At 40.2% G+C, this 57,671-nt stretch carries 45 protein-coding genes and 1 pseudogene (1 of these 46 running past the window's edge); 25 read left to right on the forward strand and 21 right to left on the reverse strand.

Annotated elements, in window-relative coordinates; translation table 11 throughout:
- Positions 1-206: 206 nt before the first annotated feature.
- Both QUB80_RS30345 and QUB80_RS30350 read right to left on the reverse strand, forming a co-directional pair.
- Complete coding sequence (locus QUB80_RS30345) at positions 207-4,103, reverse strand: PAS domain S-box protein (RefSeq protein WP_289793182.1); 3,897 nt, start codon at positions 4,101-4,103, stop codon at positions 207-209.
- 283 nt (positions 4,104-4,386) lie between these two features.
- Entirely contained in the window at positions 4,387-7,257 is a 2,871-nt protein-coding gene (locus QUB80_RS30350) for an NHLP bacteriocin export ABC transporter permease/ATPase subunit (protein ID WP_289793183.1), read from the reverse strand.
- Positions 7,258-7,638: 381 nt separating this feature from the next.
- On the opposite strand from QUB80_RS30350, the gene QUB80_RS30355 reads away from it, so the two are divergent.
- The 3 genes and pseudogenes from QUB80_RS30355 to QUB80_RS30365 all read left to right on the forward strand — a co-directional run bounded on the left by QUB80_RS30355 (position 7,639) and on the right by QUB80_RS30365 (position 9,172).
- On the forward strand, positions 7,639-8,019 hold the full coding sequence (locus tag QUB80_RS30355) for an ABC transporter substrate-binding protein (RefSeq protein ID WP_289793184.1): 381 nt from the start codon (positions 7,639-7,641) through the stop codon (positions 8,017-8,019).
- 261 nt (positions 8,020-8,280) lie between these two features.
- Positions 8,281-8,508: a hypothetical protein gene (locus tag QUB80_RS30360; protein WP_289793185.1), complete on the forward strand. Its 228-nt coding sequence runs from the start codon at positions 8,281-8,283 to the stop codon at positions 8,506-8,508.
- A gap of 22 nt (positions 8,509-8,530) precedes the next feature.
- Positions 8,531-9,172, forward strand: a pseudogene (locus QUB80_RS30365) (restriction endonuclease subunit R).
- Positions 9,173-9,188: 16 nt separating this feature from the next.
- Here the strand turns inward: QUB80_RS30365 and QUB80_RS30370 are convergent.
- The 6 genes from QUB80_RS30370 to QUB80_RS30395 form a co-directional block, all read right to left on the reverse strand.
- Complete coding sequence (locus QUB80_RS30370) at positions 9,189-10,040, reverse strand: bile acid:sodium symporter family protein (protein ID WP_289793186.1); 852 nt, start codon at positions 10,038-10,040, stop codon at positions 9,189-9,191.
- 79 nt (positions 10,041-10,119) lie between these two features.
- Positions 10,120-11,313, reverse strand: a complete 1,194-nt coding sequence (locus tag QUB80_RS30375; protein ID WP_289793187.1) for a hypothetical protein — start codon at positions 11,311-11,313, stop codon at positions 10,120-10,122.
- 76 nt (positions 11,314-11,389) lie between these two features.
- A complete protein-coding gene (locus tag QUB80_RS30380; RefSeq protein WP_289793188.1) occupies positions 11,390-12,154 on the reverse strand; it encodes a Coq4 family protein in 765 nt (254 codons plus the stop codon).
- Positions 12,155-12,828: 674 nt separating this feature from the next.
- Positions 12,829-14,013, reverse strand: a complete 1,185-nt coding sequence (gene metK, locus QUB80_RS30385) for a methionine adenosyltransferase (protein WP_289793189.1) — start codon at positions 14,011-14,013, stop codon at positions 12,829-12,831.
- Between the two features lie 199 nt (positions 14,014-14,212).
- A complete protein-coding gene (locus QUB80_RS30390) occupies positions 14,213-17,254 on the reverse strand; it encodes a cation-translocating P-type ATPase (protein WP_289793190.1) in 3,042 nt (1,013 codons plus the stop codon).
- Between the two features lie 122 nt (positions 17,255-17,376).
- Entirely contained in the window at positions 17,377-17,949 is a 573-nt protein-coding gene (locus tag QUB80_RS30395) for a DUF5132 domain-containing protein (RefSeq protein ID WP_289793191.1), read from the reverse strand.
- 554 nt (positions 17,950-18,503) lie between these two features.
- Here QUB80_RS30395 and QUB80_RS30400 point away from each other — a divergent pair.
- The 3 genes from QUB80_RS30400 to QUB80_RS30410 all read left to right on the forward strand — a co-directional run bounded on the left by QUB80_RS30400 (position 18,504) and on the right by QUB80_RS30410 (position 19,824).
- The gene (locus tag QUB80_RS30400; protein WP_289793192.1) at positions 18,504-18,755 is read left to right on the forward strand and encodes a hypothetical protein; all 252 of its coding nucleotides are present in this window, start codon (positions 18,504-18,506) and stop codon (positions 18,753-18,755) included.
- 85 nt (positions 18,756-18,840) lie between these two features.
- The gene (locus QUB80_RS30405; RefSeq protein WP_289793193.1) at positions 18,841-19,188 is read left to right on the forward strand and encodes a DUF5132 domain-containing protein; all 348 of its coding nucleotides are present in this window, start codon (positions 18,841-18,843) and stop codon (positions 19,186-19,188) included.
- A 288-nt stretch (positions 19,189-19,476) separates the two neighbouring features.
- A complete protein-coding gene (locus QUB80_RS30410) occupies positions 19,477-19,824 on the forward strand; it encodes a Dethiobiotin synthetase (protein WP_289793194.1) in 348 nt (115 codons plus the stop codon).
- Positions 19,825-19,867: 43 nt separating this feature from the next.
- On the opposite strand, the gene QUB80_RS30415 is transcribed toward QUB80_RS30410, so the two are convergent.
- The 4 genes from QUB80_RS30415 to QUB80_RS30430 all read right to left on the reverse strand — a co-directional run bounded on the left by QUB80_RS30415 (position 19,868) and on the right by QUB80_RS30430 (position 23,213).
- On the reverse strand, positions 19,868-20,479 hold the full coding sequence (locus QUB80_RS30415; protein ID WP_289793195.1) for a hypothetical protein: 612 nt from the start codon (positions 20,477-20,479) through the stop codon (positions 19,868-19,870).
- 65 nt (positions 20,480-20,544) lie between these two features.
- Positions 20,545-21,573: a zinc-dependent alcohol dehydrogenase gene (locus QUB80_RS30420; RefSeq protein ID WP_289793196.1), complete on the reverse strand. Its 1,029-nt coding sequence runs from the start codon at positions 21,571-21,573 to the stop codon at positions 20,545-20,547.
- Between the two features lie 332 nt (positions 21,574-21,905).
- Positions 21,906-22,094, reverse strand: coding sequence for a hypothetical protein (locus QUB80_RS30425; RefSeq protein ID WP_289793197.1), 189 nt, complete (start codon positions 22,092-22,094; stop codon positions 21,906-21,908).
- A gap of 51 nt (positions 22,095-22,145) precedes the next feature.
- Complete coding sequence (locus QUB80_RS30430) at positions 22,146-23,213, reverse strand: glycosyltransferase family 4 protein (protein WP_289793198.1); 1,068 nt, start codon at positions 23,211-23,213, stop codon at positions 22,146-22,148.
- A 448-nt stretch (positions 23,214-23,661) separates the two neighbouring features.
- Here QUB80_RS30430 and xth point away from each other — a divergent pair, with 448 nt between their 5' ends.
- Positions 23,662-24,453: an exodeoxyribonuclease III gene (gene xth, locus QUB80_RS30435; protein ID WP_289793199.1), complete on the forward strand. Its 792-nt coding sequence runs from the start codon at positions 23,662-23,664 to the stop codon at positions 24,451-24,453.
- Between the two features lie 291 nt (positions 24,454-24,744).
- Here xth and QUB80_RS30440 read toward each other — a convergent pair whose 3' ends face one another.
- Together QUB80_RS30440 and QUB80_RS30445 are read right to left on the reverse strand one after the other, a co-directional pair.
- On the reverse strand, positions 24,745-27,087 hold the full coding sequence (locus QUB80_RS30440) for a WD40 repeat domain-containing protein (protein WP_289793200.1): 2,343 nt from the start codon (positions 27,085-27,087) through the stop codon (positions 24,745-24,747).
- A gap of 626 nt (positions 27,088-27,713) precedes the next feature.
- Positions 27,714-28,103, reverse strand: coding sequence for a hypothetical protein (locus QUB80_RS30445; RefSeq protein ID WP_289793201.1), 390 nt, complete (start codon positions 28,101-28,103; stop codon positions 27,714-27,716).
- A gap of 131 nt (positions 28,104-28,234) precedes the next feature.
- On the opposite strand from QUB80_RS30445, the gene QUB80_RS30450 reads away from it, so the two are divergent.
- Positions 28,235-28,564 (forward strand): DUF2087 domain-containing protein, encoded by a 330-nt coding sequence (locus tag QUB80_RS30450; protein WP_289793202.1) that lies wholly within the window; start codon positions 28,235-28,237, stop codon positions 28,562-28,564.
- Here QUB80_RS30450 and QUB80_RS30455 read toward each other — a convergent pair.
- Positions 28,555-30,033, reverse strand: a complete 1,479-nt coding sequence (locus tag QUB80_RS30455) for a CoA-acylating methylmalonate-semialdehyde dehydrogenase (protein WP_289793203.1) — start codon at positions 30,031-30,033, stop codon at positions 28,555-28,557. The two genes, QUB80_RS30450 and QUB80_RS30455, sit on opposite strands and share 10 nt — an antisense overlap.
- Positions 30,034-30,173: 140 nt before the next feature.
- On the opposite strand from QUB80_RS30455, the gene QUB80_RS30460 reads away from it, so the two are divergent.
- Positions 30,174-30,383, forward strand: a complete 210-nt coding sequence (locus tag QUB80_RS30460) for a type II toxin-antitoxin system HicA family toxin (protein ID WP_289793204.1) — start codon at positions 30,174-30,176, stop codon at positions 30,381-30,383.
- Positions 30,380-30,601 (forward strand): type II toxin-antitoxin system HicB family antitoxin, encoded by a 222-nt coding sequence (locus tag QUB80_RS30465; protein WP_289793205.1) that lies wholly within the window; start codon positions 30,380-30,382, stop codon positions 30,599-30,601. The genes QUB80_RS30460 and QUB80_RS30465 overlap by 4 nt, the downstream gene beginning before the upstream one ends.
- Positions 30,602-30,810: 209 nt before the next feature.
- Here the strand turns inward: QUB80_RS30465 and QUB80_RS30470 are convergent, their stop codons facing one another.
- The gene (locus QUB80_RS30470) at positions 30,811-31,104 is read right to left on the reverse strand and encodes a hypothetical protein (RefSeq protein WP_289793206.1); all 294 of its coding nucleotides are present in this window, start codon (positions 31,102-31,104) and stop codon (positions 30,811-30,813) included.
- A 122-nt stretch (positions 31,105-31,226) separates the two neighbouring features.
- Between QUB80_RS30470 and QUB80_RS30475 the strand changes: the two genes are divergently transcribed.
- The 4 genes from QUB80_RS30475 to QUB80_RS30490 all read left to right on the forward strand — a co-directional run bounded on the left by QUB80_RS30475 (position 31,227) and on the right by QUB80_RS30490 (position 35,520).
- The gene (locus QUB80_RS30475) at positions 31,227-31,835 is read left to right on the forward strand and encodes a hypothetical protein (RefSeq protein ID WP_289793207.1); all 609 of its coding nucleotides are present in this window, start codon (positions 31,227-31,229) and stop codon (positions 31,833-31,835) included.
- A gap of 95 nt (positions 31,836-31,930) precedes the next feature.
- On the forward strand, positions 31,931-33,295 hold the full coding sequence (gene miaB / locus QUB80_RS30480) for a tRNA (N6-isopentenyl adenosine(37)-C2)-methylthiotransferase MiaB (RefSeq protein WP_289793208.1): 1,365 nt from the start codon (positions 31,931-31,933) through the stop codon (positions 33,293-33,295).
- A gap of 657 nt (positions 33,296-33,952) precedes the next feature.
- Entirely contained in the window at positions 33,953-34,894 is a 942-nt protein-coding gene (locus QUB80_RS30485; protein WP_289793209.1) for a glycosyltransferase family 2 protein, read from the forward strand.
- A 179-nt stretch (positions 34,895-35,073) separates the two neighbouring features.
- A complete protein-coding gene (locus QUB80_RS30490) occupies positions 35,074-35,520 on the forward strand; it encodes a hypothetical protein (RefSeq protein WP_289793210.1) in 447 nt (148 codons plus the stop codon).
- Between the two features lie 512 nt (positions 35,521-36,032).
- Here QUB80_RS30490 and ftsH read toward each other — a convergent pair.
- Positions 36,033-37,958, reverse strand: coding sequence for an ATP-dependent zinc metalloprotease FtsH (gene ftsH, locus QUB80_RS30495; RefSeq protein WP_289793211.1), 1,926 nt, complete (start codon positions 37,956-37,958; stop codon positions 36,033-36,035).
- Positions 37,959-38,249: 291 nt separating this feature from the next.
- On the opposite strand from ftsH, the gene QUB80_RS30500 reads away from it, so the two are divergent.
- Positions 38,250-38,795, forward strand: a complete 546-nt coding sequence (locus QUB80_RS30500) for an NADPH-dependent FMN reductase (protein WP_289793212.1) — start codon at positions 38,250-38,252, stop codon at positions 38,793-38,795.
- Positions 38,796-38,930: 135 nt separating this feature from the next.
- On the opposite strand, the gene QUB80_RS30505 is transcribed toward QUB80_RS30500, so the two are convergent.
- Positions 38,931-40,046: a ferrochelatase gene (locus QUB80_RS30505; RefSeq protein ID WP_289793213.1), complete on the reverse strand. Its 1,116-nt coding sequence runs from the start codon at positions 40,044-40,046 to the stop codon at positions 38,931-38,933.
- A gap of 276 nt (positions 40,047-40,322) precedes the next feature.
- Positions 40,323-40,502 carry a hypothetical protein gene (locus QUB80_RS30510; protein WP_289793214.1) on the reverse strand — a complete coding sequence of 60 codons (180 nt, stop codon included), beginning with the start codon at positions 40,500-40,502 and terminating at the stop codon, positions 40,323-40,325.
- Positions 40,503-40,779: 277 nt separating this feature from the next.
- Between QUB80_RS30510 and QUB80_RS30515 the strand changes: the two genes are divergently transcribed.
- The 10 genes from QUB80_RS30515 to QUB80_RS30560 all read left to right on the forward strand — a co-directional run bounded on the left by QUB80_RS30515 (position 40,780) and on the right by QUB80_RS30560 (position 55,071).
- Entirely contained in the window at positions 40,780-41,352 is a 573-nt protein-coding gene (locus tag QUB80_RS30515; RefSeq protein WP_289793215.1) for a hypothetical protein, read from the forward strand.
- Positions 41,353-41,478: 126 nt separating this feature from the next.
- A complete protein-coding gene (locus QUB80_RS30520; protein WP_289793216.1) occupies positions 41,479-42,741 on the forward strand; it encodes an MFS transporter in 1,263 nt (420 codons plus the stop codon).
- Between the two features lie 623 nt (positions 42,742-43,364).
- Complete coding sequence (gene ilvB / locus QUB80_RS30525) at positions 43,365-45,257, forward strand: biosynthetic-type acetolactate synthase large subunit (RefSeq protein ID WP_289793217.1); 1,893 nt, start codon at positions 43,365-43,367, stop codon at positions 45,255-45,257.
- Between the two features lie 123 nt (positions 45,258-45,380).
- Positions 45,381-46,436, forward strand: coding sequence for a YheT family hydrolase (locus QUB80_RS30530; RefSeq protein ID WP_289793218.1), 1,056 nt, complete (start codon positions 45,381-45,383; stop codon positions 46,434-46,436).
- Positions 46,437-47,313: 877 nt separating this feature from the next.
- Positions 47,314-47,901, forward strand: a complete 588-nt coding sequence (locus QUB80_RS30535; protein ID WP_289793219.1) for a superoxide dismutase family protein — start codon at positions 47,314-47,316, stop codon at positions 47,899-47,901.
- A 484-nt stretch (positions 47,902-48,385) separates the two neighbouring features.
- On the forward strand, positions 48,386-49,858 hold the full coding sequence (gene dacB / locus QUB80_RS30540; RefSeq protein WP_289793220.1) for a D-alanyl-D-alanine carboxypeptidase/D-alanyl-D-alanine endopeptidase: 1,473 nt from the start codon (positions 48,386-48,388) through the stop codon (positions 49,856-49,858).
- A gap of 476 nt (positions 49,859-50,334) precedes the next feature.
- Positions 50,335-53,088, forward strand: a complete 2,754-nt coding sequence (locus QUB80_RS30545) for a tetratricopeptide repeat protein (RefSeq protein ID WP_289793221.1) — start codon at positions 50,335-50,337, stop codon at positions 53,086-53,088.
- Positions 53,063-53,275, forward strand: a complete 213-nt coding sequence (locus tag QUB80_RS30550; RefSeq protein WP_289793222.1) for a hypothetical protein — start codon at positions 53,063-53,065, stop codon at positions 53,273-53,275. The genes QUB80_RS30545 and QUB80_RS30550 overlap by 26 nt, the downstream gene beginning before the upstream one ends.
- Positions 53,276-53,569: 294 nt before the next feature.
- Complete coding sequence (locus QUB80_RS30555; protein ID WP_289793223.1) at positions 53,570-53,866, forward strand: hypothetical protein; 297 nt, start codon at positions 53,570-53,572, stop codon at positions 53,864-53,866.
- Positions 53,867-54,870: 1,004 nt separating this feature from the next.
- Complete coding sequence (locus QUB80_RS30560; RefSeq protein WP_289793224.1) at positions 54,871-55,071, forward strand: hypothetical protein; 201 nt, start codon at positions 54,871-54,873, stop codon at positions 55,069-55,071.
- Positions 55,072-55,262: 191 nt separating this feature from the next.
- On the opposite strand, the gene QUB80_RS30565 is transcribed toward QUB80_RS30560, so the two are convergent.
- Positions 55,263-56,732: a hypothetical protein gene (locus QUB80_RS30565; RefSeq protein WP_289793225.1), complete on the reverse strand. Its 1,470-nt coding sequence runs from the start codon at positions 56,730-56,732 to the stop codon at positions 55,263-55,265.
- An 82-nt stretch (positions 56,733-56,814) separates the two neighbouring features.
- On the reverse strand, positions 56,815-57,671 hold the 3' portion of the coding sequence (locus tag QUB80_RS30570) for an RAMP superfamily CRISPR-associated protein (protein WP_289793226.1). The gene runs 859 nt beyond the window's last position; 857 of the gene's 1,716 nt are visible here — the last part of the coding sequence; the start codon falls outside the window, past its right edge; its stop codon occupies positions 56,815-56,817.

Consider the following 57,671-nt stretch of genomic DNA (forward strand, 5'->3'; position numbering starts at 1 on the left):
CTCACCCCCTGCCCCTCTCCTTAGCAAGGAGAGGGGTGTCCGACAGGACGGGGTGAGGTTTTTCATGCAAGGCTTGTGAAACTTGTTTCATCGGGACTGCCTACCAATGGATACGCCGTACCTACGCTCTTGCAAGAAGCGAATAAGTGAAAGTAGCCGCTAGCTAACGCAACGCTTACGGCGAACCCGTCTACCGCCTTCTGTCTTCAAATATTATTTAATGGCAAAGCTACAGTAAATGTTGTTCCTGCTTCAAGTTCACTATTCACCGTAATTTCACCTCTATGAATATCTACGCACTTTTTTACTATTGCCAATCCTAAACCTGTACCTTGAATATTGCCAACATTAGCGGCACGATGAAAAGATTCAAATAGATGAGGCAAGTCTTCTGAGGGAATACCAATTCCTTGGTCTTTGATTTCAAATACTGCTTGCTCTTGTTGACAAGTAAGAGTAAATTTGACAATCCTGTGATTAGGAGAATATTTTCTAGCATTTGAAAGTAGATTTCTGAGAATATACCCTAGTAATTTTTCATCCATACAACCGGGTATGAATTTATATTCACAGTTAAAAGCGATCGCACATTGAGGATCGATATCAATTTGCAATTCTTCCAATAAGTTACAGCAGTATTCGACTAAGTCTAGAGGTACTGGTCTAAATTCTAATTTTCCTACTTCTACCTTACCAATTACCAATACATCATTTAACATATCAGTCATATGTTTGACAGCAGTTTGAATGCGATGTATGTGTAAGAGCAGTTTTTCTTCTGTCCATTTGTGACGATAGTGTTCTAATAGTTCCGAAGAGGAAAGAATGGTACTCAATGGAGTACGAAATTCATGGGAAGTCATAGTAATAAAGCGAGACTTAAGTTCATTCAATTCTTTTTCTTTCTCTAATGCTGTTCTTAGTTCCTGTTCCAACTGTTTGTATTTTGTAATGTCGGCTCGATAACCAACGATTTCTACTGGATTACCCGCATCATCCCACAACACTAACTTGGCTTGATCGTATACCCAACGATATTCACCGTCACTATGTAAAAAACGATATTCATAACTATTTTCTCCTTGGTCAAAAATTTTTGACACTTCTGTTAAAACACGTGCTAAATCGTCTGGATGAATATGATTTATCCAAAAGCTAGAATCTTCAACAAATTCTCGCGCTTCGTAGCCCATCACGGCAGTAATATTGTCGCTAATAAAGGTAACACCATAATCACCATCGGGTTTACAGCTATAAATAATTGCTGGAGTGGAAGAAAGCAAGTATTGCAAACGGGCTTGTGATAATAACAACGCTGCCTCTGCTTGCTTGCGATTGGTAATATCATTTTGAATGCCGACATAGTGCGTATAAATGCCGTCAGCATCAAATACAGGAAAAATACTTAATTCATTCCAAAATAGACTGCCATCTTGGCGATAGTTACGTAAAATTACTGTGCAGTTTTTTGCTTGTTTAATCGCAGTGTTGATTTCTTGCGCCTCTATTTGATTAAGATCTGCACTTTGGATCAAACAGCTGCTTTGACCGATAATTTCTTCTATAGAGTAACCAGTGATATTCTCAAAGGCAGAGTTAACATAGATAATTGGTAGCTGTGGCAGTCTGACATCAGCAATTACAATCCCGTTAGTACTGGCAGCAATCACGCGATCGCGCAGGCGTAAGCTAGCTTCTGCTTGTTTGCGCTCAGTAATATCAGTATGAATGCTAACTGTACCGATAATCTTGCCAGTGACATCTTTGATTGCATCAGCACGAAGGTAAATATCTAAAATTTCACCTCTGCGAGTTTTCATTTTGACTTCACCGCGCCAAGAATGTCCGCTCTCCACGGCTGCAAAGATTTTTTGATACTCTGCTTGATGGGGGTAAAGGGCTAACATTCCTCCAGCAGCTTGCAATTCTGCCAAAGTGTACTCAAACAGTTCCACAAATGCTGGATTGACGTCAATTTGCTCACCACCATTGTCAATCAAGCCAATAGCGTCACTGCTACTTTCTATCGCTTTACGAAAACGTACTAAAGATTCTTCAACACGTTTGCGATCAGTAATATCTGTGGAAATGCCACAAATAGCATAGGGAACACCATTACCATCTTTTAAAGGAAATTTAACAGATAGGTAAATATGTTCTCCATCTGTTTGAGGAGCAACTTCTTCTACTTCTAGGTGTTCCCCAGTGGTGAATACATTATGATTGTTTGCTGCAAACTTACTAGCAAATTCATGAGGAAAAACATCATATACACTTTTACCTACAATCTCCGCTTTGGTAATGTGAAATAGCTGTTCATACTGACGGTTAATCAGTAAAAATCTGTTTTGAGTATCCGTTAAATAAATAACTGCTGGAGAGTTATCTAAAATTGCTTGTAGCTGTTGTTGAGTCGCTTGTAATGCAGCCTGTGCTTGATTGCGTTCTGTAACGTCTCTACTTATGCCACGATAACCACGGAATTTACCTTCTCGATCAAAGATTGGAACTCCATTAGTTTCCAGAACAACTGGATGCCCATTTTTATGCAGGTTGATATTTTCAAGACATTCAAATGCTTTTTGTTGACTAACAATTTCAAAAAAAAGCTGGGCGATACTGTCTCGCTTGTATTGTGGCATCAACTGTAAAGGTATTTTGCCTAAGATTTCTTCGGGTTGATAACCTAATATGTCGCTGACTTTCGGACTGACATATGTATAAGCAGCATTTTCATCAACTTCCCAAATCAAATCACTGCTAGTTTCAATTAAGTTTCGGAAACGCTCCTCGCTCTGTTTGAGAGCTTCTTCAGTATGTTTGCGATCGCTAATCTCAGTAATGGTGCCAATGTAAGCAATGATTTCACCTGTATCTGTTCGCTCTGCAACCGACTGACCAACAACCCAACTAATACTACCATCAGGACGCTGAAACCTGTACTCAGAGGAAAATGGCAGATTGTGGGCAGCAGCTTGATACCAATCTTGAATAATTCGCTCTCTATCGTCTGGATGAAGCATCCGCTCCCAACCATGCCCTGTGGCTTCTTCAGGAGTAAGCCCAGTAATTTCACACCAGCGATGATTAACGTAAAGACAATTTCCCATAACATCTGTTCTAAAAATACCTACTGGTAAAACAGCTGCTATGGTTTGATAGCGTCGTTCACTTTCTTGCAAGGCAATTTCAGCGCAATCCTGTTTTTGTAAAGTTTCCTGTATCTGCTGGCGACTGATTTCCAGCCTTTCTAGTTCTACTTGTGCTTGTTTAAGCTGGGTGATATTTTGCCCTTCGGCAAGCAGCATTACCACTTTGCCTGAGTCATCTTTTAGAGATCTCACACAAAAGTCGAAGCTAGCGACGGTATCGCCTGCACCAAGTAGATCAACCTCGTAACGTACAAATTCATTTTTGACAGCCAGTGCGATCGCTGCTTTTAATTGGTTTTGGATTGGGGTGGAAATTGCCCACCAATGTGTCTCCCAAAATGGACGCCCAATCACTTCTTGTGGCTGCAATCCTCCAAAATCAAGTGCTGTTTGGTTGGCTTCTAATACAATTCCTTCTGGTGTTAGCAGTACCATAAATTGAAATGTGCCATTGAAAATCCCACGGAATTTTCTGTTGGTGTTTTGCAGTTCCTCTTCAGTATGTTTGCGTTCGGTAATATCTCGCTGCACAGAAACAAAATGAGTGACTTTGCCCTCGCAATCTGTGATTGGTGCAATATTTATCTCTACCCAATACGCAGAGCCGTTTTTATGATAGTTGATTAACTCTGCTGTCACTGGTAATCGATTTTGAAGGGCAACGCGAATTCTGTTGAGTTGGGTGCGATCGGTTAATTCACCCTGTAAAAGTCGTGGCGTTTTACCAATTGCTTCAGTAGCGCAATAGCCACTCATCCGAGTAAAAGCTTCGTTAATATAAACTATTTGCGGGCCGAAAGGTGCATCTAGCCTATCGGCTGTAGTAATAACAATGGCATCGTTAGCATGAACAACTACTGACTCTAATAAACGCAGTTGTTCTTCTGTGCCTGCTGCTACTAATTGCGAGCCACCCAACTCATGGCAGCCCAAATCGGTAGTAAGTGCCACTGTGCCTGCCTCCCGTTACTCGAATAAGCTAAGAAAAATCTGCATTGTCTAAAAATATTTTAATGTTATTATTTATACTTTATTTTATTTGTCCGCAATTATTAGTGAGGCAATGTAACAATTGCATAGCAGCTACAATAAATTTGTAATATCTTGAAAGATAAATTTGCTTCAGTAAAATTACTGATATCAATGTTAATTATTCATATAGTCAAACAACTTAGATTCCTAACTTCCTTTAGAAGTCGGGTAGAAGTCGGGAATCTGTGTTTTTAGTTTATTTTTAATGATCATCTTCTGACTGTCGGGCAACCAATCGAGTAAACAAACCTTGTTGAGCCATCAATTGCGCGAAAGTTCCCACTTGCACCACACAACCAGCTTCAATCACATAAATGCGATCGGCATTACGAATAGTGCTAAGACGATGGGCGATCGCGACTCGCGTTACTTTTAGCCGCTCCAAACTTTCAGTGACAATTGCCTGGGTGCGATTATCCAAAGCGCTGGTTGCCTCATCCATTAAGATAACTCTCGGCTGAGAGACAAGGGCGCGGGCAATCAATAATCGCTGTCTTTGCCCGCCAGAAAGATTACTTCCTCCCTCACTAATCATAGTGTGCATACCCATTGGCATTTGCTCTATGTCTTCTGCCCAACCTGCCATACGTGCTGCTTCCCAGGCTTGCTCTAGTGTGACTAACGCTCCGCCAGTGATGTTCTCAAAAATCGAGCCTGAACCAATCTTGCCATTTTGCAACACTACCCCTAAGGATCTGCGTAACGCCTGAAGATCCAACTTAGCTAAGTCTTTACCATCGTAAAATATACTTCCTCTTGTGGTCTTTTCAAACCCCAACAATAATCGCAATATTGTTGATTTTCCACTTCCGGAAGGCCCGACTATAGCGATAAATTCTCCCGGAGCTGCATACAAACTCACATCTTTGAGGACTAAAGGCCCATCTTCAGAATAACGAAAGCTGACACGATCTAAGACAATGCGGCCGATTAACTGTCCGGGATTTTCCTTGCGATCGCTCGTTTCTGGAAGAGTTCGCAAAATTGGTTGTGTTCGTTCCCACAAAGGAATAATACTCCAAATATCTGTAATGGTGTTGCTGAGGTCGGTGACTCCTTTGATAAAAATACTTAAAGCATAGTTAAAAGCAATAAATGTGCCAAGTGTTAGACTTGACTGCCTGGTTGACATCGCAAAACCAAACAAGAGTATGGAACTCACTAGTGGTAATGCTTCGTTAAACACAGAAACATAATCCTTAATCTCTTGCCCACTCGCCTTGAGCCTGGTTCTTTGGCTGTACTTTTTTGCCCAAGCTGCAAATGCTCTTTCTTCTGCCATTGCAACCCGCAGTTTAGCTACACCATTAATCAGTTGAATGGTAAGTCCATAAATTGCGCCGTCTATTTCCTGCAACTGCCGTGATTTCCTAACTAAGAAAAAGCTAGAAACGCTGGTAATAAAGCTAGCTAGCAATCCTAAACCTACTCCGACAAAAGCAAGTTTCCAGCTATAAATAAACATTAGCACTAGGTTGAGTAAAGCAAAGACTCCACTTAATAAAGTCCGTTGAGTAGCACCACTGAGTTTTTGCTGAATCCGACTCACAGACATGATACGATTGACTAAATCTCCAGATGCATACTGCCGAAAAAACGCTGGACTTAATTTGAGTACCCGATCCCAAATAGCAGGTTGCAAGACGTTATCGCTGAGGCTTTCAACTCTAAGGGTAATAATGCTTTGAGCAATTCCAAAGACTACCTGGGCAAAAGCTACTACAAACAGCACCAATCCAATTTGCCAAACCAAGACGCGATCGCTCTCAGGAATAGCATAATTTACTAAAATTCCTGTTGCCTGTGGCGTAATCATTCCTAACAGCGTGGCAATTATGCCCAACAGGAAAATACTAATAATGTCTTTTTTACTACCTCTAGTTGCAAACAACAATACATCAATAGCATTGTTTACAACCTGAGGTAAAGGTCGATAAAGAACATAAGCTTGCTGTGACAATGTCTTAGCTACAGCTTCATTTACGGGTATACGATTTTGTGCTACCGAGTCAAATAGTACATAACCCCTAGTACCAACAGGCAATAAAGCAACTGGACGTTTTTCCCACTCAGTAAAAGTCAGTAGAGGACCATGTTCTTTATGCCACCAGTCTTCTGATAAAGTTACACGCCGAATACGTATTTGCGATGCTCTGGCAATCGCAGCTACAGGATCTTTCGCACTTTCAAAATCTTCTACAATCGGAGGATGAATTGCAATCCCTAAAAACCTTCCAATTGCTCCCATTGCCACCAGAAGAGCTGGCCCTTCTTGAAAAAATACAGCTTCTTGCTGCGGTTGTAATACAACAGCGAGTTCTCCTAACGCTCCTGCTACTACTTGGCGATTGCGTTGTTCTCGTTCCCAAAAGCTACGATCTTCTACTTCTACGTGTTGATTATTTAACAAACTGAAGTAGCAAAAAAAATAAGTATGCAAACTCGCCAAACCGGCTCGTAATTCTGCCTGTTCTAACTCTGCAACTGCTAGCACCACTCCGTTAACTGAATTTTCTGCCTCCAACCACATACCTGATGTGAGTGGAAAAGCTGGCGAGGCTGAATTGAAGGTTAACTTATCGATTCCTAACCAGCGAACACTACCTTGTTGTAACTTCACCCAAAAGACTTTTTTTTGCCATAGTTGTAACGTCTCATCGGCTGATAACGAAAAATTGCCCTCAAAATCTCTAGCAATAAGATTTAATGGCATCGTCAGTTTCGTTTGCTGCTGGTTAAGAACCCGATCTAGGTGATATAGCCAATTTTCTAAGAGTGCAGTTGCTTCTGGTTTATCTGCTGCAATTTGCTCGACTAACTCACTCATCGGTAGTGGAGATAATTGTGTCGGTTCTACTGCCACCGCCACAAATGCCCATTGTTGAACTGCGATCGCTTCCGGTGCTAATGCTGCACCAAATAAAGCTTCACCTGTACTGACACTAAATAAATAACGACGCTGACTCTGAGATGAACCATCCCTGATTTTAGTTGCAAACAACGCCAGCCTTCCAGACTCTACTATCCACAAAGTTTCTGGATCGTGCAGCAGCACTGATTCATTTATTTTCATTCAGTGTAGTCCAACGCAACTACGCACCTGAGTGTACAACATCAAATGCTTATTGTTGAGATGATATGCAATGCTGCAAACTTTGCCCCCTCGATCAAAATAATTTTGCGGGGTTAAAAATTCTCCGCTTCACCGCGTCTTTATGTCTTCACGTCTACCTCAACCCGTCAATTTGTGATTGACAGAGTAATAGAGCGCCCTCGCTGAGTTGAAGTCCATCATCATTTAGTGGTAATTTTATTGACAATTAGTCGCACTTAGCTGGCTCCACCATGACCCTCATCCTTAGCCAATCAAACCTTGACGAATTGCATCAGCAGGCTCCTAAACCCCAGGTTGAAAATCTCGTACTTGAAGGTTTTGAGGAGCTTGAGGGCCAAATTGCTGGATCGAGAAACAAAAGCAGAGGAAGTTTTAAGTCAATATCAGAAACGAATTGAAGAATTGAAAAAACGCTTAGGAAACAAGTTGCAGCAAATAGAGATTTCCGTAATTTTTTGTGATGATAATTTTATTTGGACAATTAGTAATAAAGAAAATTCTTTAATTCCTAGTATTTTAAATGATATTGGGTTGCGTTATAAATTTTTGTCTCGCGGCAGAGATGCAAAACTCAGCATTGAAACTATCAGTGAGTACGATGCTGATATTCTATTTATTGTTGATGTTGGTGAAAAAACATCAAGCTTTTATTTTCAAAATTCTATGTTTAGTAGTCTAAAAGCCGTCAAAAACAATCGAGCTTATGTTGTCAGTCAATAAAATTGGTGTACGCAGGGTATATCAGGAGCTAATAGAGTATTGGATGACTTGTTTAAATACTTGCTAGAAAGTAGATAAAATGTAAATTTTTGATTAGCACTCTCTAAATTACTTACAGTCTAGCATCATACTTTATGGCAAAACCGTGAGCGGTTAGCAGAATTGTATTGCTATAACCATGCCTGCAAAAACTTATTTTTTGTCTGTTTTTCGTTAACTAATTTATTAAGTTTTTGATATATTTATTGAACTAAATTTGATGTGGTATCTGCACTGCCTCAAGCACTTACTTATATGCTCGATACTCCCAATATTGAACAACCAACGTTTGGGTTACTTGTCAATTGTAGAGAGTTTGTTTTTGTCAAGTTAGTTCAGGTACAAAAGCCAAAATATGCCCGTTCAGATGCTTTATCAATAGAAAAAACAAATGAACTTCAACAGGTTTTAAGTATACTAAAAAGATTTAGTAAATTAACTTTGCTGTAGTATTCTTGACTCTGCAAAAATCATAACTCAAACCATACAAGCTAAAGATATAGATTTACACTATTTAATTGTTAATTTTGGAATTCAGTTAGTTTTAGATGACTAATTCTTCCGAGAATATCAAGAAAATTTATCAGAGATTACAGAGTTAGATAAACAACTTTTAGATAAAGTCAAAGTTGGTTATTTAAACCTTCTCTATTGTCTCCAATTGTTAGAAGATGTGGTCAGAATGACAATTGTAGACCCCATACTTTTTATTAGTGATTTTTATTTAGCTCCATTTTATGTCAAATCAGAAGAATCTATAGAGATTGCCGTACCAGATGAAGATATCATCATCAAAGACAAAATGGATACTTTAGTGTTAAAAGACCAATTATGGGTGATGATTATTAAATCCAAAAAAGCTTCATTTTCTATTGAGGCAGAACTTGCACAAATTCTCGCATATATGTTAGGTAATCCTTATCATGACAAATCTAGTTTTGGAATAATTGCTACAGGTAGTGAGTTTATCTTTGTGAAATTAGTTAAAGAAAAACCACCATGTTATGCCTGATCAAAAGGTTTTTTAATGCGTAACCCTGGAAATGAACTGTACGATGTACTGCGTATCCTCAAGCGTTTAACTCAATTGGTGACTGCTGGAAATATTAGTTAGTAGTAGGGTGTGTCATTTAAATCGCATCGGCACGCTTACGGCTTTTCAAGTACGGAATGGTGACAACCCCACTGATTAGCAAATAGAGCAGGATGGCGGCGAGGGCGAGCTTTTGCTCTGGAAAGTTAGTATGGGCGATCACAATCGCGACGCCAGGGTGCCGAGTAGCGGTAGACAGTGCCAGAACTGTGCGGTGATGGGGATTTGGCCCACCCAGCAAATGACCTGCTGCTAGCCCAATCAGGACAAAAACTACAATCACAATGATCGTTCCATTGCCAATCAGAGAGGCGAGCGCAGATCTTGCAGTAAACAAGATGGGCAAAAGACTGACAAGCATCACTACAGATGCTACCACAGATATGGGCTTGGCAATCCGTTGGGCAAATGCAGGTGACAGATATCGGACTGCGATACCGATCGCCAGCCACACCAGTACGGTAGATAGAACAATCTGAGCAACGACGATGGGCGGAATTTTGTCGGTTCTGCCGAAGGCTCTATCGAGCAGCTTAATCATGAGGGGAGCAAACACGATCGCCAGCAGCGACATTGCCACCAGTAATCCAAACGTGTAATCCTCTTCTCCGCCTGCCTTAAGTTGCTTCTTCGGTAAGATGGGCGGGATTGGAGACAACGATAGCGCGATCAGAGCGATTTCTACAGCCGGATACAGATTGAAAGCAGCTACAATTGCCCCCGCTACCAGTGGCATAATGATGTACATGGAGAGGAGTGATCGCACAAGTTGTCTGGGATGGCGAAACAAATAGGTTACATCTTTGAGTCTTGCCCCCAACCCAAGCGCGAAAACGGCGAGTACGATACTCACCTTCAGCGCCAGCAAGATTAATTGTGTTAGATTCATGGCGTTAAATTGGAGCGTTATGGATGCGGGTATAGAGTTCGCGCTTGTCGGCACAAAAGTGAAGCGATCGCTTTACTCCCTAACTGCCAAATAGTATTTTCTTTGCCAAATCGAAGATTTGCTCCAAAGGAATAGTAATGAAGAATAGGGGTAACAAAGGTGCGAAAATAGTGCTTCCTAGTCCAATCACTGCACTCAAACTAAATGGCACGATTCTCATTTTTTTGATTGCCTCAAAGCTGGCACCCAAATCGGCAAGAGATGATATATCGGGGCTTCCTAAAGGAGATTCTTCTTTGTGTTGTTCTTGCCTTACCCATTTTTGCTCAAACAAAAGGTTGTGGTGACTAACTAGAGAACCATACTGCCGCAAACCCCAAATTTTGACTTTGAGCATTTTGCTACTAAACACCAATAGCGGTGCTAGTGTAATTATGACGGACAAAGTTAAGAACACGATGATTTGAATCTGAAACGTAGTGATAGAAACTCCCTGAGTGATAACTTTTCGGCAGAAATTCGCAGACAAAACGGCACTGGCAACAAAAGGGATACTCCCAAATAGAATCTGAGTGATTCCCAAAAAGCCTAGTCCCCCTGCTAAGTCAGCATGAGTTGGAACTAATTGCAGATGTAGCCGAGATATACGCCAAAGGAACCTAAACCAGAGCAAAAATCTCCACAGCCAACGGTATAGTAAGAACTGATAAATGGGTAGACTCAGTAGGGCATACCACCAGCCTGCCAAGGTTAACTGCTTGTTAACTCCAGCACCGTATGCACTCCACGCAGAAGTCACACTGCTTAATTCCTCACTGAAAACTATCCACGTGAGAAGGTAAGCAATTACAAGTAGGCATCCGTCGATTAACAGCCAATCCCTCAGCTTGTTAACCTCTCTGATTGCCGCTTTGAAATCTGGCAGTTCTGCTGTATCAACCAAACCAGAATAGATAAAATGCTTGACAGCAGACTTGACACTTATGTCAATCCAAACTTCGGCCATGATCAAGACTGGAACTGCTACTAAAAAACGGCTGTAGGCTACAATATCTTTGAGAAAAGGCACTTGTAAAGCAGTACCAACTGCTAATCCTTCGACAGATGAAAGCAGCAAGAGTGGTAGCCAAGTTATGAATACAAAAAAAAGGCTACGCTGGATGACGTTGAAAGAGCCTGGTTTAATTAAACCGACACGTACTAGGAGCTGATATATTAACCCACCTCGGACAAGGGAGAAGTTATCAATATCCAAAGAAGGTGCTTTTTCCATAGCCTAGAATCAAAAGAGCGATCGCAAGTATGAATCAAATCGGCTCGGCTTTCTCAACGAGAATCTCAAACCTGCTTTATGCCTCTAATGCAGCCTTGATTTTGGGATTAGTATACCAACTGTAAGGACCTTCCATCACGGGCTTAACATTTAACTCCTGTCGCCACTCCTCTAAAGGACGTTCAAAGCCTTCTTCCCACTTTACAGGAAATAGAGGTTTCGCTGCTTGTCCTATTTCAATACCATCTGAAATTAATCGGAATTTATACCCCAACGTTTTATTTAAATCAGCTACCTCCATGTTTTCATCATAAAGTTTGTCACTCGTAAAAAAGCTTAGTAACAAAGAGATGAGATCCAAAAACAAAAAGGCAGGATAGCGGATTTGTCCTACAAATACGGAAATGACACCTAATTCGCCTAAAGTATCCAACGAATATCCAGTCATCACATGATGAAGATCGTGAGTTTTAAAAACTCTAAAGTTAACGTAATCCCCGTCTGTTTCAAAACTAGTAGGAGCAGTTTGATGTAACGGCTCATAGCCGATTGCTGATAAAACTCTGGCATAAGTCCATCCCAAAGAGCCTTTCGGCATTGTCAACAGAGTCTTCAAATCATGGGGTGGGCCAACATATCGTTCCTCTAACATTTTCGCTGAAGTAGGATCTTTTTGAATAACTTGAGTACACAATTGCATCTGAAGTCCCGTACTAAGTTTGTCAGCTAATTTAAAGACATTATTAACATCCTTATCTGCACCTCCAACTAAATCAACTAACTCCAAAAACTTATTTATATTGTCAGGCGAGGCTAAAGTATTGATATATCTATAGCTCATTGATTTTGTCCTTTATGTAATTCTTTACAAGGATTCAGGTTTTGTTAATTTCGCAACAATGGTGTTGTACTCTTTTTGAGCGATCGCTTCAACTTTGTCTCTGTCTTATTTGTTGTAGAACAGTGCCGAATCAAAATAGGATGCACACTCAACTAAGAATATTGCTCTGAGCAATACTCCATTTAAGAAAGTAGTGCAACCAAATAAGAAATATATGAGAAATTTATATGCTTCTAAGTCTTATCTGTTCTTATAAACTTCTTACTTTTATTTTCTCTTTTCAAAGAAACTACCTCAAACAAACGAGAAGTAATAGATATTTGAAGAAGATAGTTTTTCCATATAATTTTTTTGAAAGTACCCCATCATAAAAATCTTGAAAACTTAATTTTTTAAAACATAATTTGGTGTGACTACTGATATAGCAATCCTAAATAATTCGTGAAAAATTCCTCGTTACCAGGTTCAACCTGGCAACGAGGGTTTGGAGGCTTTGCCTCCAGACTATTGAAACTGGCGAGGCATTGCTATGTAGAGCTAGTATACCCCTCATACTATCTTCACAAAAAATCTAATACAAATATAGACCGTATAGAGACGCGATCTATCGCGTCTGGGCAAAATTCACGGGTATTGTAATTAACGTGAAATGGTATCAGTGGCGAGTAGTTTACTCAAAATACACCAACTTTATCTGTCTTCTCCCAAGGAAGATCCATATCTACCCTGCCTACCTGCCCATAAGCAGCTAATTTGCGGTAAAATCCACCTTTTTGTAGTGAAGGTAGATTTCTGAGATTAAACTGCTTAATGATTCCCGCCAAACGAAAATCAAAATGCTTTTCTAACAATTTTGTAATTTCTTCATCAGAAATTTTACCTGTACCAAATGTTTCTGCTTGAATACTAACAGGTCTAGCGATACCGATTGAATAACTTAATTGCACTTCACATTCATCTGCTATGCCTGCTGCCACTATATTTTTAGCAGCATAACGGGCGGCATAAGCTCCTACTCTATCTATCCTAATTGGGTCTTTTCCACTGAGGGCTGAACCGCTATGTTGTGCATATTCACCGTAAGTATCTATGGCATTTTTTCTACCTGTTAAGCCAGAGTGAGAAGCAGGGCCACCTCTAATAAATTGTCCATCAGGATTGATAAAAATTCTAGTTTTTTCATCTGGTTTAATTTCTTCACTTTCAAACACAGGTTTAACTACAGTCTCATAAATATCCTCTCTAAGTTGCTCTAAATCGGGGTATTTTGCTTTATTTTGACTGGCAATGACTGTAAGGCTGTGAATTCTATCAGGGCGGCGATTTCTATACTCAACTCCTACTTGAGTTTTTCCATCAGGAGTCAGATAAGAAAGTATATTTTCGCGTCTGACTTCACTAATTCGCTTTGCTAGTTTGTGTGCCAACCAGATTGGTAGAGGCATTAGAACATTAGTTTGATTGCAGGCAAAGCCAAAAACTGTAGCTTGATTTTTAACCGGAATTCTCTCGATTTCTTCATCAGATAATTTACTTTCATCAAAAGCAAGTTCTTTATCAGGTGTTAATTCAGAAAGACTCGTCAAAATACTACAAGTTCTACCATTAAATTCAGTATGTTCGTAGCCAACTTTGTCAATTACTTGTCTGGCTACATTAGTAAAATCTACGTTAGCGCTAGGTTCAAATCTTGCTGCTAAAAAGACAATTCCTGTAGCTACGGCACATTCTGTAATTACCCTTGCATAAGGATCTTGCTGAAGAAATCTGTCTACGATCGCATCGCTAATTTGATCACATAGTTTATCAGGATGCCCTTCTGTTACAGATTCAGATGTAAACATGAAATCTTTTTTCATATATTTTTACCTTTGGTTATAAGAAGGCAGATGGCAGGAGGCACAGAGAAGTTTGTAGGCGCGGAGCGACTTCCCGTAAGGGTGCGGAGGTTTCCTCCGAAAGCGTTGCTCCTCCACAAGGAGGCTCAAAGCTTCAAAGAGGCAGAAGGAATAATTAAGAAAGAATATTCTAGATATTAATTTTTCTCTCTCCACTCCCTTACTGTTCTTCAGGGGAGAGTGATTTTTGAGCGAAATTATTTTTTAAATTTATATTCTTCGTGCTTTCATTTACTAATAGAGGCAGCAAAGCACTACTACCAATAACTGCACCATCTAAAATATCTATTGGCGTAATTTTCAACAGACTTCGCAAGGGTGGAATAGCTACAGCCAATAGTTGAATGGCAAAGGAACCTAGAATGGCAGCATTTAAGTAAGAATTATTTGGCAATTTTTCTTTACTAAATATGGTGTGGTGTTCGGAACGGCAACTGAGTGTATGTAGCAGCTGTGCTGATGTCAGGCTCATAAAGGCGATAGTGCTTGCCTGAGGGCTGATGCCGTATTTGAGGATGCCATACCCGTAGGCTGCTAAAGTACTAACAGATATTGTTCCTGCCTCAAAAGTAATTCTGCCAAAGTCAGAATTTTTAACAATCGGTTCGTCTGGGTTACGGGGAGGCTGACTCAGTACATCTGGTTCTGGTGCTTCCAAAGCAAGGGAAAGACCTGGGAAAATGTCAGTAACCAAATTTAGCCACAGTAGTTGGATCGCGTTCAAGGGTTCACCTAAGCCAACTGCGGTGGATGCTGTCATCACCATGATTTCGCTCATGTTGGTGGCAAGTAGAAAATGGACGGATTTTCTGATGTTGTTGTATATTGTCCTACCCCGACTGACTGCTACAATCATAGTTTCTAGCCTGTCATCTTCGAGGACGATATCTGCTACCTCACGGGCTACATCTGTTCCCCCTTTGCCCATTGCTACACCAACTTGAGCAGCCTTGAGTGCTGGCGCATCATTAATACCATCGCCTGTCATCGCAACAACTTTTCCGGCAGTTTGCAAAGCTTGGACTATTTGCAGTTTATTACTAGGACTGATGCGAGCAAATACATCAACTTTATCGCTAAGGGCTGTTAGTGCTTCGGGCGTGAGATTGTTGAGGTTAGTAGAGTCAAGGATTTCTAATTGCTGTTTTCTACTTAGTTCTAATTCTTTGGCGATCGCATAGGCAGTTGGAGTTTGATCCCCAGTAATCATCACCGTATCAATGCCAGCTGTGTGAAATTCCGCCATCAACTGTTTGACTCCCTTACGAACAGGATCTGCCATACCTACAAGTCCAAGCCATGTTAGATCTTGTTCATAGTTGTTTCCACCTTTGGCATCATCAATGTGGGTATAAGCTACACCCAATACTCTCAATGCTTTCCCTGCCATGCGATCGTTTTCAATTTCTAGCGCTTCCCTGTCTTCTTCGGTTAGAGGCTCCACTTGCCCGTCTTTCATCCAGTATTTGCATATCTGCGCTACTTCAGCAGGGCTGCCTTTGATAGCAATAAACTTATAATTATCGTCAGTGGCATGAACCGTACTCATAATGTTACGATTCTCTGAACGCAAGTTAGTTTGCAACAAAGGATACTTTTGTCTAAGTTGGTTTACATCTACACCCGCACATAACCCCATGTGGATCAAGGCATTTTCTGTTGCTGAACCTTTAATGTTAAACTCGCCATTTTGCTCTTGATTAATTAGACTTTCGTTACAAAGAACCGATACGTAAATAAGCTTCAGCAGTTCATCGCAGGTGTAGGGATTGATATCCTTGCCCTTGGCGACAAATTTTCCGTCAGAAACTGCAATGTATTGACTGTCTGTATGAACTTCAACAACCGACATCCGGTTTTCTGTAATGGTTCCAGTCTTATCTAAGCAAATGGTTTGTACGGAACCCAAAGCTTCTACAGCGCTGAGACTGCGAACCAAGACATTATGTCGCCGCATATCTTGAATGCCCAATGCCAAGGTAGTAGTGGCAATTGTGGGTAACCCTTCCGGAACCGCAGCTACCGCCAGAGATATGGATGACTTGAGCATTTCTAGCAAACCGTATCCCCGCAGCACGCCCATGCCAAAAACCAGCCCGCAAAGCCCCATACCAATCGTCACTAGTTGACTGCCCACTTCGTCTAGTTGTCTGGATAAGGGCGTTTCGCTTGCAGTTGCTTCACCAACTAGTTGCTGAATCTTACCCATTTCGGTAAATTTACCTATAGCCACTACTACAGCCAAACCTTGCCCACCAGTGACAAAAGTTCCCTTGTAAGCCATATTTGTGCGATCGGCTAGAGGCACATCTTCCCCTGTTGGGCATACTATAGATTTAGTTACGGGTATGCTTTCCCCCGTCAAAGCAGACTCATCAATACTTAGGTTTTCTGCTTGAATAATCCGGGCATCTGCTGCTACATAGCCGCCAGTTTTAAGAACTAGAATATCTCCGAGTACAACATTTTCTGTCGTAATTTCTACTTGCTTACCATCTCTAATTACCCAAGTAGATGTTTCCTGATGGCTTTTGAGGGAATGAATGATTCTTTCAGATTGGCTTTCTGTGGTATAGCCGATCGCGGCATTTAAACCAACAACACCCAGAATTACTAAAGCGTCGATTAGTCCTCCCGTAAAGACGGAAACACCAGCAGCAACGCCCAGCAAAGCGACTGGGAGAGATTTAAACTGGTCAATTATAATACTTAAATCTGAGCGAGTCTCTGTTTCCGAAAGGACATTTAGACCATATTTATTGATATTTTCAGCAGCAGCCTGATTATTTAATCCTGTAGTATTTGAGGTATTGAATGTATCCAATACGACATCTACTTCCATCAAATGCCAATTTTCTACCTTTTGTGCTTGAGCATTAGCAATATTTTTTTTAGATTCTTTTCTCGATGCTTTTTTGCTGACAGACAAATTTTTTGCTGATTTTTGGGAAAGAGATATATCTCCTTTTTTTTGATATTCTGTAATACTTTTTTCAATTAGCAAGGCTATTTTATCAGCATTAAAGTCTTGCTCAAAGCTGACAAGAATATTACTAGTTAACGGATTAGCAGAAACATAATTTATTTCTGAGTAATTGGATAGCGATCGCTCAATGTATTGCTTAAGATATTCCGAGCGATAAAGTTCTTTAACTTTATATCTAACTCTGCCCTTGACGGTATTGTGAATTGCTTGAATCACAGAAATTCCCACTCCTGTAAGATGCTTGGAAAACAAATAAAAAAATTCAGAATTATAAAATACTCTGACAACTAACTACTTAGTTTTAATTACTGAGTACTATTCTCTAAATTATTTCTGGTTCAAAAACTTTGAAAAGATGGACTATTGACTGTAGAGTCTTCAGCACTTTCTAACTGCAATTCATCAGTTTTGTTTAATTTTACAAAAGAGTCGAAAGCGTACCATGCCAAGGTGTACCAGGGAATTTCATCTATTTGTAGCCCCTTTATAAACAATTGGCGAATAGCAAGTGCGCTTAATCCTAGAGGAAATAGCAATCGTAAATCAACCGCACCTTGGGTTAAGCGTTCAACATCTGTATTGAAATCAGACATCACATTGATAAAATCCCTAGCAATTATAGATCTCCCGTCCATAGAATAGGTTTGGGTAGTTCCATTCGATTGTGTCTGCTTATCTGCGATTAGTTCGGCATTTACCTCTGCCGCTAAATTTTCAATTACTTCAGTAGTTTCCGCAAGTGCTTCTTTACACCTTTCAGAAAGAGCTATTCCCCCTTTGATTGCTGCTTGAACAGTGGGCTGATGTACTGCTGAAGCGAGAGGAAGAATCACAGGTGCAAAAATTAGTCCTGTAATACCCTCGACAATTTCAGGTACATTTATTTGTTCCCAGTCAAATGTAGGTGACATCTAACAATTTCCTCCGCAAACAGGCAGACAATATAGAAGCTTAGTCAAAGCAATCACTAAATCCATCAATCTATGGTTTTAATTTCATTGCTGATTTAATACGCTGGCAATTTTTATCACCCAATCACTTGGATGATATTGAAATTACATGGTAATTATGAGAAATTTGTGAGGAAATAAAGAAATTCATCAAATATTTTTGAAATTTGTCTTTTATCTACTATTAATGTGCTTTGAATTAAATTTCAGCGCGAATCAAAGCACGAGCTAGTTAAGCAAGATAAAGATTAGGATGATAGCGATCGCCTGAGGAAAATTCATTGCCTATTCTCTCAGTTCTGTCCGAAACTCCACCCATTGAGCCTAACTTTTTCTAGATACAAAGTTTATTCACTGGATTCTATACTTTTGACACAAACTAGGTGTGGTGAAGGTGTTGGCTTCCAAGTTGAACCAGTGCAGTACTAATATCACGCTAGTTGTTCGCATTCCACAAAGCCGCTCAGGTATTGAAAACGCATAACAATAATATGTTCCAAACTTAAATACAAGCCATGGAAGAGAGGATATTGAGTCAAGCCAAAATTTGGGGATTTATATGCAAACTTGACAAGCAAGGAAAATATCAAATTCTCCCCCAAATACCTACAGAACGATGGAAATTGCAACTAGCTGAGGAGGAAAGGTGGTTACTTTTCGTTGGTGATATCCCTCAGGTTTTTTGTCGTCCTTCCGATGTTTTAGCGTTTTTAGAGCGTCACCGAAATACAAAAACTTTTACACCGCCAAACTCTTTGGGTAAATAATTCCAAAGAAAGATTATATCAATATTTTAGTTAAGTTAAGGTTAAGACGAATGAGAACTTCATATATTAATAGAGGTAATCTACTATGGCACCAAAAATTGTTGATTTTGTTGAAGATGCTGGTGCTCCTGGTGTAATTGCAGGTGTTGGAGCGGTTATTTTGGCACCTGTACTGTTACCAGTATTTGCTGGAATTGGAAGACCGATCGCCAAGTCGGTTGTTAAAGGAGGTATTGTGTTTTACGAAAAGAGTAGGGGTGCTTTGGCAGGAGTTGGCGAAACCTGGGAGGATTTGGTAGCGGAAGTCAAGGCAGAACTTGCTGAATCAAATTCCACGGTAACAATGGACTCTACAGAAGAAACTCGCAATCAATCTGTGTCGGCGTCTACTCCTAAAGAAGAAACTTGCAATCAATCTGCGCCGACGTGCTAGTAACAGCACTAGTTAGGATTTGTCGTGCAAGCAAACAGTAGTCGGATTTGTTGGGGTTAGTATCCGCGCCCTTGAGTAATATGTACCAAGGGCGCAGATGTAATATTTACTGCATTGCGAACACTGTTCCATCACACACCCCAATGCTCTCATCTACTATATGTACTGTTTCTTAACGTCAACGGATAAGTTAATTCAAAAATTAATTTAAAAATCAAAGAAATCAAAATACTTTAATACAGTAAATTTACGTAATTGCAAAGCAACAATTTGCGCTAATCTGGAGGAATGAAATACGAAACTGCTCGCAAATTTCTAATTGATCAAACACTCATTATTGAGGAAAATACAGATACCCTCCTGAGGCGAATGCAGCAGGGCAAACCGCCTGTTCCCGGACAGATCACCTCAACATTACTGGCGTTGAAAGTAGTATTTGAAGGTCTCAAAGAAGCCACTACTATTGATCGAGAATTGGCTTACGCTTTGTATCAACTCACAATCAAAACTCAAATGTTATTTGCAGGAGGACGCAAAGCAGGGGTTGACTGGCCGCCCCTGCTCAAAGAAGATTTATTAAGAATAGCGATCGCAACTGAAAGTATTTTTTCTGGTCACTGGCAAAATTTACATTAAGTTGGTTAGTAGATAGTCGATAGTAACTACTAACCACTATCCCTTACCTAGTTCGCAGTTCTGCTTCCAACTTTTTAAGATCGGACTTGAGCAAAACAGTCATTTGCCCAGTGAAAGCTTTACCAGTTCTAGGTTGGGCAACTTCCATCCAGTAGGCATAGCGATCGCCTAAACGCAATTCTCCCCGCAAAGCTTCGCGAATAGGAGTTTTAGCAAAACGGGCTGAGTTAACTACACCCTGGCTCGGATATTCGTACACTACCTGAGCGTTTTTAAAGTCTTCATAGATATCTAAGCCATAAATTACCCGTAAAGATTCCTGCAAGCGCTCAAAATTCATGCCGTTAATCGCATCATAAATGGCTAGACGCTCGTTGCGGATCTGGCTGCGATTTCTAATAAACCCGACTTTGCCAGGAGGTAATACTGAGGCTTGAAAAGTAAACCTTTGGGCAGCAGTGTCGCTCTTTTGTACAAAAAATTGCTCGTTATGATGGGGGCGTAACGTTGGATGTGCTTTAATCCAAGCACCGACTTGTTCTGTACCTTGCCCTGGTAATGCTTGAGCTTGATTTGCAAACAAAGTATCCAAATACATCCAAGGCAGGAGAGAAAAAGGCAAAATTAAAAGGTTCAGTAGAGGTTTTCTTAGCATTTTCGCTTGTTTTCAAAGGGTAATCTTAGTTTTCCCTCACAACCCCTACTGCCTTACTAGTAATATTACGGAATCATTGCTACTTTAATTACTTTGCGCGATCGCATTTCCAAGAACACTGTCTCCAAATCTTTCAAAGGACACTGCTTACTAATCAATAACTCAAACGGAATCTTTCGACTAGCGATTAGTGCCAGCGCTGCTCTGACAAATTCAGGAGTATTATGAAATACTCCCTTAAGCGTCAATTCGCTGTAGTGTAATTGTTCTGTATTCACGGTAATTGTCGTATCTCGCGGGCAACCGCCGAATAAGTTAACAGTAGCACCAGGACGAGCGCAAGCAATCGCTGTTTCCCAAACACTAGGTACACCTGTTGCTTCAATTACCACATCAGCCCCCCAACCATCTGTGAATTCTTTCACCACGGTGGGTATATCAGGCAGTTGACGGTAATTAAAAGTTTGTGCAGCACCGAGTTTTTGACCAATTTCTAACCTTTGGTCATTACCGCCAAATAAAAATACTTCTACTGAGCAATCATAAGCTAACTTAGCTACAAACATCAGCCCGATCGCTCCATCTCCCAAAACTACTACCCGATCGCCAGCTTTGACATGAGAACGCGCCACTCCATGCAACACGCAAGCCAAAGGTTCAGTCATTGCTGCCAATTCATCGGGTAAATCGTCGGGAATCGGCAATAAATTATGTTCTACTATTGGCGCGGGGATTTTCAAATATTCAGCAAAAGTGCCGTTATTCCAAGTTAAATCCGGACATAGAGAATATTCTTGATGTTGACAAAAAAAGCAATTCATGCATGGGGCAGAATTATTAGCAACCACGCGATCGCCCACTTGCCAACCTTTGACTCCCTTGCCTACAGCTACAATACGTCCAGCAGCCTCATGACCAAAAAGAGTGGGAGGTTTGAGCATTTTGGCATGACCGCCACGACGCCATACTTTTAAATCTGTACCACAAGTTGTAGCCGCTCCTACCTGAATCACTATTTCTCCCTTGTCAGGAGTAGGATCGGCGACATTTTCTAGACGTAAATCTTCTTGACCGTAAAGTAAGGCTGCTAACACAGCTTGTGACCTATTAATAAGCTCCACCTGATTTTATCAGGGGGCTATACCGTTAAGCGTTTAATTTTCTCATGTTGGCAGAGATCCCCCCAACCCCCCTTGCTAAGGGGAGCAAAACGCGGTTAATTTTCCCCCATTTTAAGGGGAGCCACTGCGTTGCGAAGAGAAGCGCCGTGCGGGGGTTTCCCCCGTTGTAGCAAGTGGCGTGGACTAAGGGGGATCTGACCTGAACTGAACAGTATTGAGATATAAGCGCGATCGCTTATTAAAAAAGAACCCAGAAGTCAGAAGATTTACTAACTCTGGATTCTTTACTTCAGTTCTTAAGAACCTTAAGCCTTGGCAGATGGCTGGAAAAGAACTCCTGTGTTTCTTCCTTCAATCGCAGTCGATAAGCTAGTGACGGTTAACAGTGGTACTTCTTGCCTACAATCCTGACAAAACCAGTAAACCTCACCATGACGGACATGACGCAAGAGGCAACCACCGCAACAAGGACAAGCGTTGCTTCTCATGCTCATATTTATGTCCTCCTTTCCAAAATTTGTGATTAGGATGCACTAAAAAATTGTTTAAAATTGGATTTTTGCAGAAAGAATTCGCCCATTTAAATCAACACGGTCTTTGATAATTTTTTCGTAAACCGCTTCGTACCCATTAACCATTTGGGTAACGCTAAACTTATTTTCTACATATTTTCGGCAACTATAACGACTTAATTCCAAAGCTTTAGGAATCATTGTCGCCATTTCATCATAGGACTGGCAGACAAAGCCTGTCACGCCTTGACTAACCACCTCCGGAACAGAACCTAAATTAATGGCGATGACTGGTGTACCAGTTGCCATCGATTCAATCATTACCAAACCAAAAGGCTCTTGCCAGGTTATGGGGAACAGGGTGATTGCAGCATTGCCGAGCAGTTCAGTTTTCTCAGCATGATTGATTTCTCCGAGATATTGAATTTGCTGACCATCTATTTGGGGGGCAATTTCTCGCTCAAAAAATTTATAATCAACTACATCCACCTTTCCAGCCATTTTCAAGCGCCAACCTGTTTGCTTTGCAATAGCGATCGCATATTGCGGGCCTTTTTCTGGTGAAAACCGTCCTAAAAATGCCAAATATGGTGGTTCTTGAGATTGAGCTACAAAAGGATAATCATCTGTATTAATCCCGTTATAGACTGTGCCAACGTAGTTAAGATTAATTTGTCTCTGCGCGTTACTGATGCTGACGTATGATTGTTGATTGTGGTGGCTGTATACGTTACGATTATCCTCTGTGAAACTACCATGCAGAGTATGCACTGTAGGTGTTGGCACTAAACTCGCCAGAGGTAAAGCCGAAATCCCTACATGAGAATGTATCAGATCGAATTCCGCCGCCCGATGATAAACTTGACTAAGTTCAAGCATTTCGTACGCCGTGTATTCTTTGACATTAGGGTCTAAACGCAGCGCACGTGGATAAACTGCTTCTAATCTAGCCAGAGTTTGAGAATCTCCAGACGCAAACAAAGTGACCTCATGACCGCGACGAACCAATTCATCAGTCAAGTGACTCACTACTAGTTCAATTCCTCCATAGGTTGGAGGTGGAACTCGTTCCCATAAGGGGGCTACTTGAGCGATTTTCATAAATTGTTTAGGTTCAGGAAGTAATACAGTCCTCAAGAAGCGGACTTACAATATAGTCTGGTCGAGTATTTGTACTCATCCATCTAAATTTTACATTAACCGAATTGACACTTGAAAGTGCAATTTTGGGTAACCGAACCTGGTAATAGCCCCGCAGCCATTCCATGACCATCAACATTGCCGTCAAGCAACTACGATCTAAGGTTACTATCTAAGGCATCCTACTTGCATCTATCTTGGGGATCATAGAAAATGATAGGTTTTGTAATGAAAAATACGAAACTATGCCACGGGATCAAAGGGGGCAAGGAGACATGGGGCAGGGGGACAAGGAGAGTAATAAACTAACTACTGTACGGGCGGGTTTTAATAACAATCTCTCTAGGATGACGAAATATCTAAATAAACCCGCCCCTACCAATGACTAATGACTAATGACTAATAACCAATGAAAATTGCTACTTGGAATGTCAACTCAATTCGCATTCGCTTGCAACAGGTTGTTGATTGGTTAATTCAAAATCCAGTTGATGTATTGTGTATGCAAGAAATCAAAGTTATAGACGAAAATTTTCCGCGATCGCCTTTTGAAGAACTAGGTTATCATCTTTATTTATCTGGTCAAAAATCATACAATGGTGTTGCCATTCTTAGTTTGCAACCTCTAGAAGATGTCAGTATTGGTTTTAGCTCAACGTTGACAGAATTACCGCCTGAATGGAACGAACAAAAACGGGTAATTACAGGCATCATTAATGGCATCAGAATTCTTAATCTTTATGTACCCAATGGTGCAGCTGTGGGAAGTGAGAAATATGAGTACAAGCTGCTTTGGTTAAAACTGCTGCGAGAGTACTTGCAATCTCTCCTATCATCCACACCTAATATTTGTATGTGTGGTGACTTTAACATTGCCCTAGAAGCTAAAGATATTCACGAAAAAGTAAATACTGAGAATCACATTATGGCATCCGAACCAGAGCGCCAAGCTTTACGCGATGTTCTCGCGCTGGGATTTGGTGATGCCTTTCGCAAATTTACAACTGAAGGTGGACACTATAGTTGGTGGGATTATCGCGCCGCATCATTTCGTCGTAACTTAGGATGGCGAATAGATCATCATTACCTTACACCAAACTTGTATGAGCGTGCAAAAAGTTGCACCATTGATATTACTCCCAGAAAATTAACTCAACCTAGCGATCATGTACCAGTAATTGTGGAACTTGAAACTGAGTAAAGTACTTCCAAGCTAAAAGTTGTAGCGATCGCCGTGCAACGGCACAATCTGTGGGTAGACACATAGACGGCTTCAAGGTAGAGTAGTGGCTTCTGTAGACAGGCTTTGCCCGGCTTCTCGTAGGGTAAGTAGCCGCTATGGCGTCAATGGAATTCTTTGTACTTCTTTCTACTGATACCAATTTAAAACATGATTAAGGGCAAATGGATTCACCCAACCCTGACACAGAAAGAGATTTCCAATTCCATTTTCCAAAATCCAAAATCCAAAATCGTATTAGCTACTTTGTGGTTAAACTACTTGCCAGATTTTGATTGTTTGATCGGAACTACCACTGACAAGAAACTTACCATCTGGGCTAACAGCAATAGTATTAACTGTGCCTGCATGCCCAGTAAGAGTTTGTAGCAATTCCCCTGACTGCAAACACCAAATCTTAATCGCATTATCTGCACTGCCACTAAAGAGAGTATGCCCATCTGGACTAATAGTAACCGATTTCACTTCATCTGAATGTCCAGTGAAAGTATGCAACATTCTTCCACTATCGAGATCCCAAATCTTGATTGTGTTATCAGCACTACCGCTAAAGAGGATACTGCCATGAGGATGAATCGCAACCGAGTGTACTTCACCTGTATGCCCGTTGAGGGTGCGTAGTGGTTCTCCAGTACGTGGGTTCCACAGTCGAATTTTACTATCACTACTGCCACTAGCTAGGATTGAGCCATCAGCATTGATCGCAGCAGCATGAACTGAGGAAGCATGCCAAAGGGTACAAATGCGATCGCCTTTGTGCAAATTCCAAATTTTGATTTTATTGCTGCCACTAGCAAGAATTAGTCCATCTGGGCTGATCGTTACGAAGTTTACTGGCTTTTGATGTCCCAATAAAGTGTGCAGTAATTTACCAGTGGCGAGGTGCCAGACTTTGACATTACTTTTTGGGTGTTGACAGCTACCTATGGCGAGAAAATTCCCATCTGGGCTGATTGCAACTGATGAAACTTCTCCTAAATTGTCATTTAAGGTACGAATCGATTTACCTGTGTTGAGATCCCATAGCTTAATTGTTTTGTCTGCACTACCACTGACTAAAATTAGCCCAGATGGGCTAATTGCTAAAGATGTTATTTTGCCTATATGTCCATTCAGAGTATGGCTAAGATAAGCATAGTTTTCTTGGCGTTTACTTTTGAGGTTGGCGATCGTATACAAGATTTCCTCAACTTGGGTAATACTCTGACTATCGCCAATTACCGCAAAATATTCTCTCAATTTTTGGAAATATTCCGTGTCTTCTATCCTGGCTGCTGATCGCATACTCTGGAGCGGGTTATTTACTTGCATTGCTCCTATTTGTCGCAGTTGCAGCCATGCTTTGATTGAATATTCTATTTGTTGATGAGCCAAAGAGCGATCGCTGAGGTGAGAGAAACTGTGAGCTAACTGCAATGCCAGATCCGGAATCCAATCACGACGTTCTCTTTCTAGAGCTTGATAGACTTGTTGATATCCTTGGGCGATCGCTTGTAGTGATTGCAAATCAACTGGACTATTAATTAAACTCGGTAATAACTCAGGTAAAAGTGGAGGCACATCATGATGAACCAAGTGATAAACATCTGCTACCCAGCCAGCAACTAAACAGTGACAAGTAATTAAAACTTGGCAAAGCTGTTCAAAGTCCTGATGATTAACTTGGTATTGCAAAGATAACTTACTAATGTCAATTCCCTTAGCTTGCCATTTTTCCTCCTTTTCCAATAATGCTAAATTAACAGCATTATCTCTACCGAGATAGTTAATTTCCTCTAAATTTTCTCCCAACGCAATCAATTCATCTCTGATTTTTCTCCATTCTAAGGCACGGTTTTTTGCTGACTGCTTAATTATTTCTTTATAAGGTATACGAGAAATCGTTTTGTAGTAATAATGTTCTTGTTCAATTCCCCAGTAACCAATCCGGAAATTTAAATAATCTCCATCTGCTTCTGACTCTAAAATCAAAACAGGCTCTGTTTTCAAAATACCAAACAGAGCCTTAATACTTGATTCGCTGTGAAAACGCTTACTCTCCCAGGCTCCTGCCAAAAACTCTGTCGGTCTAACTATATCTTGTAAAGAGTAATGCTTGCCAAGAAAATCTCTTAATCCCTCAGCTAACTTTAGCTCAAGATTGGTAGAAATTTCTTCTGGGCGAGTATCAAAATTGTCAAATTTTACTTTAGGAGGAGCAAGAAAAATTTTTAGCGGTTTGCGTTCCTGTTTGCTAACAGAATTTAGAATTTGTGAAGGGTATAAACGCAAAGGCCAGCTCTCAAAAATCTTCTGAATTTCTGGTAGTTTGAGGGCTGTTTCTTGTTCTTGAGTTGCTATCTGTAATTGTGTTTGGCGGTAGAAAACTGCTAACTGTTGTTGCTCTTTGTGCTGATTTTTTTCTGCTTCAAATCCCTCTAGTAGACTCAGTCTTTGACTAGCACTGTTTACGGTATGAATGATTTCTTGAATGTGTCTCGGATACTCATCTTTATTTGTTTCTTGACGTACTTCATTACTTTTTTGTACTAAACTTGCAATCACAGGTGCAAATTCTAGTACTAATTGAAGTAGTAACCTTAAGCCTTGCTCCATACAGAGTTGCCTGTTAAATAAATAACCTGACTATCGTTCAGTGTTTTTAATGTCATAGCTCAACTCAATTAGGCATTAATGCCATTCAATAAAACTCCTACATATGCCGATCCTACTACTTGATCGGAACTGATGGCTCGTTTGCTCACAAAAATAGGAATAAATAACCAGAAAAAGCGTAATTTATTACTGTGAAAAATAGCTAGAATTTTGTCAAAACCCTATTAAAATTCAAAAAATTTTCAAATAAGCAAAATCGGTATTTAGCAGTTTATTTTCTCCTCAAACAAAGAAATTATTGACAGCAAGTAAGCGATCGCCTGGCTATAGGATGACGGGATATAGCTTCCTGTATCACTTAAACATAGTCAATATCCTACACCTAATCAAATCAGATTACTCTTCAAACCTTGTATAATATTTGATGCCTTTGAATGAGCTGAGATGATTCTATATTTAGCCCAATATATACTATTTTAGCTAGAAAGCAGGAGGGGGAGATACACCCCATTTAATTTCTTTAAATGGTTTTTTTTGAGCTTTTTTGCTATTTATCCCAATATTTCGCCTGTTTAATTGTTGCCAATATTTCCCTAATCCCTCGCCCCTAATCTCTACTAAATAATTTAGAATCTGATTCCTAATTGTCCGTTGACACCGCGAACAGAGTTATAACCAACACCTAAGAAAAGGTTATCACTAGCGCCTACTTGAACCCCACCAGATAGGGCAACACCTTTATCTTGGGAATAGTAACCTAATCCTACATAAGGTGAAAATACTGGCAAGCTCAAGAATTTTAGCACATCTACACCAGTAGCGCTATCAGGGCCTACTCCGAACTCAGCACCCCAATCAAAAGCCCTTGCACCAACAGAATAGGTAACATCACCATCTTTGCCACCGACCGAAACCCAAGGTTGTGGTACTAATTGAGCATGAGTGCGCTGCGGAGTAAATAAAACTAACAAACCCAGTGATGTCAGTAGTGTTTTAGTAATAAATCTTGTTTTCATGTTCTTCTCCTATGAGTCCATTGCCAATGGTGACGGATTTGACTGTATCTGGGTGCCAGGTATAGGCGATCGCCTTAGGAATATCAATATTCACAAAAACGGATACGAAATTGTGTTTTTTCTAATATCTTTTGAACATTCACCAAATTGATGACAGCAAAGTTCTAGCAGAAATTATGGATTACTTAGCAGAACTCAAAAGTTACCTAGATGAGCAAGGACGGGTGAAAGAATGGCCCTCTAAACGAAATCGGGGCAAGTTCCAAAAGCTAGTTTTGGAGTACCTGGCAACAAAATTTGAGCCTGGAGCAACCTATACAGAAAAACAAGTCAATGCACTACTGAATCGATATCACACCTTTAATGATCCTGCCCTGTTGCGACGAGAATTATTTGAGAGTAAACTAATTAATAGAATGCGGGATGGTTCTGCTTACTGGTGCAATCCTCTTCAAAATTGACGCGACCAAGCACCAGGCCAACGTTCTACTACTACTTTAGTTTGAGTAAAAAATTCTACTGCATGGTTACCTTGTCCGTGCAAGTCACCAAAAAAGCTCTCTTTCCAACCGCTAAAAGGAAAAAACGCCATTGGCGCGGCAACACCAATGTTGATACCAATATTACCAGCCTCAGCTTCATAGCGAAATTTACGCGCAGCCGCACCACTGCTGGTAAATAAACAAGCCATATTACCGTATTGACCGCTATTCACTAATGAAATTGCCTGATCTATGGTATCTACATGCAGCAAACTTAAGACAGGCCCAAAAATTTCTATGCGAGCAAGTTCACTACCGGGATCAACATCTTGCAAAATTGTTGGTTTAATAAAATTCCCTGCTTCATAACCGAGAATATTTGGATATCGTCCGTCTACTAACAAGATTGCCCCTTCATTTGCTCCTTTTCTAATTAATCCTTCAATTCTCACCTTGCTTTGAGCATTAATAACTGGCCCCATTTCTACATTAGGATCTAAGCCATTACCAACTACCCGTTTTTTAGCGGTTTCGGCGATCGCCTCTGTAAATGTGCGCTGTGCTTCCCCAACTGTGACAGCAACGGAAGCAGCCAAACAACGCTGCCCAGCACAACCAAAAGCACTATCAGCAGCAATCCGGGTAGTCATTTCCATGTCTGCATCTGGTAAGACAATAATTGGATTTTTCGCCCCGCCTTGGCATTGCACGCGCTTTCCATTTGCAGCTGCCCGACTGTAAATATATTTAGCGACGGGTGTAGAACCAACAAAACTGATTGCCCGAATTTGAGGATGATCTAAAATTGCATCAACAGCTGCTTTTGCCCCATTCACTAAATTCACTACACCTTTTGGTAATCCAGTTTTTTCTAATAACTGAAAGATTTTCTGCATCGTTAACGGCACTTTTTCCGATGGTTTAACGATGTATGTGTTGCCACAGGCAAGAGCATAGGGCATAAACCAAAACGGAATCATCCCTGGAAAGTTGAAAGGAGCAATAACTGCACATACTCCCAACGGTTGCCGAATCATGATTTCATCAATCCCCCTAGCAATATCTTCTAAATTCGTTCCCTGCATCATCATCGGGATACTACAGGCGATTTCCACATTTTCAATCGCCCGGCGCATCTCACCTTTCGACTCTGCTAAAGTCTTACCGCATTCTTGAGTAATGATCCGGGACAAGTCCTCAAAATATTCTTCTAATAGATTTTTAAGTTTGAATAAATACTGCACACGTTCTGTAGGTGGCGTGCGACGCCATGTCAAAAAAGCTTCTGCTGCGGCTTCTACTGCTTGATTTACCTCAGATGCAGGCGAGAGGGGAACTTTAGCTAATAATTCTGTCGTTGCTGGGTTAGTTATGTCTAGAAATTCTGTAGCTATAGATGCACACCACTGACCGTTGATGTAATTGGGTAATGTAATAATTGGTTCCATTAGCTGAAATATTAAATTCGCAGAACAAAAATTCGGGAATATGAATATCTTAGTCGTTCACAATTTTCCATGCGTGTTGGGGATAGTCAGGCTTGCTTTATTCTTAAAATAATTAATTAACAACTTGCCTGAAACCAGCGATGCCAAAGAAAATCCGAGAACTAAAACAAATGTTGCGTCAAGCTGGTTGTACAGAACTTCCAGACAAAGGAAGTCATACTAACTGGATACATTCTTTATATACTGAAAAACTCACAATTTCTGGTAAGGATAGTGCAAACGCTAAACGTTATCAGGAAAAAGAAGTCCAGCAAGCTATTCTAGAAGTAGAGGAGAAACACCGAAGATGAATAAATTTAAATATCAGATGGTGATTCAATGGTCTGATCAAGATAACTGCTTCTTAGTGGGATTCCCTGATTTTCCTGGACAACGTTGGCGTACTCATGGCGATACCTACAAGTCAGCAGTACTACAAAATGGTATTGAAGCATTAGAGTCCTTGATTATGGCATACGAAGTGACAGGTGAATCGCTTCCAGAACCAAGTATTTACAAAGCCGCATAGTTTGGTGGCAGACATAAGAAGGTGGGTATAGAAAATCCGTTTATAGAAGAGGATATTACCGTTGATCCACAGCAAGTTTCTAAACAGCATATAATATTACTACTTTGTTTTTATCGTTATCTCATCATCAGAACCGTATGGAATATTTGTGCATTGTGTTTTTATTATTAATTCGTACAAAACATCTGCACCTTTACTAATACTTTCTTTTAACACTCCAATACCAGCCGTTGATTTCCTCCTTGTGTTTTTGCTGGGGAATAGAGTACTTGCCAATTCGACGACAAACCATCCAAAGCTGCACAAGCTACTACGTAAGCCTCAGTATAAAAAGTATTAAAGGGATTATAATCCTTGGGTGGCATCTGTATGTTATCTGCTTCAATGCCTATTCTTCCACTAATCAAATTCTCACACAGTAAAGCTCTAGAGTAATAAAATTTTTTAAAACGTTCAGCAAAATCTCTAGTATCATCTGTTTCCATAAATACTTTTGGTAACATGATTAATACATAATGTAGCACATAAAGGGAGTAAATCTTTTGCCTGATTACCTTGTCATGTAAGAGAGGAAAATATTAATTTAGCAGTTTAATCTAAAGTATCTCGTAGGAGGCGATCGCTCATGTTCAAGTTAAAAATTCTCCGCGAAGATGCTAACTACTCGTTTCGTTCATTCTTTGAGTTACCCAATGACACAGATGAAGTATTAGCAGAATTCGGTTATGCTTTTGCTCGCACTCGCCTGCAACTCCCTAGAACCAGTCGTCAACTAGAACGCCTAACGGAACTACGACAGCAACTTGAAGAAACTATCCCTTATGTCAGTCTAAGCAGTGAAGCCGCAAAACGAGAAATTCTGATTGCGCCAGTTTTAAGTAGGGTAGCTGTTATCTGCAAGCGGGTACTACGAATTGAGTATCCCTTGAAGATAAATAACTTACTCCAAGGCAACCTGGATTATCTTATTCAATCCGAACACAGCCTAATTGTCGTAGAAGCAAAACGAGATGACTTAACGCGGGGGTTTACGCAGTTGGCAGTGGAAATGATTGCGCTGTCTATGTTGGAGAACGCACCCAATACAATATATGGAACAGTGACGATGGGAGATGTATGGGTTTTTGGCACGCTAGAAACAGCTTCTCGTACAGTGACGCGGGATATTACTTCTTATACTTTGCCAGATGATTTAGAAGAAATAGTCAAAATTTTTGTTGGGATTTTGGAGTAGAAGTGTGTAACTAGTAAGTTTTGGTAATTGGTAACCAGAGTTAATACAATTAAAGAAAACCTTTTAAAATTATTAGAGCTTAAGTATAATCGCCCATGATAACTGCCAGACGCCATTACCATATCACCACCTTCGGTTGCCAAATGAACAAAGCTGACTCAGAGCGCATGGCTGGCGTTTTAGAAGATATGGGCTTTGAATGGTCAGAAGATCCAAATAACGCAGATATAATTCTTTACAATACTTGTACCATCCGAGATAATGCAGAGCAAAAAGTATATTCTTATCTCGGTAGACAAGCAAAGCGCAAGCACGAAAAACCTGATTTAACGCTGATTATTGCTGGCTGTGTTGCCCAACAGGAAGGGGAAGCTCTGTTGCGACGAGTGCCGGAGTTAGACTTAGTTATGGGGCCACAACACGCCAACCGTCTGAAAGATTTATTACAACAAGTTTTTGACGGCAACCAAGTTGTAGCAACTGAGCCAATTCATATTATGGAAGATATCACCAAGCCGCGACGGGATACGACCGTTACTGCTTGGGTAAATGTGATTTACGGCTGTAACGAACGCTGCACTTATTGTGTCGTTCCGAATGTGCGTGGTGTTGAACAATCCCGAACACCGGAGGCAATTCGTGCTGAAATTGAAGAACTGGGGCGGCAAGGTTACAAAGAAGTTACGCTCTTGGGACAAAATATAGATGCTTACGGACGAGATTTACCGGGTGTAACCCCAGAAGGACGACACAAGAATACTTTTACCGATTTACTTTACTATGTTCATGATGTGCCAGGAATTGAGCGCCTCAGATTTGCGACTAGTCATCCTCGTTATTTTACAGAGCGTCTGATTCGGGCTTGTGCGGAATTACCTAAAGTATGCGAGCACTTCCACATTCCTTTTCAATCTGGGGATAACGAAGTGTTGAAACGGATGGCAAGAGGTTATACTCACGAGAAATATCGCCGGATTATTGACACAATTCGTGAGTATATGCCAGATGCGGCAATTAGTGCTGATGCGATTGTGGGTTTTCCCACAGAGACAGAAGCACAGTTTGAAAATACGCTCAAACTCGTAGAAGATATTGGTTTCGATCAATTGAATACCGCAGCCTATTCCCCACGTCCGGGAACACCCGCCGCCCTATGGGATGAGCAAATTAGTGAAGAAGTCAAAAGCGATCGCCTGCAAAGATTGAATCATCTGGTAGCCATCAAAGCTGCCGAGCGATCGCAGCGTTATCTAGGACGTATCGAAGAAGTTCTTGTAGAAGATCAAAATCCTAAAGATAAAACTCAGGTAATGGGACGCACGCGCACCAATCGCCTCACTTTCTTTACGGGTGACATCACAAAGCTTAAAGGTAAGTTAGTAAAAGTTCAAGTTACTGAAGTTCGTGCCTTTAGCTTGACAGGTGAACCACTAGAAATAAAAACACCGATGCCAGTGTAGTTTTTTTAATTACTTAATTAAAGCAGGATAATGATGGGATTCTGTAGTAAAATCTACAGAAGCCTATATGCTACTTCTAGCATCTTCTAATTCGTTTAATACTATTTATAGAAAAGTTATTTAGAGTCTTTGCTAAGATATCTAGGTTCTAAGTAAAGAACTAGTCTAACAAATAAAAATGCAAAGATTTCTTATTTTGTCCTGCCTAAAGTAATCAAAAAGCAACAATATTAAGCGTAGTAAATCTTGTGGCGATCGCTTACTATCAGTGCAGGATTTACTTCACTTGCCCTACTTATACTGCTGTCTCGAAAATTGAGTGAAATCTTTCTTAAAATTGCTTGAACAAAGACGCATAAACACAAGCACATTAAAGCACTGAAGTAAGTTTTACAGAAGTTTTACAATCTTTTATAAAAGGATTCTACATAACAAACTAGCAAATGACAAGCATTTTGTTGCAGTAGAAATGTAAAATTTACTTCAACTCATATAAATTTATTATGAAATTTATTATTCATTGCTCAAGAAGTATATATGACTCATGATAATATAATTTCCAGATAAAAATCTTATCTTTGTAATAAAGGAGTTAAGATTCTTATCTTTACATACATAGAAACCTGCTTATTTGCTCAACACTATAGAACCTAAATTATGCCAACTATTTCTGTTGTAATGACTGTCTATAATGGTGAGAAAACTATTGTAGAAACAATATCATCAGTTATCAAGCAAACTTTTAGCGATTTTGAAATTATTGTTATTAACAACGGCTCTACCGATAGAACATTAGAAGCACTACATAGTATTGAAGACGAGCGCATTAAAGTTTTCTCCTATGACCATGTAGACTTACCTACATCTCTCAATCGTTGTTTCTTTCATGCAACAGGAGAATTTATTGCTTTTCTAGACGCAGACGATTTATGGACAAGCGATAAACTAGAGCTACAATTGCAAGCCTTACAAAAAAATTCAAAAGCAGGCATTGCTTATAGTTGGACTAGTTTTATAGATGAACAAGGAAAATTGTTAGGTAAAGGTGAGCCTGTATATTTTAAAGGCAATGTATTGACTAATTTATTAGTAGGTAATTTTATAGCTAGTGGCTCTAATGCTTTGATTCGCAGACAAGCTATTGAATCGGGGGAATATTTCGACCCTGCATGTGGAAGTTGTACTGATTGGGATTATTGGCTTAGGATTGCATCTAAATGGGAATTTGTAGTAGTTCCTAAATACCAAGTTTTTTATCGTCAATCTTCACATTCCACATCGTCAAAAATTGAGCAGATGGAAAAGGCTTGTTTTTTTGTCGTTGACAAAACCTTTAAGACTCTTCCATCAGAATTTCAACACCTCAAGAATCGAAGTTTAGCTACAGTATATCAATATTGCACACGCAAATATTTGCAGAACTATAGCTATAATGTTGATAATTTGATTCAAGCTCGTAAAAAGTTGTGGTTAGCAATCAAATTGCATCCACCAATTTTACTACAAGAAAATGCTCAACGTCTGATTGTGGGCATTATTAAAAGGTGGTTAGTCATAGAACTATTAAAAACAAAGTTTTTAGCTAGCCGAGCATCTTGAAATTGAGGTAGATTAAATAGCTTTAGATGCATTAATTAGACCCTCGACTTTAATGGTCAAAAAATAAGTTGATTTGATTCACTTGTTTAAAAATTTGTAGTTGTTATGGATACAGCAGATTTCAACTTCGTGAGGTACAGAAATACCCCACCCGCGAAGACAGCGCACCCTCACGACAGGTGACGCCAGGTGCTACCCTGCGGGAAGCCGCCCGCAGGGCGTCTACAACGCGCTTAACCCGCAAGGGCGCACTGGCTCCTTTATGCCGGGGAACCCGTCCACCCTCCGGGTACCCGGAGGGAACGCCAAGGGCGTACAGCAATCCCCCAATCCTTACGGGAAGCCCTACCCTTCGGGAACGTCCTCGACGAACAGGTTCGGGGGTTCGCAATCGTGACGGGAACCGCCAAGACTGCGCCCGCTCACCGCTTTGCGTCTACGCCGGGAACCGCCTTTGGTGGTGGGCTGCTTCACCGCACTGGCTCCCCTTGCCAAGGGGAGGGTTAGGGAGGGGTGTACCTCATGTACTTGCAAAACGCTGTATTTACTTGTATTTTGCTTATTTACCAAAATTGCGAAATACAAGTAAAATTACTAAATTTTTTCATATTATATTTAATACTTAATTTAGTAGTTACTTCAAAACTCTCTAAATTAATAATTAAGTAGTTATTATTTTAAAAGTAAAGCTACTATCATAAATACTAATGATTTATAAGTTTATTATTAAAAACGCTTTAGTATACTTACAGCAAATGTTTTACGGATAAAAACTATCTAAAAGCTTAAAATCTATAAACAGCCCTCAAAAGTCACAAATAATAATTGAGAAACCAAAATTATTCACAATTGTGACTATTAATTAATAGATAGTAGATAGTGGAGGTAGTGACAATTCTTCATCAATCTACTACCTATTACTCCACAAAATTGATTTTAATAATTCGCGGTTGTTCAAATCCCCAACTTTTTTAAAAAGTTGGGGAGCTATAATCTCGCATAAATTGCGTGGCGAACTACTAATCTTTGTACAGGTGGGTTTATAAGATTAGAAGTAAAGATATCAGCAAAACCCAAATGCCAGTTGCAATCCATTAGAAAATCTGCAAAGACGCACTGGCTCTCCTAGTAACACTAACTAGACACCGCTAGTTGTTGTTTCTCTAGAAGCTAATTGTTGTTTTTCTGGCAGTTGAGTATATTCAGAAACAATTTGGCGGAATTTCTCCCCTTCAATTGTCTCTTGTTCTACCAACAAGTCAACAAGCCGATCTACCAGCGATCTATTTTCACGGATGATGCGACGAGCTTCCTGGTAGCATTCAACAGCAAGCTCCCGCACCTGTCTGTCAATTTTAGTTGCCATTTCTTCGGAATACTCATTGCGACTCACCCAGTCTCTGCCTAGAAACACATCATTATTTTGAGTTTCTAAAGCCACTAAACCTAACTCAGACATTCCATACATTGTTACCATCTTTCGGGCTAGGTTAGTTACCATTTTTAAATCGTTACTAGCTCCACCTGTAACTTCAGCTTCTCCAAATACCTCAGTTTCTGAGGCTTTTCCTCCTAAAGTCATGGTGATATTGTCTTTGAGCCAAGCACGAGTGTAAAGACCGCTATCAATCATTTCTTCATTTAGAATTTGTTGGGAGAAACCACCAACACCACCAGAACGAGGAATAATTGTCACCTTATTTAACGGATCTGCCTGTGGTAAAAGTGTAGCCAACAGAGCATGCCCTACCTCATGATAAGCAATCAAACGCTTTTTCTTACTATCTAACAGTGGATTGAGAGTAAACCCAATTGTGAGGCGATCAATCGCATCATCAATTTCTATCTGGGTAATGGCTTCTTTACGTCTGCGTGCTGTCAGAATTGCCGCTTCGTTAAGCAGGTTAGCTAAATCTGCTCCTGTAAAGCCTGGTGTACGACGAGCAACAACTTCTAGAGAAACTGCTGGATCAATTCTTTTGTTTCGGGAATGGACTTTTAAAATTTCCAAACGTCCTTTGCGATCGGGTGCATCAACAATCACTTGCCGATCAAATCGCCCAGGGCGCAATAAAGCTGTATCTAAGACATCCGGGCGGTTGGTGGCAGCAATAATGATGATGCCTGTGTTGCCTTCAAAACCATCCATCTCAGTCAGCAGTTGATTGAGGGTTTGCTCCCTCTCATCGTTACCACCACCAATTCCCGCACCCCTTTGTCTTCCTACGGCATCAATTTCATCTATAAATATTAAACAAGGAGCATTTTCTTTTGCTTTCTTAAATAGATCGCGCACACGAGAAGCACCCACACCTACAAACATTTCCACAAATTCTGAACCGGAAATGCTGAAGAAAGGTACACCAGCTTCACCAGCAATGGCTTTTGCTAAAAGAGTCTTACCTGTTCCGGGAGGACCTACTAATAGTACTCCTTTAGGAATACGTGCGCCGACAGCAGTAAATTTTTCTGGTTGTTTGAGGAAGGTAACAACTTCTTGTAGTTCTTCTTTGGCTTCTTCAATACCCGCTACATCGCTAAATGTGATTCCGGTTTTTGCCTCCATTTGAAAGCGAGCTTTGGATTTACCAAAATTCATTGCTTGACTGGAAGCATTGGTAGAACGCCGTAGAAATAACAACATCAAAGCAATCAGTGGCAAAATCCACATGAGGTTGATCAAAAGACCAACCGCAGCCCTACTATTAGCAGTAGAAACTTCCTCAAACTGAACCTCTCTATTTGCTTTCAGTGTGGAAATTAATTCTGGGTTTTGCTCTAGAAGCTTTACCTGTAGAGGTTGTGCATCGGGTTGTTGTCCTTTGAGGTACACTCTTGCGATCTGTTCGCTTTCGTCTAGTTCTACTCTTTTAACTTCTCCCCGATCAATTTTCTGAAACAACTCGCCATAAGTAAGGGAGTCACGCTCTGCTTTTTGTGCCAAGGCAGGAGTACCGCCAACAAATCCTGGCAACATCATCAAACCGGCTGCCAGCGCCCCTGTCAAAGCTATGCGCTTCGTTGGTTGCTGTTTCATAGGTGTCTTTTTCTCAAAACTTTTCATAAACAATTACCTTTTGTCGGCTGCCATAAGTTGAGCGCTGGTTTTTATGGCTTTTATCTAGAAAGAGCTGAAATTACTTTTTCTCACTCTAGTGTAACTTCCACAAAATCTCATTCCCAATTTTGCATCACCGCACTCCTGGATCTTCTTAGCGATACCTTGAAGAGTGACAAAAAATTAATATAATATAAATATACATAGTCATAATGAATTCGACTTGCAAAAATCCTCCTTAAGAGAGTGCAAACACCTATAAAAGCTAACTACTAGTTTGTTGATGTTAATTTAGTTATGGTCAAAATTGTTGGTATTGGTGGTAGTTTAAGAGCCGGCTCCCATAGCCAGATGGCTTTACGTCTAGCAGCGCAACGCACAGAAGCCTTAGGCGCAGAAGTAGAAATTCTCGATTTGCGAGAAATGCAGTTACCGTTTTGTACTGGAGGAGGAGAGTATCCAGATTACCCAGATGTGCAACGGTTACAAGATGCTGTTAGCAGCGCTGATGGGTTAATTTTGGCGACACCAGAGTATCACGGTAGCGTGAGTGGCGTCCTCAAAAACGCCTTAGATTTAATGAGTTTCGATCAGTTGTCTGACAAGGTTGTTGGGTTGATTAGCGTCTTGGGTGGACAATCTAACAGCAACGCCTTAAATGACTTGCGAGTCATTATGCGCTGGGTACACGCTTGGGTAATTCCCGAACAAATAGCTGTTGGGCAGGCATGGAACGCTTTTAACTCAGAAGGTAAGCTCTTAGATGAGAAGCTTTCTCAAAGATTTGACCAATTTGCCCAGAGTTTAGTTGATAATACCCGCAAGTTGCGAGGCGTGAATTAGGGGATAGGGAAGAGGACAAGGGGACAAGGAGTTGAGGGAGGTGAGGAAGTAATAAGAGTAAATTCTTCCCCATCTTCCCTATCTCCCTCATATGTTCCTCTCCATCTGCCCTTGTCTCACACTCTCCCACTCTTCTTAATGATGGTGATGATGATGGTTGTTCGCTAACTGCGATTTAACAACTGTGCCTTGTTCTGTAAATAACTCTTCAATGTGAGAATTTGCCCATTGGGCTGCCATAGCTAAAAACTCAGGGCGATCATTAACACAAGGCATTTGTACGTAGTTAACGCTCTTATGCTTTTTCTCTAATGCATGAATAATATGGTGTACATCCAATAGAGTTTCGTGGTTTTCTGTCGCAAAACCGATGGGCATAAACACCACAACTTTTGCACCCAGTTGAATAAGGTTTTTCGCCGCTTGTTCGGCACTTGGTTGCGTCCATTCAATTAGGGGTGTGTCGTGGTTCAACCAACCCACAGAAATTAAAGGATAACGGTTGATTAATTTATCGCGTACCAAGTCGTATAGCGCCTGACTCTCAGTAATCCCAGAGGTGAATCCTTTGGCTTTATGGGGACAACCGTGATTCATCAAAACAATACCTATTTCTGCTGGTAGGTAAGCTGTGGCTAAGTCCCTGGTTATTTTCTCTTCAACAAGATGAACCATCAAATCGATGTAGGCTGGTTCATTGTAAAAAGAAGGAATATAACGTAGCCCTTTTACCCAGTGTTCGTTACCATCAGCCAATTCTGATAAAGCTTTGTTAACTTGCTCGATCGCGATACCACTAGTGAAAATAGAATCAACTACTAGTAATGGGTAAATCAGAAGTTTATCAAAACCTTGGTTTTTAATTTCTGCTAGGACTTGTGCAGGAAGGAAAGGGGCGCAGAAGTTAAATGCTTTGAATACCTGAACGCAATCGCCCCATCTTTGTTGCAAATTCTTTTCAATACCTTCTCGTTGCTTTTCAAATATAGCGTTATGGGGAGAAATAAAATCATTGTGTTGGTGTCCCCATTCATGGCGATCAAATAAAGCCAAAATTCTTGCCAAGGGGGGATAAATCCAAGTAGGTACTGGTGCGAATTTAGCTGTTAGTAGATTTAAAGCCTGTTCGTTATAATTAGCGAAATCTTCATAGCTTTCGACTTCGCCATAGCCCATCAACAGTACGGCTACCCGTTGTTGACTTGGTAAATGCTCGTGGGTATGTTCTAGTTTTTCCGGCGTGGCAACCACAATCTATTCCTCAATGTAATTAGAAGAGGTTGTTTTTCTTACTACTTAATTACTATCCTATCCCCCCGGAGAGGATAATTACACTTAAAAGAACAAAGCTTAAAATTCATACCTGGAATGGGGGATGAGGACGCGGGAAGGTGGGGACAGAAAGAAGCAAGGGTACAGGGTGCAAGGGGGAGAAACACTAACTACTGTACGGGAGGCAGCGCGTTGCGGAGCCAGTGCGGTGGTGAGCCAGCGCGCCCTAGCGGCTACCCGGAGGGTAGCCGCTAGCTAACGCAACGCCTGACGGCGAACGCGTCTAGTGCCGACTTGTAGCGACTGGCGTAGACACGTAGACGGACGTAGTCCGGCTTCTCGCAGAGTAGTGGATAAGCGAAAGTAAGGGTTCCCCGGCATAAAGGAGCCAGTGCGCCCTTGCGGGTTAAGCGCGTCGAGTGCGACTGGCGTCACCTGGCGTGGGTTAAGCGCGTTGTAGTGACTGCCGTGCGGGTTTTAATAACAATCTCTCTAGGATGACGAAATATCTAAATAAACCCGCTCCTAGCAATGACCAATGACAAATGACTAACTAACCATTTTGTGTCAAATTTAATAGATCAAAATCAAATCTTTAAGCTATTAATAGTATTTGGTGTTAACAAATACCTTTTTGCTGCTTGGCAATACTAAATTGTTCTGAGTTTTTCTGAAGCAAAGTGATTGTGGACACTGCTAGCATCAAAAATGGATGAACATAATAATTTGCCCTGGAATCCACGAATCAAGCTTAACCGAGAATTTTGTTGCCAGCTTGAGAGAGAGAAATTTTGATACCTCAACTAGTAAAAGTTTAGTAAATATACTAGTTTTCCCAACGGATGGCTATTCGTCTTTATCGGCATTTCATATTTTGCAGTTTTTATTTGATCGCTTGAAGAATCAGCAAAAATCGCCTGTAATTTTCATAAGTTTTAGTGCTGGCGTAGTTGGGGCGATCGCATCTGCATACTTGTGGCAAAATTCCGGAGGTCATGTTAAGGCTTTTATTGCTATAGATGGATGGGGAGTTCCATTACTGGGAAATTTCCCTATCCATCGAATGAGTCATGATTATTTCACCCACTGGAGTTCCAAAATACTTGGTTGTGGGCAAAATAACTTTTATGCAGATCCACCTGTCGAGCATTTGGATATGTGGCGATCGCCCCAGACTGTGCAAGGTTGGTGGGTAGACTTGTCTATTGGAGAATCGCAGCTACAAAAACGTCTAAGCGCGGTTGAATTTTTGTATATGCTTTTTATGCGTTATGAAGAAAATTAATCCGGAAAGCATAGGGATGAAGCAGGAGTGACAATGTGATGGGGTGATAGGTTAAAAATTAACCTTAAACCTCCCCAAATCTCCCCGCTTTCCGCTGTTTTCCCTATTCCCCCAACCCTGATTCTGATGTTTCCAACTGAACCTGCTGCCGTAAATAATGGATTTGGTGTTCTGCTTAAAAACCGTGGCTTTATGCTGCTGTGGATAGGACAGTTATTATCCCAGATGGCCGATAAAGTCTTCTTTGTTTTGATGGTAGCCCTACTAGAAAACTACCCACCTCCTGTCGGTTTAGCACAAAACTCCATGTACTCAACTTTGATGATGGCGTTTACAATACCAGCCATTCTGTTTGGTTCTGCTGGGGGTGTCTTTGTTGACCGCTTTCCGAAAAAGATTATCATGGTTGGCTCTGATTTGGTACGCGGTCTATTAACGTTGCTAATTCCCTTTTTGCCACGGGAGTTCCTGGTTCTGTTACTGATGACTTTTGCGATCTCCACAATCACGCAGTTTTTTGCCCCCGCAGAGCAAGCAGCCATTCCGTTGATAGTACGAAAAGAAAATTTAATGGCAGCTAATGCGCTATTTAGCAGCACGATGATGGGCGCTCTCATTGTTGGGTTTGCGATCGGTGAACCAATATTGAGTTGGTCGAAAGATGTGCTAGGGCCAAATTACGGTCAAGAGCTTGTTGTCACCATCTTATACCTATCTTCTGCGGGCATGATGCAGTTTATCAACTTTAAAGACAACAGAACTCTTGATAATAGTGAACCTGTCATCCATCCTTGGACAGACTTTAAACAGGGCTTGCGCTATCTCAAAAGTAATCGTTTAGTACTAAACGCCATGCTGCAACTAATCACTCTATATTGTGTATTTGCAGCTTTAACGGTGTTGGCAATTCGATTGGCAGAGGAATTTGGCTTAAAAGAGAAACAATTCGGCTTTTTCTTAGCAGCAGCAGGGGTAGGAATGGTCTTGGGAGCAGCAATTTTGGGGCATTGGGCTGATAAAGTACATCACAAGCCTTTACCCTTGTTTGGATTTTTAATGATGGCAGTAGTTTTGGGAGTATTTACCTTTACCCATAATTTATTGTTAGCGTTGGGGCTTTGTGCCGTCTTGGGAATTGGTGCAGCTTTAGTTGGTGTACCAATGCAAACTTTAATTCAACAGCAAACACCACCTTCAATGCATGGTAAAGTATTTGGATTTCAAAATCATGCCGTTAACATTGCTCTGTCGGCTCCACTGGTAATTACTGGCCCTGTCACTGATGCTTTGGGCTTGCGAAGCGTGCTTGTGGGAATGAGCGTAATTGTTGCTGTAGTTGGTGTGTGGGCTTGGCAAAATACCCGTAAAGTTTTGCAAGATGTGATTTAGAACGAAGGCAGACGGCAGACGGCGGAAGGTTTTTTCTACTACACCCCTGTACCCTTACACACGCCAGATGGCGCCAGTCGCACTCGACGCGCTTAACCCGACGCCACTTAAGCTCATCCCCCGACTGAAGTCTGGGGGATGAAAGCGGGCCGAAGTGAATTGGGAATTGGGCATTGGCCAATGCATGAATGCCCCTTGCCCCAAGACGACGGACGACGATTCTGAGCGCCCCTTAAAGGAACGGGCTTCCCCGTCGTCTTTTGGTGACGCCAGGTGCTACCCTGCGGGAAGCCGCCCTCTGGGCGTCTACAACGCGCTTAACCCGACGCCAGGTGCTACAACGCGCTTAACCCGCAAGGGCGCACTGGCTCCTTTATGCCGGGGAACCTTACTTTCGCTTATCCGCCTTCGGCGTCTACGGCAGTCGCTCATGGGGGAGACCCCCTGTTCTGCGCGCTGCCTCACCACCACACTGGCTCCCCTACACCCTCTTTCAATTCATAAATCAGTCTCTTATGTCAAGGATAGGGAACAATCTCAATTAATTATGAGAGTTTTAAATTAAAATGAAATTTTAAATACAGAATTTCAGCTTTATCTTAGCTATCACGTGAGGTTTGACTGTGCGATCGCGTTCCCAAATAGGTGCCACACAAATTGAGAATCACACCCAGTCTAATGTCTCCTTGTCGCCAGTCGCAATGCCCAGACGTGCTTCTGGTGGTTTTGCATTGCTTGACAGTCTCAAACGCCACGGCGTTGAATATATTTTTGGTTATCCTGGCGGCGCGATTCTGCCAATTTATGATGAACTTTATTTTGAACAAGCCTCTGGCGGTATTAAGCACATCCTAGTCAGACACGAACAAGGCGCAGCCCATGCCGCAGATGGCTACGCTCGCGCTACGGGCAAGGTAGGAGTGTGCTTTGGTACTTCTGGCCCAGGGGCGACTAATTTAGTCACAGGCATTGCTACTGCCTACATGGATTCGATTCCGATGGTAGTTGTCACAGGACAAGTGCCACGGAAAATGATTGGTACGGATGCGTTTCAAGAAACTGATATTTACGGAATTACGCTACCAATCGTCAAGCACTCTTACGTAGTGCGTGATCCCAAAGATATGGGACGAATTGTGGCTGAGGCATTCCATATTGCCAGTACGGGAAGACCTGGCCCTGTTTTGGTTGATGTCCCCAAAGACGTGGCATTTGAAGAATTTGACTATGTGCCAGTAGAACCGGGTTCAGTAAAATTACCTGGATATCGCCCGACTGTAAAAGGAAATCCACGCCAGATTAACGCCGCAATTCAACTGATTCGCGAAAGCCGTCGTCCTTTACTGTACGTGGGTGGAGGTGCGATCGCCTCTGGTGCTTACGAAGAACTTCAAGAACTAGCTGAACTCTTCAATATTCCCGTCACTACTACATTGATGGGTTTGGGTGCCTTTGACGAACATCATCCCTTGTCTTTAAATATGTTGGGAATGCACGGCACTGCTTATGCCAACTTTGCTGTCACTGACTGCGACTTGCTGATTTGTGTTGGTGCAAGATTTGACGATCGCGTCACTGGCAAGCTGGATGAATTCGCTTCCCGCGCTAAAGTTATTCACATTGACATTGATCCCGCAGAAGTCGGCAAAAACCGCGTTCCCGATGTACCCATCGTTGGAGACGTGAAAAACGTCCTCACTGATATTTTGCGGCGATGTCGAGAATTGGATATCAAGAGTACGCCCAACCAAACCCAAGAATGGTTGAGATTAATCAATCGCTGGAAGGAAGAATATCCCCTGGTAGTTCCCCAGCATCCAGATAGTATGTCACCGCAAGAGGTGATTGTAGAAGTAGCTCGGCAAGCGCCCAATGCCATCTACACCACTGATGTCGGACAACATCAAATGTGGTCAGCGCAATTTCTCAAAACAGGGCCGCGACGCTGGATTTCTAGTGGTGGATTGGGAACGATGGGCTTTGGCTTGCCTGCCGCAATGGGTGCCAAAGTTGCTTTCCCCGAACAAGAAGTTATCTGTATTAGCGGTGATGCCAGCTTCCAGATGTGCTTGCAAGAACTTGGTACTCTAGCACAGTATGGCATTAATGTCAAGACTGTAATTGTCAATAATGGCTGGCAAGGCATGGTGCGTCAATGGCAGCAAGCTTTCCACGGCGAGCGTTACTCATGCTCGAATATGGAAGTAGGAATGCCAGATGTTGAGTTACTGTGCAAAGCTTATGGGATCAAGGGCATAGTCATCAATAGCCGGGAGGAATTGCCAAATGCGATCGCCGAAATGTTAGCTCACAATGGCCCGGTAATTATCGATGCCCATGTCACCAAAGATGAAAACTGCTACCCAATGGTAGCCCCCGGTAAGAGCAACGCTCAAATGGTTGGCTTACCCAAGCAGGCTCCAAAAACCGACGTAGAACCTGTGTATTGTGGCAATTGTGGTGCGAAAAATGCTCCTAATAATAACTTCTGTCCTGAGTGTGGGACTAAGTTGTAAGAGCAAAACACAGCAATACTAAATTAAATTAAATGGGGTGGGTAATGCCCACCCTATTTTTTAGTTTGTGTCTTGAGGTGCGATCGCACCTCAAGCAGGTGAAAATTTCTATAAGTCCAAACTATGTATTTCCCGCCATACAATCCGCCACTATTTTTGCAAAATGGAGTGGCAATGACTGTCTATGCTTCTTTGTGGGGATCTCTTAACTGGGAAAAATCTACAAAATTTCCAGAGCCTCCTTACAAGGAACAAATTTTTAGAGGTGGGCAAGGCGTACCAATTTTTGGCTGGGTGGCTATACCTAAAAATGCTCACAGCACAATTATCGGCACCTATGGTATTACAGGGGACTTAGAAAACCAATGGTTTCTTAGGCTTCTTGGACGTAAGGCATACACACAAGGATATGCTGTAGTTTTATTTGATTGGCGCGCTCATGGTAAAACAGCCAATTTGTCACCGACGCTAACTAGTGATGGTTTGTATGAGGGGGAAGATTTTGTCCGCATTGCCGCAACTGCTGCAAAAATGGGATGTCCAAGCAAATTTTGGTTTACAGGTTATTCTTTAGGGGGGCAATTAGCACTGTGGGCAGTTAAAGCAGCAATGGAACTGACTCAGAGCACAGAAAATTTAGGCATTACAGTAAGTGATATTGGTGGTGCAGCAGTCATTTGTCCTAACTTAGATTCGCGACGCTCTCTTACTTATTTAGTCAGCTACCCAGCAGGTAAATATTTTGAAGCCAGGATTGCCCAGAGTCTGAAAAATTTAGCATGGCAACTTCACCAAGCCCATCCTGGAAGTTTCGAGAAAGAGGCGATTGAAAGAGCGAATAGCATCTGGGGTTTTGACCGGGAACTAGTGATTGGAAGATTGGGTTTTTCTTCGCCTGAGGCTTACTATGACGCTAGCAGTGCTTTGCCATTACTAAAAAGTCTTTCCAAACCAACTTTAATTCTCTACGCACAAGACGATCCCTTCTTTGATCCAGCAATCGTCCCTGATTTACAAGCAATCTGCGCTAAGAATCCAGCTATAGATTTATTACTCACTCATCATGGTGGTCATGTTGGCTATTTAAGTAGCAACCGGTGCCAGCGTCAAGCACAAGACTCGGATTTATGGTGGGCGTGGAACCGGATTTTACAGTGGCTTGAGCAACAATCAAAATAAATATCTTGATATTTCGGAAATTTCCTTAGTGGCAATTAGTTGACTGCTATAACTTCTTTGTTAATATTTTCGGCGATCGCTTGCGCACTTGCCTTGCACTAGACAGTTGAGTGTGCTGTTTATCTTGTATCTATCAAAATAGGAAAGTCAGTAACAAATAACTGGAGTGAGAAAGATTTACATTAACATTTCTAGAGTAAAGCAAGTAGCGTGATAATACTTATTTTTTTCATTTCAAGGAAGTTTTTACACAATAGCGTGCAATAATGTACAAGTAGAATAAAACAAGCGTTAACACTCAATTATGAGTACAAAATGCTTCCCATCAAAAACCATGTAAGACTTATAAAGCACTTTTTAAAAGAATGCCGCAAGTCTGAAACTATGCTTTAAGTATAAGTAAGTATTGGTTGAGATATTGGAACTATACAGTTAACTCTTGCTTTATAACCTGTAAGTACATCATCTCTGCGGACGAACCATACCCTAATTATAGTAGGCAGGCTAGGTCAGTAACTGAGGCAAGAAAACTTATTTCTGGGTTGATTGTCATCAACATTCAACTCCTGCAACAGTTATTCACAAAATTTGAGTTGTATGCATTAAGATACAACATTCAGATTTACAATTTGCCAAATTTCAAAAATTTGGTGAAACAGAAGATATTTCGTGTTTCCTCAGTTTAAAAAAAACCAATCCAAACTGTTTGGATGGTACAGATTATTGCTTGTCATCCTATTCCAAAAGGGTTTGACTCAAAGCAAATGTGACTATTAAAAAAGATAGCCATCTGCTTTGCCATGCCGTCTTTGCAGCGCGATGTACAAATACCAAATGGAAGTTAAGTCTAAGTTATTTGTCATTACCGCAGGAGGTCATGGTGATCAAGTTTTCGCCACTAAAACCTTTATTTTTCATTAGTCTTTGTTTGGCACTAGTCTGGGGATTTCTATTCGGGCAACCGAGTATGTCGCAGACTCTGCCACAAGCACAAGTTCAGATTACGGGTGATGAAATTAGTGGTACTCTAAACCTCACTCAGCGTCAAGATGGTGTGGTAGAAATTCAAGGACAAGTTCGAGGCAGTACAGCAAAGCTGGCTCCTGGTTTACACGGTTTCCATATTCATTCTGTAGGAGTGTGCGACCCCAATGCTAGTCCTGCTTATAGCAGTGCCGGCGGACACTTTGATCCTGGGCCTTTTGGTAATGAACTTCCTGTACAGGATAACCATCCCTATCATATGGGTGACTTGCCCAACTTAGAAGTGAATGCGCTGGGCATTGCAACTTACAGTACCCAGACTAGTCGAGTCACAATAACAGAAAGCCCCCTCACCCTGTTTGATGGAGATGGTAGTGCAGTCATCGTTCACCTGTTACCAGATCAACAAAAAGCAGGTGGAACAGCAGCAGAAGCTGGTGGGGGAAGAATAGCCTGTGGAGTAGTGACTCGTAGTCTATAGAACCCAGATCTAAAACACTCTGAGGCGATCGCACAATTGCTCACTAGCACTTAGGGTTTTGAACCGGGCGATCACTATAATTAAGCAAACCGGATACAGAGAAGCTTTGCAACTCCACAGTCAAACTATCCTCTGTTCCGGTTTAGTAGTTTGTTAACTCAAAAATGCGATCGGCAATTCAGAATTTCTTCCACGATACTGGTTCCAAGGTGGTTGTGAGTTGGCTCGATGGAGATCCCCCAACCCCCTTAAAAAGGGGCTATAGTCTGTTTTCAAACTAGCCGACACCCGCGCATGGTGTTGCTATACATAGACGGGTACGAAGTCCGCATCGGTGGACTACTCAGTGCGTAAGTTCTAATCTAGTGAATTCTCGGCACCAGAAAATTATTAATTTGCTTAGGCTATCTACTGATATTTACAGCAACTTGATGGATAATTCCTCTTAGTCAAATTCTATTTACGCACACAGTAACTTTAAATAATGCCTAAGACAATTTCTAGTAGCTTGTTAATACTATTTTTAGGTTTACAAGTAGGCATCAATCACCAAATAGCAAAAGCACAAACTCCAACACCTGTAGCACCGACAACTAACCCAAAAACAATTTGCCCAGCTCAACTAGGAACGGCGGTAGATGCGATTATTAGCCGTTCTGAATTCAGTCGGGCGCGTTGGGGAATATTAGTACAAAATCTGGGTTCTACCGAAACCCTTTACAACCGGGATGCTCAGAAATATTTCATTCCAGCTTCTAACACAAAAGTGCTAACTACAGCTGCCGCACTCATACAACTCGGTGCAAATTACCGCATTCGTACTTCAGTGTATCGCGATCGCGATGGGTTGCGTGTAGTGGGTAGGGGAGATCCCAGTTTAACCGATGCCCAACTGATAACATTAGCCAAGCAGTTGAAACAAAAGGGTATCAAAGAAATTAGGCAGTTGATTGTTGACGATAGTTATTTTCAAGGAGATATTGTTAATCCTAGTTGGCAATGGGAAGATTTACAATCAGGCGATGGGATACCAATAAATAGTCTAATTGTGAATCAAAATTCTTTTAGTTTTATTGTGTCACCCCAAACTTCAGGTAAACCTCTAAAACTAATTTGGTTAAATTCCGATCAGAAAAAACAGTGGCAGATAATTAATCAATCTGTGACAGTTGAGAAAAACCAACCAAGTTTTATTAAGGTTACTCGCGATTTACAAGGTTCAACACTGCGAATTCAAGGTCAGTTACCAGAAGGTTCTCAATCACAATTTGTCAATTTACCTGTGTTTACGCCAGCAGAGTATTTTTTACAGCGTTTTCGTCGTGCCTTAGCAGCAGAAAAAATTACTGTTAGACAAGCATCTATTTTAGATAGCAGTAGCGAAAATGAAATAGCAGAATTAGCCGTTGTTCAATCTCCTCTATTATCAGAATTGGTAATGACGGCAAATCAAAATAGTAATAATTTCTATACTGAGGCATTACTAAGAGCATTAGCTATTAAAAAACCAGCAACAAAAAATCAAAGTACAGCTGATGCAGGTATAGAAGTTTTAAAAGCAACTTTAACTCAATTGGGAGTTGAACCAACTAGTTATATTTTGGCAGATGGTTCGGGTTTATCGCGCAAAAATTTAATTACTCCACAAGCTTTAGTACAAACATTACAAGGGATGGCAAACTCACCACAAGCAAAAGTTTTTCGTGCTTCTTTACCTGTGGCGGGTGTTAGTGGTACTTTAAAAAATCGTTTGATTGATACGTCGGCAGCAGGAATTGTACAAGCAAAAACAGGAACTCTGGGTGGTGTTGTTACTCTCTCAGGATATGTTAATGCACCTAACTATAACCCAGTTGTGTTTAGTATGATGGTCAATCAAACTGAACAACCTGCAAGGGTTGTACGGCAAGCGATGGATGAAATTTTAGTGATGTTAGCGCAATTACAGCGTTGTTAGATTAATTTCACGACTTACCAAAGCCAATAGCTAATTTGATGTATTAAGAATAGGTTAATTTCCACTCTGTGCAACCCGATTTATCGTGATTGTGTTGGGTTTTGTAAACTCAACTCAGTCTCCAAATTCTATTACATTACTGAGGGTGCGCTACTCCAGTAGACGCTTTTTTAAACTATCAAATCTTTTGTGATAGTAAACCATGCATATGAGTCTTCGATTAAGCAAGATAATAGCGATCGCCTAGATATATAGTTAAGTTTATTTAAAAGTTTTTATTTGTTTACAAAATACTTCTCAATTACTAAAAAAAATGATATCGTACAGCCATCATTATCAGAACTAAGCAGCACTTAGTTTAGAAATATGAACTATATTATTCTTCATCTAAACAGCTTTACAAGCTGAACTTATTTTTATGTTTAGCACTAGCTAAATAAATTTTTCTGTATATTTTACCTAGTTCAACAAAAATTATGTTTGATTTTTTTAACTTTAATCTGAGAAAGAAAAAAAGGAAATTTTTTCAAAAATTCTCTGATTTTTTATCACCTTTAGATGTAATAAATCCTACAGATACATCTAGAAAACTTAGAAAATGGTTACAGGAAGAATTTGAAAAAGGTAGTAAACCCGAAGATTACAAACATATTATTGATGGATTAACTCAAGGAATTGAGGAATTTATTGAAAATCATGTTGATTTATATATATATAAACAGCAAACAGAAGCAAAAAGAAAAAGATTTAGAAGATTTTGGTCTTTTATTATTCTATTTTTTTCAGTTGTATCTATAATTATAATTAGTAGTATAAGCATTGAAAATCCGAAGGAACAAATACTTTTTACTTTGGTAGTTGGAGCATTACTAGGAATTTTTCCCATTTCCTATATTGCATATAGTTATTATAAATCTGAAGTACAAAAAGACCGATTAGAAAATGATTTAAGATTATTGGGATTAGTTTCTGAAGAAAATATTAACGAAATTAGTGAACTTTATAACACTGTATACAATCCCTTTCAATTTGGTGTATATATTATTTTATTTGTTACTTTAGCATCTATTATATTTGCAGCATACTACAAAAAAGACGAGCTAACTGTTATAAAAAGTATTACAGTTGAAATAATTTTTTATGCATTTCTTGGCTCTTACTTCTTTGGTATACAATTACTAATTAGAAGATATAATACTTTCGATTTACAACCACAAGTTTACAGTGCTGTTATTCTTAGGACTTTACTTTCAGCAGTTATTACTTTTAGCATCGCTTCACTGATTGGAGGAATTGAGAAGAATAATACAAATTTATCACTGCCTAACACAGTGGTAATAGTTCAACAAGAAAACCCCAATCAACCTTCTGAAACAGATTCTTTGCCTTGGCAAATACTAGCTTTTTTAATTGGAATTTTTCCTACTCGTGGTATTCGCTGGATAACCTTTGTTGCTAATCGCGCTTTGAGCGCACCTATTGAACAATACAATGAATATCCGCTCAAAAATATTTTAGGTATCAATACTTGGCATGAGGCTCGACTTTCAGAGTTAGGTATTGATAATGTTCAGAGTTTAGCTACTACAGATATATGTAAGTTACTTTTATCTACTCAGTTTGATACTCAACAAATAGTTAATTGGGTAGATCAAGCAATTTTATGTATGAAATTAGGTTCTAAAGTAGAGCGTTTACGTGAATTAAATATCAACACATTTCATGAATTACAAATTGCTATTTTAGAAGTGAAATCAGATGAAGATTCATATTTTAGCTCAAGCAAATCTAATAGTTATGAAGTAAATCAAAAAAATAATGGCTATGACCAGCAAGATACATTTAAGCGTTTATCATCAGCACTTGCTTTAACATCAGATGATATCAAGCTTTTGAGCGATTATTCTAATTATCCAAATTATACTCATATCAAATCTTATTATAGAGGTGCTCCTGAGATAGCCAGTAAACAAGCTGCTACTGGTAAACAGTTTCTGATGAAATCCTTGAGCAGGCAGATTACTATTAGTGGTATTCTTTTAGCCTCTTATAAAGATGAGGAGACCGGAGGTAATGTATCTATAAGTATTCATGAGCAGAAAGCAATAGAGCAAGAAATTAAAGAATTAAAAATGTTCTTGAAAGAAAATCCTAATAACGCTAAGGAATATATAAATTTAGGAACTCGTTATTATCTGCTTAATCAAGTATCTGAGGCGAAGAGAGTATATCAGCAAGCTATTCTTCTGGATTCTAACTTGGCTGAAGCATATAACAATAGAAGTGTTATCTTTATTGATGAAGGTAATTATGAAGAAGCAATTCGAGATACTAGACAAGCTATTAGAATAAATTCACATTTTGATGTAGCTTATAGCAATCTCGGATTAGCTCAATTACGTCAGAACGACGCTTTTTCAGCTATCGATACTTTGACAAAAGCAATAAATTGTAATTGTCGTCTTGCGGCAGCTTACTATTATCGTGGAGTAGCTTACAACACTGTTTCAATGGGAGAAGAGCATTTTAGATTAGCTGTGGCAGACTTTGAGAGAGCATACTTACTTGGCTATGAAGGTGATGTTTTATGGTCTGCTTGGGGATTGGCCTTAAGTAGTTTGGGAGAATACGAAGAGGCTATGGAAAAGTACGATGAGGCTATTGCTAGATGTGGAATTATTTCTGCTCGGCTTTATGCTCGACGAGCTTATGCTTATCTACAATTTGGAACATCTTTGTATAACGACGAAAAAAATCCCCAGCCTCAAAAAGGAGCTGTTTACTATCAAAAAGCATATTTTGATTTTGAGAAAGCCACTGCTAAAGAGGATAATGCTCCGGCATCTGCATTTGCTAATTTTGGATTACTCAAAGCCTTAGAAGGAGATATGAAAGCGAAGGAAGGTAAAAAAGAAGAAGCTAAGAAATATTATGATGAAGCAATTCACAAATATACTAAGGCTATTGAAATATATCACAATACACTTCCTAAACCCAACAATAAGGATGCTGCTCGCGAAAACGGCGAATTATATGAATTCCATAGAAATTTAGCAATGTTTTATCAGAAAGTAGGTGACTATGAAAACGCTAAACTTAATTATTCAGAAGCTATTCGACTTGGTGACGAAACAGTAGAAACCCACTTCAACTATGGGATATGTTTATTTAAATTCGGAAATTCTCTATTGGACGGTGCTATTCATGACTATAATGAAGATTATAGCTAATCAGAAGTTAGATAAAGATAAATTAATAACTGCTCTGCAAGCATTTAGAAATGCTAAAGAGGAATTTTTAAAAGTAAAAAGATTAGCAAATAATGAACATTTAGCTTTAGTGAAAAAAGCAGATAAATATATACAATATATTGACCAGTATATAAATTTGATAGACACAGCCTTAAAAAAAGAATAGTTAAAAAATAATAATTAATTAGGTTCGTATCTGTATTTATAATTTATTACCTACAAACTATCTTGCACAAATTTAACTTACAGTTGTTCAAGCAAAGTTTATATTTAATAGTTATAAAAGTTATTAAATTGAGCTATAGAAATAAAAACTCAGTATATCGGAACTGTTAGTTTTTGATTTGTAAGTTTTTAATGAAGTTGTATCTTTATATCCAAGTAGTTTATCTGAATCAAGTAACTAATTCTACGTATATTGACTAAACTGCCTCATTAGAGCGAAAATGTATATGGAAAAGTGTATTTTCCTCAGGCAAGTGTTGCTATTGGGGGAGATACCAAGCAAAAAAAATGGAGAATTATGAGAAAAAATAAAGAGCAGTTAAACTATTCAACTATCAAGCAGAATGATCAATGGAGTGCATCAACTGTTATAGGCGCTTTAAACCTCTCAGACAAACGCTGTGAAAAAAATCACACCATAACTAAGGTTCCCATTACTCGCGGTGTTTACATTGGCGGTGATGTGAGTATTGGTGGAGGTGAGTCCGTAGGTCTTTACTCTTGGGTTGATGAGATTCCGGATTTTGACTAAGGAATAAGCTATATCTTAGCGCTTAATTCTTACTCAACAGAGCGTGTTGAGCTTTGAGATTTGCAACATTAACACAGATAAACTAACGTCCAACGAGCATAGTGGCGATCGCTAGCAAAAGAAAGGGTAATTAAATTTCTCCTTTACAAAAGGATTAAAAGCTTCTTCCTCTGTTCTGCTTTGGTAGAAACAAGAGGATTTTTCTCAAAAATGACAAAAGATAATCTCGAATAGCCTTGAATAGCGATCACATTGGTAACTTAGCAAAGTCTCTAGTCAGGTACTAGGACTAATATTAAAACTTATAAACCACAAACCCCTTGATTTTTCATGATTTCAAGGGGTTTACTATAAGTGCCAGGAACCGAATTTGAATCGGTGACACGAGGATTTTTAGTCCTGTTACTAAGCCTTACAAATCAAGACTTTGAAAGCATTTTAATTGATTTAAAAAGAATTTACACCATTTTTACACCATTTAGGAGGTATTGTTCCAATTTAAAGACGGATAAGTTAAAAATTATCAAAAGTTACAGTCTGTACGAAATGACAAGTCTCTTAACAATAAAATAAATTTTCGATCAAGACATTTATTTACAAGCTGTGCTGTTCTATTGATTAGCTTTCACATTGTTAGTGGAGACTTCTGGGTTTGAAAGCCTTGAAATAAAGGGCTGACAAAGACTGTTTCCGCACGTTCAACCCAAAAAGTACCGTTTGAGCGATCGCTGCTAAGTCATTCATGAGAAGTTAAAGTTATGTACTATTTTTCAATAAGCAATTGAGCTTAAAATATTGTTAAAATCGGGGTCGAAAACAGAATTTTTAGGTAGCGATCACTTTTTGCCACGAAAAAGTAATGAGTGGTGATGGCGATGTTGAAATGAGTAAGTGGACGCGCTCACAAACTCTTCAACTAATTTTCTGTAAATTCCCTGTACCAGTATCTTTCTGCAAAATTCTAAAAATGTAGATAACAACTTTGAACGGATTAGGTGATTAAGATGCTAGGTAAACTAATTAAGTTAGGTGTTCAAGTCGTAACTGACGAACTTGAAGCAGCAAAGAAAACTAATACCAAACCATTTGATTGGAATATTATGATAACACAAGGTTCTAGGGTGGCGATCGCTCAAGTGGTAGTTTTCATTATTTTGAGCAGTTGCGTCTGGTTTTCCAAACCCCTAACTTTGCCATATTTATAGATAGTGGCTGATTAGTTATAGGTTTTAAAGGCTTTAGCACTACTACGAACGCGGGTAAAAAAGCTGCTACGTATTTACGCCTCACTTCTCTTTTTCCTGAGTCAGCGGAATTATTGTTTTGTAGCGATTATTAAATTAAGTTGCCCGATCCACCTCACTTTATTGAGGCTGCAACTATTAAAAACGAGAAACTACCTGATAGCTAAAGGGCTAAGTTCTTTGTTAGCGATCGCTTGCAAAACTTGGTTATGTAGTTTATTAAAAATGCTGGCTTGAGCTAAATCTCTAAAAAACTGCCCTGTAACTAAATTCAGGCAATTTAATATTCGTGTCTGCCATTGTTCTGAATTAGTCACATCTTTACCCCAAGCAGTGAATAGTTCTCTTTCTGATAAACCCTCTAAGCGATGAGAAAGATTATTTCGCATCTCCCGTGCTGGATGCCAAAATGCATAAAAATCATTACTATTTATAGTCGCTGGGATAGCAGCGACTACTAGATCCCGGAGAACTCTACCATAAAGAGAAATCTCTGAGATTTGCTTTTGTGATTGATTAAAATGAGTGCTTAAAGTAGGATATTTCTGTAAAATTGAGTCTTTAATCAATGGGTATTGATTAGATTCCTCTATCAAGTCATCGGGAAAATATTGGCTTGCCCACAAATATAAAACACCCTCAATAGCCCGATGGCTATGTAACATTGCCTCTGTGGTGTTCTGCTGTTGCAAGCGAACTACACCCAAATAAGCTTGTTCGTAAGCAATCCAAAATTTCTCGTGAATTGCTGGTATTGCCATAGAACTTCTAGCTAATGACAAAAACTTTTCAAACTGTCTTTGATTCCAAAGTATTCCTGCCTTCAATAAATTTGGTACAGCACCAAAACTTGAAGATGACTGCTGAAAATAAGGTAGTAATAGGTCGTAAACTTCAGCATAGTCATATCTGGCTAACAACTTCAAAGCCTGCTGCTGAGTTCTATCCCAAAGATAATTGTTTCCCAGAAATGGGCCACTGTAATCTGAGGGAATTCCAGCTTGATTTGCTTGAGTATTTTGCTTAAACTCAAAAAATTGAATGCGATCGCCATATAAGCTCAAACCAGAAATCCTTGACGCTTCCGAAGCTTGACCTACTCCTCCCTTGAGACAAAGCCAGATAGATTGATCTGCTTTAGTGGTAATTTTCTCTCTCCAAGTTCGCCGCCACCAATAGAACATCTGCTCAAAATTAGAAGGATTAGTTCCATCCTGGCCCAAGGAGATGATTTCAACACTAATATGATTAAATTGATTTACAATCCATGCTTTAATCAACTCTGCTGCATATAGTGTGTCCTTCTCTCGTTCTCGCACTTCTAATTTTTGGTCAGTGGCAATTAAATAGATTCTCTCTATATCTGTGGCTTTTTCACTGAGTAGTTTACCAATTATGACTGGCTTAATTCGCTCTTGATAAATAGTGATTTTATCTAGTAAATATTGAGTTAAATCTCTAAAATTGATATTATGCAGACCTAGATCAGAAATTACCTCTGCTTGTTCGCCAATAATCTCTCCATTTTGCATCCGGTCATCACCGATGTTATACCAAGTACCAGAGGAAATTTGAAATATTAAATCTCTAGTACCAATTGTGGCAATTAGAACAGCTTTCATAAAGATATTAAGTTAATGGATAAAGTTGAAAGTAGTTTTGGGAAGAGGTGCGTAGGCGTAGCCCGTCGTAGACATCACAGTTTTAAGGATTAGTAGGAGGCTGAACACCAAATAAATGTACAGCACCACTCATTTTGCCTAGATCGCGAAGAAAACGCGATCGCACATGGTTAGAATTTGGTGTTTGTCCGCCCATAAAAAGACAGACAATTTCTTGACAGTCTGTTTCTTCTTCTTTGTTGTGAATATTTACTCGTTTGATACTTGCCCAAGAACAGGAAGCATTACCCCCACCTGCATTTCCGCCAATCTCTGGATTGCGCTTGTAATTTTGTGGTGCATCTTTTTGATAAATTAAGTACATCCCGTCACCACGAGTTGCTTCTGCGTCGTTGGCATAGTTCCACAACATTTCACGGCGTTCTATGGGTTCACTGTCTGGACCGGGAACAGCGTAGATTGCACAAGTATTAGGTGAAAAAACCTCGGCGTTAATATTATGGTTGTCTGCTGTAACTCTATCAGACCATTGGCTTTGTACTGCTGCTAGCCAATCTTGATAAGCTTTTGTCCATGTTGCTGCATCCAAAGGCAAAGCATAGGGTTTGGTTTCCCATTCCTGTGTATTTTTATTTCTCAATTTGTGAGTTAAAGTCAAAAGCGTTCCCCGTGCAGCAGCATGACCATTGTTCATATGGAATATGTGCAACGGTCTGCGCCAACCACGTCCTACACCACCTACCATGACTGCAAATCGAATAATCGGCAGAATAATTGTATTTAAGATGTCTTTGGGGGCGCTAATTTGTAATTTGCCTTTCCAGGCGTAAAACCTTGGTTGATCAGTGGAGTAATCGCCCCATATTTTACCCTTCAACATCTGCAAACGCAGACAACCTTTGCGGGTTTGTGGTTCTAAGGTTCCTAACAGTTCATCAA

It is taken from the genome of Chlorogloeopsis sp. ULAP01 (assembly GCF_030381805.1).
GTDB lineage: Bacteria > Cyanobacteriota > Cyanobacteriia > Cyanobacteriales > Nostocaceae > Chlorogloeopsis.

Coding starts and splice junctions, on each gene's coding strand:
- QUB80_RS30350 (WP_289793183.1), bottom strand. CDS start 7,257: ATGAAAATAAATGAATCAGTGCTGCTGCACGATCCAGAAACTTTGTGG.
- QUB80_RS30370 (WP_289793186.1), bottom strand. CDS start 10,040: ATGAATCTAACACAATTAATCTTGCTGGCGCTGAAGGTGAGTATCGTA.
- QUB80_RS30375 (WP_289793187.1), bottom strand. CDS start 11,313: ATGGAAAAAGCACCTTCTTTGGATATTGATAACTTCTCCCTTGTCCGA.
- QUB80_RS30380 (WP_289793188.1), bottom strand. CDS start 12,154: ATGAGCTATAGATATATCAATACTTTAGCCTCGCCTGACAATATAAAT.
- metK (WP_289793189.1), bottom strand. CDS start 14,013: ATGAAAAAAGATTTCATGTTTACATCTGAATCTGTAACAGAAGGGCAT.
- QUB80_RS30395 (WP_289793191.1), bottom strand. CDS start 17,949: ATGTCACCTACATTTGACTGGGAACAAATAAATGTACCTGAAATTGTC.
- QUB80_RS30400 (WP_289793192.1), top strand. CDS start 18,504: ATGGAAGAGAGGATATTGAGTCAAGCCAAAATTTGGGGATTTATATGC.
- QUB80_RS30405 (WP_289793193.1), top strand. CDS start 18,841: ATGGCACCAAAAATTGTTGATTTTGTTGAAGATGCTGGTGCTCCTGGT.
- QUB80_RS30410 (WP_289793194.1), top strand. CDS start 19,477: ATGAAATACGAAACTGCTCGCAAATTTCTAATTGATCAAACACTCATT.
- QUB80_RS30415 (WP_289793195.1), bottom strand. CDS start 20,479: ATGCTAAGAAAACCTCTACTGAACCTTTTAATTTTGCCTTTTTCTCTC.
- QUB80_RS30425 (WP_289793197.1), bottom strand. CDS start 22,094: ATGAGCATGAGAAGCAACGCTTGTCCTTGTTGCGGTGGTTGCCTCTTG.
- QUB80_RS30430 (WP_289793198.1), bottom strand. CDS start 23,213: ATGAAAATCGCTCAAGTAGCCCCCTTATGGGAACGAGTTCCACCTCCA.
- xth (WP_289793199.1), top strand. CDS start 23,662: ATGAAAATTGCTACTTGGAATGTCAACTCAATTCGCATTCGCTTGCAA.
- QUB80_RS30440 (WP_289793200.1), bottom strand. CDS start 27,087: ATGGAGCAAGGCTTAAGGTTACTACTTCAATTAGTACTAGAATTTGCA.
- QUB80_RS30445 (WP_289793201.1), bottom strand. CDS start 28,103: ATGAAAACAAGATTTATTACTAAAACACTACTGACATCACTGGGTTTG.
- QUB80_RS30455 (WP_289793203.1), bottom strand. CDS start 30,033: ATGGAACCAATTATTACATTACCCAATTACATCAACGGTCAGTGGTGT.
- QUB80_RS30460 (WP_289793204.1), top strand. CDS start 30,174: ATGCCAAAGAAAATCCGAGAACTAAAACAAATGTTGCGTCAAGCTGGT.
- QUB80_RS30465 (WP_289793205.1), top strand. CDS start 30,380: ATGAATAAATTTAAATATCAGATGGTGATTCAATGGTCTGATCAAGAT.
- QUB80_RS30470 (WP_289793206.1), bottom strand. CDS start 31,104: ATGTTACCAAAAGTATTTATGGAAACAGATGATACTAGAGATTTTGCT.
- QUB80_RS30475 (WP_289793207.1), top strand. CDS start 31,227: ATGTTCAAGTTAAAAATTCTCCGCGAAGATGCTAACTACTCGTTTCGT.
- miaB (WP_289793208.1), top strand. CDS start 31,931: ATGATAACTGCCAGACGCCATTACCATATCACCACCTTCGGTTGCCAA.
- QUB80_RS30485 (WP_289793209.1), top strand. CDS start 33,953: ATGCCAACTATTTCTGTTGTAATGACTGTCTATAATGGTGAGAAAACT.
- ftsH (WP_289793211.1), bottom strand. CDS start 37,958: ATGAAAAGTTTTGAGAAAAAGACACCTATGAAACAGCAACCAACGAAG.
- QUB80_RS30500 (WP_289793212.1), top strand. CDS start 38,250: ATGGTCAAAATTGTTGGTATTGGTGGTAGTTTAAGAGCCGGCTCCCAT.
- QUB80_RS30515 (WP_289793215.1), top strand. CDS start 40,780: ATGAACATAATAATTTGCCCTGGAATCCACGAATCAAGCTTAACCGAG.
- QUB80_RS30520 (WP_289793216.1), top strand. CDS start 41,479: ATGTTTCCAACTGAACCTGCTGCCGTAAATAATGGATTTGGTGTTCTG.
- QUB80_RS30530 (WP_289793218.1), top strand. CDS start 45,381: ATGTATTTCCCGCCATACAATCCGCCACTATTTTTGCAAAATGGAGTG.
- QUB80_RS30535 (WP_289793219.1), top strand. CDS start 47,314: ATGGTGATCAAGTTTTCGCCACTAAAACCTTTATTTTTCATTAGTCTT.
- dacB (WP_289793220.1), top strand. CDS start 48,386: ATGCCTAAGACAATTTCTAGTAGCTTGTTAATACTATTTTTAGGTTTA.
- QUB80_RS30545 (WP_289793221.1), top strand. CDS start 50,335: ATGTTTGATTTTTTTAACTTTAATCTGAGAAAGAAAAAAAGGAAATTT.
- QUB80_RS30550 (WP_289793222.1), top strand. CDS start 53,063: ATGACTATAATGAAGATTATAGCTAATCAGAAGTTAGATAAAGATAAA.
- QUB80_RS30560 (WP_289793224.1), top strand. CDS start 54,871: ATGCTAGGTAAACTAATTAAGTTAGGTGTTCAAGTCGTAACTGACGAA.
- QUB80_RS30565 (WP_289793225.1), bottom strand. CDS start 56,732: ATGAAAGCTGTTCTAATTGCCACAATTGGTACTAGAGATTTAATATTT.